Annotated in this window: 60 protein-coding genes (1 of these 60 running past the window's edge); 13 read left to right on the top strand and 47 right to left on the bottom strand. The window is 41.4% G+C overall.

Translation table 11 applies throughout. The annotated features are described in order from the left end of the window. From QZ158_RS00925 to QZ158_RS00840, 18 genes are all read right to left on the bottom strand, one after another. The coding region annotated (locus tag QZ158_RS00925; RefSeq protein WP_293873330.1) for a DUF1642 domain-containing protein crosses the window boundary (this coding region is incomplete at its 3' end): on the bottom strand, positions 1-303 show 303 of its 468 nt. 165 nt of the annotated region lie to the left of the window's left edge. Continuing rightward, positions 300-824 carry a DUF1642 domain-containing protein gene (locus tag QZ158_RS00920; protein WP_293873327.1) on the bottom strand — a complete coding sequence of 175 codons (525 nt, stop codon included), beginning with the start codon at positions 822-824 and terminating at the stop codon, positions 300-302. The genes QZ158_RS00920 and QZ158_RS00925, both read right to left, overlap by 4 nt. After that, on the bottom strand, positions 817-1,080 hold the full coding sequence (locus QZ158_RS00915) for a DUF1372 family protein (protein WP_366928163.1): 264 nt from the start codon (positions 1,078-1,080) through the stop codon (positions 817-819). Before QZ158_RS00915 ends, QZ158_RS00920 begins: the two co-directional genes overlap by 8 nt. Then, positions 1,077-1,475, bottom strand: a complete 399-nt coding sequence (locus QZ158_RS00910; protein ID WP_293873325.1) for a hypothetical protein — start codon at positions 1,473-1,475, stop codon at positions 1,077-1,079. Before QZ158_RS00910 ends, QZ158_RS00915 begins: the two co-directional genes overlap by 4 nt. A gap of 10 nt (positions 1,476-1,485) precedes the next feature. Continuing rightward, positions 1,486-1,728 carry a hypothetical protein gene (locus tag QZ158_RS00905; RefSeq protein WP_293873323.1) on the bottom strand — a complete coding sequence of 81 codons (243 nt, stop codon included), beginning with the start codon at positions 1,726-1,728 and terminating at the stop codon, positions 1,486-1,488. Next, the gene (ssb, locus tag QZ158_RS00900) at positions 1,709-2,140 is read right to left on the bottom strand and encodes a single-stranded DNA-binding protein (protein WP_293873320.1); all 432 of its coding nucleotides are present in this window, start codon (positions 2,138-2,140) and stop codon (positions 1,709-1,711) included. The genes QZ158_RS00905 and ssb overlap by 20 nt, the downstream gene beginning before the upstream one ends. A 3-nt stretch (positions 2,141-2,143) precedes the next feature. Then, positions 2,144-2,764, bottom strand: a complete 621-nt coding sequence (locus tag QZ158_RS00895; protein WP_293873317.1) for an ERF family protein — start codon at positions 2,762-2,764, stop codon at positions 2,144-2,146. Positions 2,765-2,773: 9 nt separating this feature from the next. Further along, on the bottom strand, positions 2,774-3,247 hold the full coding sequence (locus tag QZ158_RS00890) for a siphovirus Gp157 family protein (RefSeq protein ID WP_293873314.1): 474 nt from the start codon (positions 3,245-3,247) through the stop codon (positions 2,774-2,776). A gap of 13 nt (positions 3,248-3,260) precedes the next feature. Beyond that, positions 3,261-3,494 carry a hypothetical protein gene (locus QZ158_RS00885; protein ID WP_293873311.1) on the bottom strand — a complete coding sequence of 78 codons (234 nt, stop codon included), beginning with the start codon at positions 3,492-3,494 and terminating at the stop codon, positions 3,261-3,263. A gap of 277 nt (positions 3,495-3,771) precedes the next feature. Then, a complete protein-coding gene (locus tag QZ158_RS00880; RefSeq protein ID WP_293873336.1) occupies positions 3,772-4,023 on the bottom strand; it encodes a hypothetical protein in 252 nt (83 codons plus the stop codon). Next, positions 4,016-4,879, bottom strand: a complete 864-nt coding sequence (locus QZ158_RS00875) for a phage replisome organizer N-terminal domain-containing protein (protein ID WP_293873308.1) — start codon at positions 4,877-4,879, stop codon at positions 4,016-4,018. Before QZ158_RS00875 ends, QZ158_RS00880 begins: the two co-directional genes overlap by 8 nt. Next, a complete protein-coding gene (locus QZ158_RS00870) occupies positions 4,880-5,026 on the bottom strand; it encodes a hypothetical protein (RefSeq protein ID WP_293873305.1) in 147 nt (48 codons plus the stop codon). A 12-nt stretch (positions 5,027-5,038) separates the two neighbouring features. After that, positions 5,039-5,290 carry a hypothetical protein gene (locus QZ158_RS00865; protein WP_293873302.1) on the bottom strand — a complete coding sequence of 84 codons (252 nt, stop codon included), beginning with the start codon at positions 5,288-5,290 and terminating at the stop codon, positions 5,039-5,041. Next, positions 5,272-5,436: a hypothetical protein gene (locus QZ158_RS00860; RefSeq protein WP_293873299.1), complete on the bottom strand. Its 165-nt coding sequence runs from the start codon at positions 5,434-5,436 to the stop codon at positions 5,272-5,274. The genes QZ158_RS00865 and QZ158_RS00860 overlap by 19 nt, the downstream gene beginning before the upstream one ends. Positions 5,437-5,492: 56 nt before the next feature. Then, entirely contained in the window at positions 5,493-5,897 is a 405-nt protein-coding gene (locus QZ158_RS00855; protein ID WP_293873296.1) for an ORF6C domain-containing protein, read from the bottom strand. Next, positions 5,894-6,763: a DUF3102 domain-containing protein gene (locus QZ158_RS00850; RefSeq protein WP_293873293.1), complete on the bottom strand. Its 870-nt coding sequence runs from the start codon at positions 6,761-6,763 to the stop codon at positions 5,894-5,896. Before QZ158_RS00850 ends, QZ158_RS00855 begins: the two co-directional genes overlap by 4 nt. Positions 6,764-7,040: 277 nt before the next feature. Continuing rightward, complete coding sequence (locus QZ158_RS00845) at positions 7,041-7,295, bottom strand: hypothetical protein (RefSeq protein WP_293873290.1); 255 nt, start codon at positions 7,293-7,295, stop codon at positions 7,041-7,043. A gap of 18 nt (positions 7,296-7,313) precedes the next feature. Then, positions 7,314-8,039 (bottom strand): phage antirepressor KilAC domain-containing protein, encoded by a 726-nt coding sequence (locus QZ158_RS00840; RefSeq protein WP_293873287.1) that lies wholly within the window; start codon positions 8,037-8,039, stop codon positions 7,314-7,316. A 52-nt stretch (positions 8,040-8,091) separates the two neighbouring features. On the opposite strand from QZ158_RS00840, the gene QZ158_RS00835 reads away from it, so the two are divergent. Beyond that, positions 8,092-8,610 carry a hypothetical protein gene (locus QZ158_RS00835; RefSeq protein WP_293873284.1) on the top strand — a complete coding sequence of 173 codons (519 nt, stop codon included), beginning with the start codon at positions 8,092-8,094 and terminating at the stop codon, positions 8,608-8,610. Between the two features lie 64 nt (positions 8,611-8,674). Here the strand turns inward: QZ158_RS00835 and QZ158_RS00830 are convergent, their stop codons facing one another. Next, positions 8,675-8,815: a hypothetical protein gene (locus QZ158_RS00830; RefSeq protein ID WP_155719708.1), complete on the bottom strand. Its 141-nt coding sequence runs from the start codon at positions 8,813-8,815 to the stop codon at positions 8,675-8,677. Positions 8,816-8,827: 12 nt separating this feature from the next. After that, complete coding sequence (locus QZ158_RS00825; protein ID WP_293873271.1) at positions 8,828-9,067, bottom strand: helix-turn-helix transcriptional regulator; 240 nt, start codon at positions 9,065-9,067, stop codon at positions 8,828-8,830. 185 nt (positions 9,068-9,252) lie between these two features. Between QZ158_RS00825 and QZ158_RS00820 the strand changes: the two genes are divergently transcribed. The 4 genes from QZ158_RS00820 to QZ158_RS00805 all read left to right on the top strand — a co-directional run bounded on the left by QZ158_RS00820 (position 9,253) and on the right by QZ158_RS00805 (position 12,995). Continuing rightward, positions 9,253-10,005, top strand: coding sequence for an XRE family transcriptional regulator (locus QZ158_RS00820; RefSeq protein ID WP_293873268.1), 753 nt, complete (start codon positions 9,253-9,255; stop codon positions 10,003-10,005). Positions 10,006-10,178: 173 nt separating this feature from the next. After that, positions 10,179-10,847 carry an NYN domain-containing protein gene (locus tag QZ158_RS00815; RefSeq protein ID WP_293873265.1) on the top strand — a complete coding sequence of 223 codons (669 nt, stop codon included), beginning with the start codon at positions 10,179-10,181 and terminating at the stop codon, positions 10,845-10,847. Positions 10,848-10,966: 119 nt separating this feature from the next. Next, a complete protein-coding gene (locus tag QZ158_RS00810; protein ID WP_293873262.1) occupies positions 10,967-11,566 on the top strand; it encodes an NUMOD4 domain-containing protein in 600 nt (199 codons plus the stop codon). Next, positions 11,559-12,995 (top strand): recombinase family protein, encoded by a 1,437-nt coding sequence (locus tag QZ158_RS00805; protein WP_293873259.1) that lies wholly within the window; start codon positions 11,559-11,561, stop codon positions 12,993-12,995. The genes QZ158_RS00810 and QZ158_RS00805 overlap by 8 nt, the downstream gene beginning before the upstream one ends. 64 nt (positions 12,996-13,059) lie before the next feature. Here QZ158_RS00805 and comGB read toward each other — a convergent pair whose 3' ends face one another. The 6 genes from comGB to pbp1b all read right to left on the bottom strand — a co-directional run bounded on the left by comGB (position 13,060) and on the right by pbp1b (position 25,883). After that, positions 13,060-14,082 carry a competence type IV pilus assembly protein ComGB gene (gene comGB, locus QZ158_RS00800; protein ID WP_293873256.1) on the bottom strand — a complete coding sequence of 341 codons (1,023 nt, stop codon included), beginning with the start codon at positions 14,080-14,082 and terminating at the stop codon, positions 13,060-13,062. Then, complete coding sequence (gene comGA, locus QZ158_RS00795; protein WP_293873253.1) at positions 14,024-14,965, bottom strand: competence type IV pilus ATPase ComGA; 942 nt, start codon at positions 14,963-14,965, stop codon at positions 14,024-14,026. The genes comGB and comGA overlap by 59 nt, the downstream gene beginning before the upstream one ends. 106 nt (positions 14,966-15,071) lie before the next feature. Continuing rightward, complete coding sequence (locus QZ158_RS00790; protein ID WP_293873250.1) at positions 15,072-15,449, bottom strand: DUF1033 family protein; 378 nt, start codon at positions 15,447-15,449, stop codon at positions 15,072-15,074. A 205-nt stretch (positions 15,450-15,654) separates the two neighbouring features. After that, positions 15,655-19,308, bottom strand: coding sequence for a DNA-directed RNA polymerase subunit beta' (gene rpoC, locus QZ158_RS00785; protein WP_293873247.1), 3,654 nt, complete (start codon positions 19,306-19,308; stop codon positions 15,655-15,657). Positions 19,309-19,450: 142 nt separating this feature from the next. Then, the gene (gene rpoB, locus QZ158_RS00780; protein WP_293873244.1) at positions 19,451-23,020 is read right to left on the bottom strand and encodes a DNA-directed RNA polymerase subunit beta; all 3,570 of its coding nucleotides are present in this window, start codon (positions 23,018-23,020) and stop codon (positions 19,451-19,453) included. Positions 23,021-23,441: 421 nt separating this feature from the next. Continuing rightward, positions 23,442-25,883 (bottom strand): penicillin-binding protein PBP1B, encoded by a 2,442-nt coding sequence (gene pbp1b, locus QZ158_RS00775; protein WP_293873241.1) that lies wholly within the window; start codon positions 25,881-25,883, stop codon positions 23,442-23,444. A 199-nt stretch (positions 25,884-26,082) separates the two neighbouring features. On the opposite strand from pbp1b, the gene tyrS reads away from it, so the two are divergent. Both tyrS and QZ158_RS00765 read left to right on the top strand, forming a co-directional pair. Then, positions 26,083-27,339, top strand: a complete 1,257-nt coding sequence (gene tyrS, locus QZ158_RS00770; protein ID WP_293873238.1) for a tyrosine--tRNA ligase — start codon at positions 26,083-26,085, stop codon at positions 27,337-27,339. A 56-nt stretch (positions 27,340-27,395) separates the two neighbouring features. Beyond that, entirely contained in the window at positions 27,396-28,238 is an 843-nt protein-coding gene (locus tag QZ158_RS00765) for a putative RNA methyltransferase (protein ID WP_293873235.1), read from the top strand. Positions 28,239-28,288: 50 nt separating this feature from the next. Here QZ158_RS00765 and QZ158_RS00760 read toward each other — a convergent pair whose 3' ends face one another. The 10 genes from QZ158_RS00760 to QZ158_RS00715 all read right to left on the bottom strand — a co-directional run bounded on the left by QZ158_RS00760 (position 28,289) and on the right by QZ158_RS00715 (position 42,517). After that, positions 28,289-29,587, bottom strand: a complete 1,299-nt coding sequence (locus QZ158_RS00760; protein WP_293873232.1) for a response regulator transcription factor — start codon at positions 29,585-29,587, stop codon at positions 28,289-28,291. Between the two features lie 12 nt (positions 29,588-29,599). Beyond that, a complete protein-coding gene (locus QZ158_RS00755; RefSeq protein ID WP_293873229.1) occupies positions 29,600-31,246 on the bottom strand; it encodes a sensor histidine kinase in 1,647 nt (548 codons plus the stop codon). Between the two features lie 2 nt (positions 31,247-31,248). Then, a complete protein-coding gene (locus tag QZ158_RS00750) occupies positions 31,249-31,860 on the bottom strand; it encodes a YesL family protein (protein WP_154859119.1) in 612 nt (203 codons plus the stop codon). A 194-nt stretch (positions 31,861-32,054) separates the two neighbouring features. Then, a complete protein-coding gene (locus QZ158_RS00745) occupies positions 32,055-33,536 on the bottom strand; it encodes an ABC transporter substrate-binding protein (protein ID WP_287515943.1) in 1,482 nt (493 codons plus the stop codon). Positions 33,537-33,599: 63 nt separating this feature from the next. Beyond that, a complete protein-coding gene (locus QZ158_RS00740; RefSeq protein ID WP_023022064.1) occupies positions 33,600-34,532 on the bottom strand; it encodes a carbohydrate ABC transporter permease in 933 nt (310 codons plus the stop codon). 13 nt (positions 34,533-34,545) lie between these two features. After that, entirely contained in the window at positions 34,546-35,475 is a 930-nt protein-coding gene (locus QZ158_RS00735; protein ID WP_048691310.1) for a sugar ABC transporter permease, read from the bottom strand. Positions 35,476-35,686: 211 nt separating this feature from the next. Then, positions 35,687-37,567 (bottom strand): beta-N-acetylhexosaminidase, encoded by a 1,881-nt coding sequence (locus tag QZ158_RS00730; RefSeq protein ID WP_293873195.1) that lies wholly within the window; start codon positions 37,565-37,567, stop codon positions 35,687-35,689. Continuing rightward, positions 37,561-38,430, bottom strand: coding sequence for an ROK family protein (locus tag QZ158_RS00725; RefSeq protein WP_293873192.1), 870 nt, complete (start codon positions 38,428-38,430; stop codon positions 37,561-37,563). Before QZ158_RS00725 ends, QZ158_RS00730 begins: the two co-directional genes overlap by 7 nt. Before the next feature lie 84 nt (positions 38,431-38,514). After that, on the bottom strand, positions 38,515-41,160 hold the full coding sequence (locus QZ158_RS00720) for an alpha-mannosidase (protein ID WP_293873189.1): 2,646 nt from the start codon (positions 41,158-41,160) through the stop codon (positions 38,515-38,517). A gap of 76 nt (positions 41,161-41,236) precedes the next feature. Beyond that, positions 41,237-42,517 carry a glycoside hydrolase family 125 protein gene (locus tag QZ158_RS00715; RefSeq protein ID WP_293873186.1) on the bottom strand — a complete coding sequence of 427 codons (1,281 nt, stop codon included), beginning with the start codon at positions 42,515-42,517 and terminating at the stop codon, positions 41,237-41,239. A gap of 193 nt (positions 42,518-42,710) precedes the next feature. Here QZ158_RS00715 and QZ158_RS00710 point away from each other — a divergent pair, with 193 nt between their 5' ends. After that, the gene (locus QZ158_RS00710) at positions 42,711-44,789 is read left to right on the top strand and encodes a GH92 family glycosyl hydrolase (RefSeq protein ID WP_293873183.1); all 2,079 of its coding nucleotides are present in this window, start codon (positions 42,711-42,713) and stop codon (positions 44,787-44,789) included. 53 nt (positions 44,790-44,842) lie between these two features. Here the strand turns inward: QZ158_RS00710 and QZ158_RS00705 are convergent, their stop codons facing one another. The 11 genes from QZ158_RS00705 to QZ158_RS00655 form a co-directional block, all read right to left on the bottom strand. Beyond that, positions 44,843-45,388 (bottom strand): DUF6287 domain-containing protein, encoded by a 546-nt coding sequence (locus QZ158_RS00705; protein WP_293873180.1) that lies wholly within the window; start codon positions 45,386-45,388, stop codon positions 44,843-44,845. A 113-nt stretch (positions 45,389-45,501) separates the two neighbouring features. After that, on the bottom strand, positions 45,502-47,001 hold the full coding sequence (locus tag QZ158_RS00700) for a zinc ABC transporter substrate-binding protein AdcA (protein ID WP_293873177.1): 1,500 nt from the start codon (positions 46,999-47,001) through the stop codon (positions 45,502-45,504). An 8-nt stretch (positions 47,002-47,009) separates the two neighbouring features. Continuing rightward, entirely contained in the window at positions 47,010-47,813 is an 804-nt protein-coding gene (locus QZ158_RS00695) for a metal ABC transporter permease (protein ID WP_293873174.1), read from the bottom strand. Then, positions 47,806-48,510: a metal ABC transporter ATP-binding protein gene (locus QZ158_RS00690; RefSeq protein WP_048691339.1), complete on the bottom strand. Its 705-nt coding sequence runs from the start codon at positions 48,508-48,510 to the stop codon at positions 47,806-47,808. The genes QZ158_RS00695 and QZ158_RS00690 overlap by 8 nt, the downstream gene beginning before the upstream one ends. Beyond that, positions 48,510-48,947, bottom strand: coding sequence for a zinc-dependent MarR family transcriptional regulator (locus QZ158_RS00685; RefSeq protein ID WP_293873167.1), 438 nt, complete (start codon positions 48,945-48,947; stop codon positions 48,510-48,512). Before QZ158_RS00685 ends, QZ158_RS00690 begins: the two co-directional genes overlap by 1 nt. Before the next feature lie 657 nt (positions 48,948-49,604). After that, positions 49,605-50,111 carry a hypothetical protein gene (locus tag QZ158_RS00680; protein WP_293873165.1) on the bottom strand — a complete coding sequence of 169 codons (507 nt, stop codon included), beginning with the start codon at positions 50,109-50,111 and terminating at the stop codon, positions 49,605-49,607. A gap of 49 nt (positions 50,112-50,160) precedes the next feature. Then, positions 50,161-50,799, bottom strand: coding sequence for a TipC family immunity protein (locus QZ158_RS00675; RefSeq protein ID WP_293873163.1), 639 nt, complete (start codon positions 50,797-50,799; stop codon positions 50,161-50,163). Positions 50,800-50,803: 4 nt separating this feature from the next. Further along, positions 50,804-52,534, bottom strand: coding sequence for a hypothetical protein (locus QZ158_RS00670; protein ID WP_293873161.1), 1,731 nt, complete (start codon positions 52,532-52,534; stop codon positions 50,804-50,806). Further along, entirely contained in the window at positions 52,525-52,869 is a 345-nt protein-coding gene (locus QZ158_RS00665) for a cingulin (RefSeq protein WP_293873159.1), read from the bottom strand. Before QZ158_RS00665 ends, QZ158_RS00670 begins: the two co-directional genes overlap by 10 nt. An 8-nt stretch (positions 52,870-52,877) precedes the next feature. Next, positions 52,878-53,156, bottom strand: a complete 279-nt coding sequence (locus QZ158_RS00660; protein WP_293873157.1) for a TIGR04197 family type VII secretion effector — start codon at positions 53,154-53,156, stop codon at positions 52,878-52,880. A gap of 117 nt (positions 53,157-53,273) precedes the next feature. Beyond that, the gene (locus tag QZ158_RS00655; RefSeq protein ID WP_293873155.1) at positions 53,274-53,726 is read right to left on the bottom strand and encodes a helix-turn-helix transcriptional regulator; all 453 of its coding nucleotides are present in this window, start codon (positions 53,724-53,726) and stop codon (positions 53,274-53,276) included. A 319-nt stretch (positions 53,727-54,045) separates the two neighbouring features. Here QZ158_RS00655 and QZ158_RS00650 point away from each other — a divergent pair, with 319 nt between their 5' ends. The 5 genes from QZ158_RS00650 to QZ158_RS00630 are packed head-to-tail and all read left to right on the top strand — an operon-like array spanning position 54,046 to position 57,536. Beyond that, positions 54,046-54,519: a hypothetical protein gene (locus QZ158_RS00650; protein WP_293873153.1), complete on the top strand. Its 474-nt coding sequence runs from the start codon at positions 54,046-54,048 to the stop codon at positions 54,517-54,519. A gap of 40 nt (positions 54,520-54,559) precedes the next feature. Beyond that, positions 54,560-55,756, top strand: a complete 1,197-nt coding sequence (locus QZ158_RS00645; RefSeq protein ID WP_293873151.1) for a replication initiation factor domain-containing protein — start codon at positions 54,560-54,562, stop codon at positions 55,754-55,756. Between the two features lie 2 nt (positions 55,757-55,758). Continuing rightward, positions 55,759-56,145, top strand: a complete 387-nt coding sequence (locus QZ158_RS00640; protein WP_001096843.1) for a hypothetical protein — start codon at positions 55,759-55,761, stop codon at positions 56,143-56,145. 59 nt (positions 56,146-56,204) lie between these two features. Continuing rightward, the gene (locus tag QZ158_RS00635; protein ID WP_000598356.1) at positions 56,205-56,399 is read left to right on the top strand and encodes a DUF3173 domain-containing protein; all 195 of its coding nucleotides are present in this window, start codon (positions 56,205-56,207) and stop codon (positions 56,397-56,399) included. 3 nt (positions 56,400-56,402) lie between these two features. Next, a complete protein-coding gene (locus tag QZ158_RS00630) occupies positions 56,403-57,536 on the top strand; it encodes a site-specific integrase (protein ID WP_293873049.1) in 1,134 nt (377 codons plus the stop codon). Positions 57,537-57,671: the final 135 nt, after the last annotated feature.

Raw genomic sequence — 57,671 nt, 5'->3', positions numbered from 1 at the left:
ATACCGCTTTTCTTCCTCGACCTCGTAGCCGTCAAGCCATGCACGGGCAAAGGTGTTTTGTCGATTTACTTCATCTTCACAAAACCACAAATCTACTTCTTCTGGTGGCGTGTGATCCAATCCATAATATAGGGTCTTCCCTTGACATTTCATGTTATCAATCCAATCCGCAACAAACTGCGGTACTTGGACTTTCTTCGGTTCGGTCAATTGTTCTAATTCTTGAATAACCTTATTAACCGAAACTGTTTCACAAAAATTGGAAATTCTTTTGTAATTTCCAATCAACTCTTGTTTATTCATTCTTCCACCTCTTCAATATCAATCCCCGGGCAATCAAACACCCAGCCAAAACCAGCTTGTTCAAGTTCTTTGCGGGTGTGGTGCGTTCTATAATTAGAATTATTTGCATCACTTTGGATTATCCATAATTTAGTATTTATAAAGTAATTTAAAAAATTATATTCTTCTTCAAACCCTTTCATCTTTACCAAATACCGCTTCTCTTTTTCGACCTCGTAGCCGTCAAGCCAAGCACGGGCAAAAACTTCAACATTACCACCTTTGTAGAACCACTTTCTTAATTCTGCATTGTCTTCATAAGGTACATCCTTCATCGAGCCTAGCAAACCACATTCCGAATCCTTTTCGGATTCAATATAATCCGCCACAAACTGCGGGATTGTGACTTTCTGCGGTTCATCTAGTTGTTTTAAATCTTTTATAAGATCCTCGTAGACTTTTGTCTTAAAACTTGCTCCAAATTTTAATTGGATATCCTTCAGCTCATTTTCATATTTCTCAATCAACTCTTGATTATTCATGTTTCCATCCCTTCCCGATAACTGCACGGTCATACTGCTCTTTGTTTACCAAAAACTTGCCATATCCGCTAACTGTGATACTGTATCGCTCACCGTCAAATTCCTTTCCAGTCACGACACCAGCCATATTATCCACGTAGTAGATAGTCTCTGGCCTCTTGTATTTCAGTCTGTATATTTCTTGATGTTGGGAGTACAGTGCGAACAGTAGACCTATCATGATAAAGTAGATAATAATATCTATCAGCTTCTTCACTTTTCTATCTCCATGATTTCTAATTTGATTTTATATTTCTCCGTGCCAGACTTTCCGCCGTGGCAGAAGCTGACCTCTTTGATGATGTTGTAGTTGTCATCTGTCCAAAATTCTGCATCTGTCAGACCGTCCAGTAGCGCCTTACTAGTAGGTGACCAGTTCGGAGGGTCATACTGATAGTTTCTAGGCGGGAATACTACCACCCGAACCTTGCACGGCTTATCTTTCGTAAAAGGCAAGCCGTACCAGTCCTTGAGAGTGTTCTGACCCTCGTATTTCGCAAGTTCCCTTAGAAAGCGTGTGATTTTAGCTTTCTGTTGGAAGTGCAAGCGGTCATTCGCAGATATCATCTGCTTACGAGTTAGTTCAAACTGCATGATTATTGGTTCAGTCATTCAATACTCCTTAAAATAGAGTTAGTTGTTGTTTAAAGTCCGAAAGAGTAAGTCCGATTGATCTTAGATCGTTACTAATAGCGGTCAAGTCGTTAGTGATAATCACTTTGTTAAACTCCCTCGAATACCGCTGTGTTTCGTATCCGCCTAAATCGTCCTTGTCCCAGATATCTTGTATGGATTTGATTTCTGGATACTCTCTGGCAAAATGTTCTTCAATCCAAGTCATAGGCTTAGAATGGGAGATCATCATCTGAGATGTCCATCGGATTGCTTTGCATTTGTTCATTGCGCCCAAAGTTTGGTTGTTGGCTGTGGCTTTGTGTATGATTTTGATCGTTCTGCTTGTTAAATTCCAGTAACTGGAAGTTTTCAGCTACAACCTCAGTCACATACACACGCTGCCCTTGCTGATTTTCATAATTGCGAGTCTGGATGCGTCCAGTGATACCAATTAACGCCCTTTTCTTAGCCCAATTCGCTAAATTTTCTGCTTGTTGTCGCCAAATCACGCAGTTGATAAAATCCGCTTCACGTTCGCCATTTTGACTCTTGAAATTTCGATTCACTGCCAAGCTGAAAGTTGCTACTGCTTGGTTGTTTGGGGTGTATCGTAATTCTGGATCTTTGGTAAGTCTCCCGACAAGTACGACATTGTTTAACATTTATTAATTTCCTTTCAATTTCCCTAATAGCATTTCTGCTTGCTCTACTTGCGATTGTTTAATCTGCTTGTAGTCTGCCACGTTTAAATGTTGTAAGAACCATTTGGCGATCGAGCCATCTTCTTTCCCTTTTGCTTCTGCAATAGTGGCTATCTCTTTTAAATAGCGGTTGGCTTCCTCTACTGAGATAACCGGATCATTAGCTTTCTTCGCTGGTTGCTTCTTCGCTTGCGTGGCTTCGTTGCCGTCGTCGTCTTGGTCGCTAGTAATCCCAAAGATCGCAGATAGTGCGTACCGTTTAGCATAAGTGATAGCTGACCCGATTGATTGAGGGTCATTCTTGACTGGTTTCATCTTGATCGGATCGTATTCAATCCATTCACCCGACTCGTGCATCACCAGTGTTCCTACCGTCACATTCCCAGCTTCATCACTGGAAGGAAACTGCGTGAATGATAGCCCGTTCTTACTTGCTGACTCTGTGATTGCTTCCACCACGTTTTCAAGTGGCACATACTTGCTTTTGAAAAATGGATTGTTTGCATCTTTTAAAGGCTGTTTCATCTCTTTTTGAGTCTTAGCAAAAGCCTTGCTCAACTCTGTTATTGTTTCTGATTTATTCATACCGTCTCCTTACCGAATATTTAAATTCTTACGCTTCACCAATTCAGCTCCTGAAATTTCAAGTCCATTCTTCAAATCTTCTTTCAAGCGCTCCTTATCAGCTTTCCACGTTGCAACTTTGTAGGCTTCTGGAAGAAGCAAGTCATCCACTTCCACGGCTTCGGATTTTCTGAATGACACCTTGAATAGCGTGGTGTCAACTTTTTCATGTCCAGTCAATTCCATGCTAGTCGCTAGATCTATTTTCATTCGCTCTTTCTTCGACTTGTCAGCATCGTTCAACTTCTTCAAGCGGTCAATTTCATTTTTACGGACTTCGATATCTGCATCAAGGTTTTTAATAACTTTGACATATCCCTCCACTTTGTTCTCAAAGTCCTCCGTCCAGTCAATGCTCTCTAGCGTGTCTTGTTTGGTTTCATCGTCCATATCCATGTCATAGATTTGTTGATAAATTCCAGTCAATTCATAAAGTGTTGCCATTTTGTTCTTCTCCTTAAATCTTCATTGACAGTCTGCGTCTAGCATTTTGCTTCAAGCTGTCCAAACCGTTTCTATAATCATCAATAAGCCCTAGATTGCTGTCGATAAATCGCTCGACTACTCTGTTCAGCAAGTCTCCCGGCGTAGAGCCTTCAATCTCGGCTAAAACTCCGATTAATTCTTTTTGTTTTGGTGACATTTCAATACTGATATAACTTTGCCCTTTGTTCGAAGGTATATTCGTCATCTTATTCTCCTTTGTGTTTTCTTCATGCTCCAAATTTCACGCTTTAAACGGCTGTTTTTCTTGCTTAGCGAGATTATTTTGTCTTGCTGTTCGTCTACGATTTCGCCCAGGTTGTGGCAAAGTCTCTCATAGTACTTGCGCCAGTACGCATCATCATGACAATTTACTTCCATATCACTCGTCTCCTATGTATACCCAGCGTCCACCTACGCATACCCAATCATCAGGATCACGGGTCTCACGCTCTGGTTCTGGTTGTAAATAGTCACGGTCATAATCAAATGGAAACATGTACATTCTCCTTTTTCTGATACCATCGGTCCTCAATCACTTGTACAGGCTTCTTGAGTAGCCACGCACACATATAAAATGGATTGAGATAATAACCATCGCCACTAGCGCAAGTCTGCACAAACTCTACATACTGTTGCTTAGTGATCTGTGTGTTAAAGCGTTCTTTCATAAACCGTTCAAACTCACGGAACAGGTTGTTGTCAGTCTTAACTTTCTTAAAATCAATTTTATTCACTGGCTAGAAACTCCTTTAACCGTATTTCATATTCTTCGTCAGACATTTCCGACTCTGGTTCTTTCTGATTCTCTGGCCTTAAATTGGACCAAGAAGGAATACCCCCGTAAGAATCAACTTGAGTTTTGTTGAATTTCTTCCGTTCGTATTCTTCGTCGGCTGCTTTAATCTGTCCAGCCGTTCTCAATCCTTGGCCGTCCCAACGTTGGAGGATTGACATAGTATATCTAAGAGACTTACCTGCATTTAAGATCGTTTCGTTCAAAGCTAAAACTACAAGTTCTTGTCCGTACTGTTTAAGTAGTCTTTCAACCTCTTCGACCATAGTGCCATTCACGCTCATTTCACCGAAGGCTTCCTTCAATTTTTTAAAAATTAAATTTTCACCACCAACTGCATTTTTTTGTTCTTGGTCTAGGTCTAGGTCTATATCTATCTCTATATCTCCGTTGCGTTTTGTTGCATCGGTGTTGCATTGCAACGCTTTTTGACCCTCTCGGTGCTTGCGAGACCTACGGGTGCTTGCTGTTTCGCTACCTATCATCTCTGGAACTTGTTCCAAAGTGAATTGATAATTATCATTTGTAGTCAGTAGATTTTTCTTTGATAAAAACATGAGCGCCATTCTGACGGCTTCAGTATCTTCGTCAATCAGTAAAGCTAGTTCTTCAGCTAAATCTTCAGCTAAACCCTCAAAATAGATTTTTCCTTCGTCTGGAAGACTGGCCAGCATGATTTTCAGATAAATAATGGTCAACTCTTCCCCTCCAGGCAATTTCCGCATCAGCTTCATTTCCTTTGATTTGAAGAAGTCTTCTTTGAGTTGTAACCAGTAATATCGTCTATTTACTGCCATTTAATCTCCTTCCATCAACTTCTCATGCAACTCAAATACCTCAGTCTCGTACTTCAACCGGCTAGCCATCTTTAGACGCTCTAGCCGTGTTTCTTGTGCGTCTGTTAAGTAAGGCTTGATTGCTTCGTGCATTGCTTCAATAGTCATATCATGCACCTCTTAGCAAGTTTTAAAATCGTTGTCGCTGACAGAATGCTTGCGATATTCTGCGAGGTCATCCCACACGCTCAATTTAATTTCTTGCTCATAGCCTTCTTGCATTTCAAGTAGTTCATTGATTTTAGCTTGCTTCCGTTGTTCTTTTTCTTTCTTCTTGACATCAAAGTAGCAAGTCATGAAGCCTGCTACAAAGAAACTAACTGCGATTGATCCAGCACCTAATAGCTGGCTTGTTAATGTTGGTTCAAACATTCTTGTTTCTCCTTATTAATTCGTCTGATAGCGTTGTAGTAACCGCTATCTTTTGGGATGACATATCCCGTCAAGTCTTCTAACTGACTTCCATCTGCCATCACATTGATAATGCGCGGTCGCCATTGATTTTTAGTTTTAGTCATGTTATAATGTCCTTATAGATTTTTCCTAGTTCCTGATCTCCTGTCAGGTGCTTTTTTTATGCTTGAATTGCGTTCGCTGTCTGTATTTCCTGCCGTAACTCAAAATCTGGTTGCCATTGTCTGATAAAAACAACTGCGTTTTGGTATTCCTTGGCTGGGATTTCCTTGCGTCGGACGCCAAATTGTTTCCGAATGTCCTTATTAATTGACGAATAGGCACGGCCTCGGATTGATCTATCTTGATAAGCTGGTGCTTGCTTGCCATTAAGGAATCCGACAACAATTTTATTTACTTCTTCGGTCAAGACTGTCTCCTGAACCGCATTGACCCGCATTGTATCTTCTAGGTTCGTAATGCGCTCTTCATGATTCTCAATGCTATCTAGCATCTTCCGCATTACGCCGATTTCTTTGAGTTGATTTTGATGATCTCTGCTTTGACCTACAATTTCTTGTGTCATAAGATTTCTCCTTCCAAAATTTCATTTCGTGACTGTCCTAAGATTGTATTAACGTCGCCTAGTAGTATCTTCAACTGACTAGCAAACGTCTCAACTTCGGCCTTTAATTGAGCATTTTTAGGTAAGACGGATTGAATATCTAAATAAGCGACACCTCCAAAATTTGCTAGGAATTGATTCCCTTTTTTCAGAAAGGCAATGGCTTCTTTGGTGCTGGATATTTCTTTCTGTTGCTCGTTTAGCTGGCCTCTTCCTTGCTCTATGGCCCGTTCAAGGTCATCATACTTATTGGCCTTATCCCGCTGTTCCGATAATTGGTTTAGCTGTTGTTCAAGAAATGCGTTTCTTTCAGCATAGGCTTCTGATTCTCTCGCTTTTCGGAGTGCTTCCTGATAGTCAGGTGGTGTGACTTCGACTTCTTTCACAACTTCTTTGACTGTAGCCTCTTTTAGACGGCTATTCTCGCCCCTTAGAAGCTCATTCGCTTGTTGGCTGAGTTTGAGCCGTTTCTTAATTTCCTGCAACTCTCGTACTGTCGGAGTGTCACCATCTTCAATCCGCTGGATCTGCTCCCGTTTTTCTTCTTCTGGAAGAGTTGCAATCAAATGAAGTGCTGTTGTTCCTAAATTTCGAAACGTTTCGAAATTTGGAAGTTCTTTAGCAATTTTCATTGATTTACTGGCGAAATCCTTATCAATACCGAGACCGAGGTACCAATCCATGAATTCACCGTGAGCAAGATCGTTTTCCTTTACATGATTTAATCGCCTACCAATTTCCCAAATGGACTGACCTGCAATCTGTTTGTGATGGCTGATTTCTAGCTCAATTTGAGATAGGTTATTTGATAATGCTATTTCTTGCACTTGTTTTCCTTTCTCCTGTGATATAATTTAGTTAGTTGTTTTTCTAAGCGCCCGACTTCTGTTGGGTGCTTTTTGCTATAATAAACTTATCCCAACGAAAGGAGGATAAGCTATGACTACTTGTTACATCGTGATTGATGGCCATGTTGAGTCTGTGCCAATGACATTGCCCGCTATTCCTGCCATAGGTTCTGTCATTGCTAAGTCAGCAGACCATAAATCTGAGCATTATTTGGTAAAGTGCGTTGAGTATGTCAATGGACACGAGAGCGTCAATCTACATGTTCAACCATTTCCTAATCAAATCAGTGCTGTCAACGCTGTTGATGGTTTCAGGAACAGTAGATAGTTCTACTGTCTTGACCCAATAGTTATCTAGCACTTTCTTATCAATATAGACCGCTTGTTCACATAGACCGATGTGTCCATCAACGACTATCGCCCTGCGGACAAGTAGGTCTTTTTCGTTTTCTAGTTCGATTCGTCCAGCGATGTCACCAGAGATTTCAAGGTACTTGCCTATTTCACTCATAAATTGATCTTCTCCTTTCTAAGCCATCAAATATTCCTGATCAAGGAATTTGTTGATAAAGTACTGTTGGCCTTTGCCAGTGACGAGTGGCGTTTTACTCACTGTGATGTGGCCATCAGCGTGCGTGATGCTTGTTTCTTTGACTCGGATAAGCCCCATCTCTACGCTCTTCTGCGTCGGCATATTCCAATCCCGTCCGTTACGTTTGATTAGGTATCCGTGGGCTCGTAGCCAGCTAAACAGGCGTGTTGCTCCGATGTCTACCCCGTTTTGTTTGAGTAGCTTGGCAAGTTCTCCAACCAAGATAGATGTGTGACTAGCGCTGACCGCCTCTGCAAATAGCACCTTAGGACGGTCAGCCTCAATCTGAGCCTCTAGCTTGTGGACTTTCTGATCAGCCATAAGCAAGGCTCTTGCCATAATCTTCTCAGGACTGTTAAAGTCCTTTTCTACTTGGATAAAGTATTGTCGGACCTGCTTGCCTCGTTCTGTTCGCTGGATCATAGCAATTTCTTTGGCCATGTCTAGCTTGATGACGTGGTCAGCCATTTCTTGCAGACCTCCAGGGGTGCGACATTTTTGGGTCACCCTTAAAAAGTCCTCATTTTCGTTAAAGCCGTATTCAGTCATCCGACTAAACCACTTCTTATATTCTGTTTTGACTTCCAGAGCTTCGTGTAGCTGTCTACCAGATACCACAGGCTCATGGTTATCATTTAGAGTTACGTTGATGAGTTCGTTCATCTGTGCTCCTTTCTAGTTTGGTATAATAAAAATAAAAACGTGAGGTACTGAAATGATTTCATGGATTTTAGATAATATGGATATGCTTAATATTATTGCTGCTTGGGTTGGTGCTGTTACAGGTGTTATTGGGCTACTTTATTCAGTTGCAATGAATAGGGCAACTGTTAAGATTTCCAACTGTTTCAAAGATAGAGTTGACCCAAAATCAGATTATCAATATAACTTTGAGTTGGTAAATACCTCAAATGTTGCCGTTGTCATAAAAAGTGTTCAACTTTTTGATATAAACGGTAAAGAAATCTTTGACAACGGTTTTGACCCCAGTTCGGTTGTTCCAAGATATGCAACTGACGAATACGGATTGAGTCGTATTCCTTTGCCTCTCCTTGATAGCATTTGGTACTCCGAACCATTTGAAGATGAAACAGATCTTTTCCCTAATTCAAGTGTAGGCTTTTCCTACTACTTGAATAAAGCCCCTTACAAGATTAAGGTAACAACAAATAAGCAAATCCATTTTTTCTCTAAATCTAAATCATTCACTCCTATTTACAAAAAATGTGATTAGGTTGATAACTGCACATACAATGTTAGTGATTGTTAAAATTGCTAGCATTTTTCTATCTCCTCTCTCAGGTCAATTTAGCAAGTAAAGTTAATTTCACTTCTGCATAGCCGTTCTCGGTTGTGCTTTTTATTTCAAATCCTGTAAGAGTTTTTAATTCTTGGCCGTTCAAGGATACTTTATCCTCACGAATTTTAATTTCTTCCATAGGTTCTCCTTTCTACGCTAACAATCGTTCCTTTTTGGGAACGTTATCTTCAAAAAAAATAGTTATCTTCTCCATAGGCAGACCAAAAATCAAAGTAATCTTTGCTAATTCGTCAGCACCAATAGATACAATACCATTCTCTCGCTTTGCGTAAGGTGTACGTGTTTTCCACCCCATGCGGTGAGCCACTTCATCTTGTGTCATACCGCTTGCGATACGCTCAGCTTTCAACCGTTTCAAGTTGATTGTCATACCGTGCTCTCCTTTTTTGATTTTTTAGTTCCCGTTTTGGAACGATTCCATTATAAACCCTCTTGTTCCAATTTGTCAACTCTTTTTATTAAAAAATATCAAAAAAATGTTTTTTATCATTCCTCTTGTATATTTTCGGGAACGGTGATATAATAGAACTATCAAAGTCCGAAGAAAGGAAAAACATGAGAACTAATGATGAAATCATTTCACTTATTCAAGAGAATATAGATGAAAAAGGATTGTCAATGAGTGAGCTTGCTAGGCGTGTAGGGATTGCAAAATCCACCATGTCAAGATACTTCAACAAGACAAGAGAGTTTCCTCTTAATAGAGCTGATGATTTTGCAAGAGCTTTGAACATCACTCCTGAGTACCTGCTAGGTATCCAAAAAGAAAGTAATGTAGACCAAGCTGAAATCATCTCAATCTATAATAAGCTAGAACAGCCAAGACAGGAAAAAGTACTAGACTTTGCCAAGGGACAGCTTGAGGAACAAGAGAAACCTGAGGTAGTTTCTATTTTCGATAAGCTCAAAGCAGAAGAAGATGAAGACTACATTACTGATTATGTAGAGGGGTTAGTAGCTGCAGGTCATGGTACTTTCCAAGAGGATAATCTCCACATGGAGGTAAGACTGAGAGCCAATGATGTTCCTAACGAGTATGACACTATTGCTAAAGTAGCTGGCGACTCAATGGAGCCACTTATAGAGGATAACGATCTATTATTTATCAGGGTAGCTAGTCAAATTGATGTCAACTCAATCGGTATCTTCCAAGTAAACGAGAAAAACTTTGTTAAAAAACTTAAGAGAGATTATGATGGACGCTGGTACTTGCAAAGTCTAAATAATAGCTATGAGGAAATCTATCTAACAGAGAATGACGACATCCGAACTATTGGGGAAGTCGTAGATATTTATAGAGAAAAATAAAATAATTTTTTAAAAATATTAAAGATTTTATTTAAAAAAGAGAAAACAGTTGACTTTTTACAAATTGTGTAATAACATTATTACATAAACAAGTAAACACAGCTGTTGAGAGTAGGCACCCCACCATAAGGGAATCGTCGAAATCGCAGCTTTTTTGTTTAAATGGAGGAACGATGAAAACAGCCATTTTGGTAGACGGTGGATATTATAGAAAAAGGAGTTCTGCCGTCTTTGGACACGAAACAGCAAAAGCGAGTGCAGAGAGACTTTATAGCTACTGTAATCGTCACATTGTCGAAACGACCTTTAAAAAACAACTCATACATGAGCTGTATAGAATATTCTACTATGACTGCCCTCCAGTTGATAAGCAAGTCTATCACCCTGCACTAAAAACAACAATTGATTTCAGCAAGAGCGAGACAAAAGCTTGGACACTCGACTTTTTTAATGAATTAAGCCATAAGAGGAAAATCGCTTTACGTTTAGGAGAACTAAGCGAAAGCACGGCCCACTTTAATCTCAAAGAAAAGTACACGAAACAATTATTAAATGGGCGATTAACTGTAGAAGATCTTGAACAAAAGCATTTTGCCTTGAACCTTCAACAAAAAGGTGTAGATATGCGCATAGGTTTAGATATTGCTTCTTTGGCTTATAAACATCAAGTTGATAAGATAGTTTTAATCGCTGGAGACAGCGACTTTGTACCTGCTGCAAAATTAGCTCGTAGAGAGGGGATTGATTTTATCTTAGATCCTCTTGGCGGAAACATAAAAGACAGTCTAAGTCTACACATAGACGGGCTTAGAACATGCGATAACGAGTATCGCAAAAAATAAAAAGCCCCACGCTCAAATTTTGGTCGAGGAGAGCGTGAGGTTTGAAAATTGTATAGCAAAACACCTAATTCTTAGGCTGTTTTACTATACTCTATTTTATCATAGAATGGAGTAAAAAAATGGAAAAATGGAAAAAAGTTGTAGGTTACGAAGATCTATACGAAGTTAGCGATTTAGGGAATGTTAGAAGCCTAGACAAAGTTGTGCCAAAATGGGACGGTTTCCGATTGTTGAAAGGCAGAGTTTTGAAAAAGAAACTTACGCAATTTGGGTATCACACCGTAGCGCTCACTAAAAACGGAAAAGCGAAGCATTACTTTGTTCATAGAATTGTTGCTACTTGCTTTATTGACAACCCAGATACAAAAACGAAGACGCAAGTAAACCATATTGATGGTAATAAAACCAATAATGCTGTTGATAATTTAGAGTGGGTTTCTGCTAGTGAAAATGTTAAACACGCATTTAAAACTGGGTTAAAATCCGTGCAGCAGTCTCAAATCGACACTATTAGGGCGCTTGGAAAAAATAGTAATAAAAAGGTTCTGCAAATGGACCTAGACGGGAATGTGGTAAAAGAGTGGAATAGCATGACGGATGCTAGTAAAACTCTGAAAATTAACCTTTCTTGTATTTCAATGTGCTGCAAAGGTACAAGAAAAAAGGCTGGCGGTTTTGCTTGGAAGTATTCTGAATGCGGGGGTGGCTCGAATGATTAGGAAAGTCGCCATATACGCACGAGTGAGCACCACGAATCAAGCCGAGGAAGGATACTCTATAGACGGGCAAATTGATAGCTTAGAGAAGTATTGTGAAGCTATGGGGTGGGATGTTTATAACAAGTATATTGACGCCGGTTTCTCTGGCGGTAGTTTGAAGCGCCCTGAAATGGCAAACTTGATTAACGATGTAAAAAAGGGTTTGTTTGACACGGTTTTAGTTTACAAACTCGATAGACTATCACGAAATGTAAGAGATACACTTTATTTGATTAAAGATGTGTTTAATATAAATAAAATTGATTTTGTATCGATCCAAGAAAATATAGATACTTCTTCAGCTATGGGTACTTTATTTCTAACTCTTTTATCTGCAATAGCTGAGTTCGAAAGAGAGCAAATCAAGGAACGGATGCAATTAGGCAAACTAGGACGTGCTAAGTCTGGTAAGTCTATGATGTGGGGCAGAACTTCCTATGGTTATGATTACAAAAAAGAAACAGGTTCCCTGATTATAAACCCAGCACAGTCGCTAGTGGTTAAGTACATTTTTGAACGATATCTGGCAGGTCGGTCTATTACCAAATTAAGAGATGACTTAAACGAGCGCTACCCAAAAGAAATTAGCTGGAATTACAGAGCTGTCAGAGGGATCCTATCGAACCCTGTCTACTGTGGCTACAATCAGTACAAGGGCCAGCTATTCCCTGGAGAGCATGAGTCCATCATCTCAGAATACGTGTACAAGAGGACGCAAGAGGAGCTAAAAATCAGACAGAGGACTGCAGCAGAGAAGACTAACCCTAGACCGTTTCAGGCTAAGTATATGCTGTCAGGGATGGCTCAGTGTGGTTATTGTCACGCACCTCTCAAGTTAATAATGGGCGGTATCCGTAAAGACGGTACTAGGTTTATCAGATACGAATGCTACCAACGGCATCCTAGGAAGACAACTGGGGTTACCGTCTATAACAACAATCAAAAATGCCACTCTGGAGCTTATGACAAGGACGAATTAGAGAAATATGTCATTACAGAAATAAGCAAGCTACAGCATGACCAGAGTTATATCGAGCAACTATTTAGTACCCAATCAAGCGCTATAGATCGTGATAGCTATCAGAAACAAATTGATGAGCTAACTAAGAAACTGAGCAGGCTGAATGACTTGTATATTGATGATCGCATCACCTTGGATGAACTACAAAAAAGGTCCTCAGAATTTATGACGATGAGGACGGCACTTGAGGAAGAGCTAAAAAATGACCCAGAAAAACAAAGTCAGGAACGAAGAAATAATATAAAACAGGTACTGGACTGTGAGGATATCGCAAGCATTGATTATGATGGCCAAAAGGCCATTGCTAGGGCGTTGATTGATAAGGTCCAAGTGACATCTGAGCGGATTGTCATAAATTGGAGAATATAAAGAATTTTACTATCCTTCATTTCAATTAGAGTAAAAGCTTTTACCTTGAGTGTACGCAATGATTTCATAAAGGAACCTCCAAATTCTCATAAATTGGCAGCAACATGGCTGCATAGAGCAAAACAATCATAAGAGCAACAAAGACAAAGACCAGTGGTTGGACGACATTCATGGCCTTGTTCAAACGATGGAAAAAGCCTGCCCAGGTCTTGTCTGCATAGATTTCCAACTCACTACCGAGCTTGGACTTGGCCTCCCCATATTCAATCATGAGGGCCAGCTCTCGTTTAAAGAAAGGATAGGTCTGAATATGGTCAGAAAAAGACCTGCCACGAGCCAACGCCACTTCTAAATCCTGTCCAATCTCTCGAAAGAGACGGGAACGTTGCCCCTGCATCACAGGAAAAATTTGATTCAGCTCCAACCCTTGGGCAATCATACTTCCCCATTCTCGAGCATAAAAAGCTGTCAGATAATCCTGTAAGAAGGGGCGAAGAAAAGGAAGTCTAGCCAAACATGAAACCAGGGCCAGCCGCTTGGCACGACGGCCTAGGAAGAGGAGAATCAAAACTCCAATCGTCAACACCACACTCCCTAACAAAACATACTGGGGAAAGACACTGATCAGTCGTGTCGCCCCATTTTGACTCTCCAACTGAGGCAAGAGATAGTTTTTCAGCCCCAGCATAATCAAGATCAAAAATCCCAGCAAGAGCACAGGATAGGTCGCCACCTCAACTAGTTTCTTTCGAACCTGGGTCAGATTTTCCAGGTAGCTACGGATTTTTTCCAAACTTAAGGTAACATTTCCATGCTGCTCTGCCAGTGCTAATTGAGTCGTTACCTGATCGGAGAAGCCTAAATCAGAGAGAATGGCTGACAGAGGCTTTCCGTTGGCCAGTCCGACCTGCATTCTTTCAACAAAATTGGCCTCTACCAATTGACTGCGCCGAAGAAAGTCGATGACCTCAGATAGATGAAAGCTACTACTGTAAAGATTGTGAAAGAGCTCAATGACATGCTCTTGCTTAGCAATCGATAATTTTTTCGGCTTGCGCCTGATCCAGCTCAATATGTCCCGCTTCATAAAGCGCATCCATTTGCTGGTTCCACTTTTGACTGGAGTGGTTTTGGTGATCATGGATGGCAAAGTCAGTGACACCTCCTCCCTTTATCAAACGCTGGTAACATATCCCTTGAAGGACAATCCGTAACTCCTCCTCACTCACCCCCAACTCCAATAGACGTTCATAGACCCCAGGAATGCTCTTGGCATGGATGGTAGAAAAGACCGTCACACCTGTCAGACTAGCCCGAATAACTGCGCGAGCTGTCTCCGTGTCACGGATTTCTCCGATGAGGAGGAGATCTGGGCGATGACGCAAAGACAGTTTAATCAAGCTATCATAGGTCATGCCAATCGCTTCATTGAGTTGCAGTTGCAGCATCTCTTCCTGCTTAATTTCTACCGGATCTTCAATTGACATGACTTGTTGCCCCGAAAATTTTTTCTTGGCTAGGGCATGCATCAGTGTCGTCTTCCCCGATCCGACTGGACCCGCAAATAAGTAGAGCCCCCGCTTACTCACCTTCTCTTCAAGCTCTTGAAGTTGGTCGAACCAGAAACGGAGCTCCCGATCCTCATTGTGGAGCAGGCGAATGACCAAACTCTCATACCCCCTATAGTCTCCCACAGTAGACAAACGTAAGGACAAGACCTTATCCCCTAGAGAATAGTCACAGGAGCCCAATTGACTCCGGCGCCTTTCCCCCACATTCATCCCTGCCATAAACTTAAAATGGCTGACGACCGCTACCATTTGTTCTTGTGAATAGGTCTCGATAAAGCGTCGCTCATCCTCAACCCTTAAAAAGAGCTGATAGTCTGACGATCGAGGAACAAAATAAATATCCTGAGCTTCGGCATTCGATGCCATTCGAATTATGGATTGTGCAATTTCTTGAACCATATTTCCTCCTTTCACTATATAATTCGCAAATAATTGGCCAACTAACGCTGAATTTAGAAAAAAGAGCAAAAAAAAAGAAACTCAACTGCATATTGAATTTCTCTTCCTATAGATTATTGGTCTCGTAGCCTAGCTTACAAGAGCGATGCGCCGTGTGGGCATTCTCTTTTTCGTAACCTGGACGGCGCTTGCTCCTCGGAATCTTCTGATCGTTTTCTAGCAAGGCGACTGAATGATATTGTTGCACATATTCCGCACATTCTTCACACCAGCGCTGATCCTCAGGATCCCAAAAAATCGTCATTAAATCACTTCTACTTTTAAATAATGGAGATTGCTCTCTTAAAAGTAACCATTGGCGTTTGTAATATTTGAGGGCTTCATAATAGTCATCAAAACTCTGACTAGTAACAATGTCCTTCTCCCAATCTTCTAAAAACCACCAGGGTTCGTAATCCCCATACATTTCAATTACTTGATACATATTTCTCTCCGTCCTTTGTATCCAATATTATATATAAAATCCTTTGATAATAAAAGAATTCTGCTTATGAAAGAAAAATACAGTAAATTTCCCGAACATTTTCTCCATTTTCTTTCAAAATATACCCCGACGAAGGAAAGCTAGGCTATTTTTTGACACAAACAAAAAGAAGCCCTACTGATAATCAGTAAAGCTTCTTTTGGGATTAATTTTCTTCCACTACAGTTGCTTCAACCATTTCAGTTGCTTCTTCTGTGACTGGAACTTCTTCGATAATTTCGACTTCATTGACTGCTTGTGGTTCCAAGTTGCGGTAACGAGCCATACCTGTACCAGCAGGAATAATCTTACCAATGATAACATTTTCCTTAAGTCCAAGAAGATGATCTTTCTTACCGCGGATGGCTGCGTCAGTGAGGACACGAGTTGTTTCCTGGAAGGAAGCCGCTGACAAGAAACTATTGGTTTCAAGAGAGGCTTTGGTGATTCCCATAAGGACAGGACGAGCCGTCGCAGGAACCCCACCAGAAATAACCACATCACAGTTGGCATCTGTAAAGTCTGTGATATCCATGAGCGTACCCATGAGAAGGTCTGTATCTCCTGGATCCATAACGCGAACCTTACGGATCATTTGACGCACCATTACCTCGATGTGTTTGTCGCCGATTTCTACCCCTTGGCTACGGTATACTTTTTGTACTTCCGCAAGGAGGTAAGTTTCAACTGACAAGACATCACGAACGGCAAGGAGACGTTTTGGTTGGATAGATCCTTCTGTAAGAGCCGCACCACGAGAGACTTGATCTCCCACTTCGACTTTCATGCGGGCTGTGTAAGGGACAACGTATTCTCCCTCTCCAGTCGCACCACGAACAAAGACTTTCTTGGTACGTGTAGAAGCATCTTCTTCAATAGCTGTGACTTCCCCTTTGACCTCAGTGATGACCGCTTCCCCTTTCGGATTGCGAGCTTCAAAGATTTCTTGGACACGAGGAAGACCTTGCGTGATATCGGTATTTGAGGCAACCCCACCCGTGTGGAAGGTACGCATTGTAAGCTGTGTACCAGGTTCCCCGATAGATTGGGCAGCGATTGTACCAACTGCTTCACCAACTTCAACCGCATCACCAGTCGCCAAGTTGATACCATAACAGTGACGGCAGACACCATGACGAGTGTTACATGTGAAGACCGAACGGATGGTCACTGCTTCAACACCTGCATTGACGATGTCACGAGCGATATCTTCTGTAATCAAGGTATCTGGACCAACGATGACTTCTCCTGTTTCAGGATGTTTAACAGTTTTCTTGGTATAACGACCTGTCAAACGCTCTTCCAATGGTTCAATCATTTCTTTACCATCTGTAATAGAGGTAATCAGAAGTCCGCGGTCAGTTCCACAGTCATCTTCACGAATGATCACGTCTTGGGCAACGTCAACCAAACGACGAGTCAAGTAACCTGAGTCGGCTGTCTTAAGGGCCGTATCGGTCATACCTTTACGGGCACCGTGAGTTGAGAAGAACATTTCGAGTACTGACAAACCTTCGCGGAAGTTTGAAAGGATTGGCAATTCCATGATACGTCCGTTTGGAGCAGCCATCAGACCACGCATACCGGCAAGCTGTGAGAAGTTTGAGATGTTACCACGGGCTCCAGAGTCCATCATCATAACGATTGGGTTCTTCGGATCTTGGTTATCAATCAGACGTTTTTCCAATTTCTCACGGGCTGCACGCCATTCAGCTGTAACCGCATTGTAGCGCTCATCATCTGTAATCATCCCTTTACGGAACTGTTTGGTGATTTGTTCTACACGCTTGTGAGATTCTTCAATAATTTCAGCCTTGTCTTCAACAACTGGAATATCGGCAATCCCCACTGTCAAACCAGCAAGGGTTGAGTGGTGGTAACCTAAGTCTTTCAAACGGTCCAAGAAAGCAGACGTTTCTGTTGTACGGAAGCGTTTGAAGATTTCCGCGATGATATTTCCAAGGTTTTTCTTCTTGAATGGAACGTTTAATTCCAATTTTTCAATCGCTGCTTTGACATCTTGACCAGGCTCCAAGAAATACTTAGCTGGAACGCCTTCTGTCAAGTTGGCATTATTTGGTTCTTGAAGATATGGAAGTTCTGCAGGCATGATATCGTTAAAGAGGATCTTACCAACAGTTGTCAAGAGAATCTTGTGTTGTTGCGCTTCTGTCCATGGCTTGTTCAAGCTATCCGTCGCAATTCCGACGCGAGTATGCAAGTGAACATAGCCATTGCGAAGGGCCATAACCGCTTCATCACGGTCTTTGAAGACCATGCCTTCGCCTTCACGACCAGCTTCTTCCATAGTGAGGTAGTAGTTCCCCAATACCATATCCTGAGATGGGGTAACGACTGGCTTCCCATCTTTAGGGTTCAAGATATGCTCAGCAGCCAGCATCAAGATACGTGCTTCTGCTTGGGCTTCTTCTGAAAGCGGTACGTGGATGGCCATTTGGTCCCCGTCAAAGTCGGCATTGTAGGCTTCACAGACAAGTGGGTGCAAGCGAAGGGCCTTACCATCAATCAAGACTGGCTCAAAGGCTTGGATACCCAAACGGTGAAGGGTCGGTGCGCGGTTCAAAAGCACTGGGTGTTCTTTGATCACTTCTTCGAGGATATCCCAGATACGTTCATCTCCACGTTCTACCAAGCGTTTAGCCGCTTTAACGTTTTGAACGATATCACGAGCAACGATTTCACGCATAACGAATGGTTTAAAGAGCTCGATTGCCATTTCACGTGGCACACCACATTGGTACATCTTAAGAGTTGGACCAACGGCGATAACGGAACGTCCTGAGAAGTCCACCCGTTTACCGAGCAAGTTTTGACGGAAGCGTCCTTGTTTCCCTTTAAGCATGTGGCTCAATGATTTCAGTGGACGGCTACCTGGTCCTGTGATCGGACGACCACGACGACCGTTATCGATCAAAGCATCAACGGCTTCTTGGAGCATCCGTTTTTCGTTTTGCACGATGATACCAGGGGCATTCAACTCAAGCAAACGCGCCAAGCGGTTGTTCCGGTTGATCACACGACGGTAAAGGTCATTCAAGTCAGAGGCGGCAAAACGGCCACCATCCAATTGAACCATCGGACGAAGATCTGGTGGAATAACAGGAAGGATGTTGAGAACCATCCATTCTGGCTTGTTGCCAGATTTGTAGAAGGCATCTAAGACATCCAAACGGCGAACAGCCTTCACACGTTTTTGACCAGTTGCAGTCTTCAATTCTTCTTTCAAGACAGCAATTTCTGCTTCCAAATCCACTTGTTTCAAGAGGTCTTGGATCGCTTCTGCCCCCATCTTAGCTACAAAAGAACCTGGTCCGTATTCGCGCAAGCGTTCACGGTATTCACGCTCTGTCATGATGGACTTGTGCTCAAGCGGTGTATCTTTTGGATCGATCACCACGTAAGCTGCGAAGTAGATGACTTCTTCAAGGGCACGAGGACTCATGTCCAAGGTCAACCCCATACGAGAAGGGATGCCTTTAAAGTACCAGATGTGTGATACAGGCGCTTTCAATTCGATGTGTCCCATGCGTTCACGACGAACCTTGGCACGTGTTACTTCCACACCACAGCGGTCACAAACGATCCCTTTGTAACGGATCCGTTTGTATTTTCCACACGCACATTCCCAGTCTTTTGTCGGTCCAAAGATGACTTCATCAAAGAGTCCTTCACGTTCTGGTTTCAACGTACGGTAATTGATTGTTTCAGGTTTTTTGACTTCTCCATAAGACCATGAACGGACTTTGCTTGGAGAAGCTAGGGTGATTTGCATACTTTTAAAACGATTTACATCAACCACTATTTCTTACCTTTCTTTATGTTCATTATAGATTGTATGTTCTTCTGCTTTTTGGCGAAGGAGAGAAGGAATTTCCTTCAAGCCTAAAGCTTGGGATAGAGAACCTTCTCAGGTTTTCCATCCTCTTGAACTACATATTAAATTATTCTTCTTTCCCTTCAGCTTCAAAAGCCGCGCGAGCTTCCTTGGCTACTTTTTCACGTGCTTTTTCTAGATCATCTACGTGGATGACATCGTCGTCTTCCCCTTCGTCAAGATCGCGAAGTTCGACTTCTTTGTCATCTTCATCTAGGACACGCATATCCAATCCAAGTGATTGCAATTCTTTCACGAGTACTCGGAAGGACTCTGGTACACCTGGTTTTGGAATTGGTTTTCCTTTGGTAATCGCTTCATAAGCTTTCAAACGTCCGTTGACATCATCTGACTTGTAGGTCAAGATTTCTTGAAGGACATTAGATGCGCCATAAGCCTCAAGGGCCCAAACTTCCATTTCCCCGAAACGTTGTCCACCAAACTGAGCTTTACCTCCGAGTGGTTGTTGGGTAACCATTGAGTATGGTCCGACAGAACGAGCGTGGAGTTTATCATCAACCATGTGGTGAAGCTTGATCATGTACATGACACCGACAGAGACACGGTTGTCAAATGGCTCACCTGTCCGGCCATCGTAAAGAATGGTCTTGGCATCGCTATCCATACCTGCTTCACTAACGGTATCCCAGAGGTCTTCTGAGCTTGCTCCGTCAAAGACTGGTGTTGCGATGTGGATACCCAAGTTACGAGCTGCCATACCAAGGTGAAGTTCCATAACCTGACCGATATTCATACGTGATGGCACCCCAAGTGGGTTCAACATGATATCAACTGGTGTACCGTCTGGAAGGTAAGGCATGTCTTCAACAGGAACAATACGGGATACAACACCTTTGTTTCCGTGACGACCGGCCATCTTATCTCCGACGCGGATCTTGCGTTTTTGTGCGATGTAAACACGAACCAACATGTTGACACCCGATTGCAATTCATCTCCGTTTGCACGCGTAAAGATCTTGACATCACGAACGACACCATCTCCACCGTGAGGTACACGAAGAGAAGTATCACGCACTTCACGAGATTTATCTCCAAAGATAGCGTGGAGGAGACGTTCTTCAGCAGAAAGGTCTTTTTCACCCTTCGGTGTCACCTTACCAACTAAGATATCGCCTTCTTTTACTTCCGCACCGATACGGATAATACCCATTTCGTCAAGGTTTCTGAGAGCATCTTCCCCAACGTTTGGAATTTCACGAGTGATTTCTTCAGGGCCTAACTTAGTGTCGCGCGTTTCTGATTCGAACTCTTCCAAGTGAACAGATGTGTAGACATCTTCTTTCACCAAGCGTTCGCTCATGATAACGGCATCCTCGAAGTTGTAACCTTCCCATGTCATGTAGGCAACGATTGGGTTTTGACCAAGGGCCATTTCCCCTTTTTCCATCGATGGACCGTCTGCGATAAAGTCGCCTTTTTCAACGACATCGCCAACTTTTACAAGGGTACGTTGGTTGTAAGCCGTACCTGAGTTTGAACGACGGAATTTTTGGATATGGTAAACATCAAGAGATCCATCTTCCCGACGAACTTCTACCTTGTCAGCATCGGCATAAGTAACCTTCCCATCATGTTGCGCAATGACTGCAGCTCCTGAGTCATGGGCTGCTTGGTATTCCATACCAGTACCCACGTAAGGCGCTTTTGGATCGATCAATGGCACAGCCTGACGTTGCATGTTGGCACCCATGAGGGCACGGTTGGAGTCATCGTTTTCCAAGAAAGGAATACATGCTGTAGCAACGGCAACTACCTGTTTTGGAGATACGTCCATGTAGTCGACTTGATCAGATGGGAACTCTTGGTTGTTACCACGGTGACGTCCCATAACGATTGGCTCAGCAAAACCACCTTTTTCGTTCAACTTAGAGTTGGACTGGGCTACGATGTACTCATCTTCTTCATCAGCTGTCAACCAAACGATTTCGTTGGTGACCACACCTTTTTCACGGTCTACTTTACGGTATGGCGTTTGGATGAAACCATACTTGTTCAAGTGTCCGTAGGATGACAAGTTGTTGATCAAACCGATGTTTGGTCCTTCAGGTGTTTCAATTGGACACATACGTCCATAGTGGGTATAGTGCACGTCACGGACTTCATATCCAGCGCGGTCACGTGTCAAACCACCAGGCCCTAAGGCAGACAAACGACGTTTGTGAGACAACTCAGAAAGTGGGTTGTGTTGGTCCATGAACTGTGACAATTGAGAAGAACCAAAGAATTCTTTGATTGCTGCAGTTACTGGACGGATGTTAATGATTTGTTGAGGTGTTAATACTTCGTTATCTTGAACAGACATCCGTTCACGAACGTTACGTTCCATCCGTGAAAGCCCAAGACGCACTTGGTTGGCAAGCAATTCACCAACGGCACGAATACGACGGTTTCCAAGGTGGTCGATATCATCCACGCGTCCAAGACCTTCAGCCAAGTTAAGGAAGTAGCTCATCTCAGCAAGGATATCAGCTGGAGTGATGGTACGAACCTTATCATCTGGATTAGTATTGCCGATGATAGTGACAACGCGGTCTGGATCCGTTGGTGCCACAACCTTGAATTTTTGAAGAACGACTGGTTCTGTCAATACTGCTGAATCATTTGGAGTGTAGACAATCTTGTTCAAATCACCGTCCAAATGTTCTGAGATGCTGTCGATGACATCGCGTGTCATCACGGTACCAGCTTCTACAAGGATTTCTCCTGTTTCAGCATCTACCAATGGTTCTGCGATCGTTTGGTTCAACAAACGGTTCTTGATATTGAGTTTCTTGTTGATCTTGTAGCGACCAACTGGGGCCAAGTCATAACGACGTGGGTCAAAGAAACGGGCTACCAACAAGCTACGTGAGCTTTCCGCTGTTTTTGGCTCACCTGGACGAAGACGCTCATAAATTTCTTTAAGAGCTTCATCTGTACGAGAATCCATTGGATTTTTGTGGATATCTTTTTCAATAGTGTTGCGAACTAATTCACTATCCCCAAAGATATCAAAAATCTCGTCATCCCCAGAGAAACCAAGGGCACGAACTAAGGTCGTAAATGGAATCTTACGCGTACGGTCGATACGAGTATAAGCAATATCTTTTGAGTCTGTTTCAAGCTCTAGCCAAGCTCCACGGTTCGGAATAACCGTTGATCCATAGCCAACCTTACCGTTCTTGTCCACCTTATCATTGAAGTATACACCTGGTGAACGTACGAGCTGAGATACGATGATCCGCTCTCCACCATTGATGATGAAGGTTCCCATCTCAGTCATGATTGGGAAATCACCAAAGAAGACTTCTTGAGTTTTGATTTCGCCTGTTTCCTTGTTGACCAAGCGGAAGGTTACAAAGATTGGGGCAGAATAGCTCGCATCATGGATACGTGCTTCTTCCAAGGTATACTTTGGTTCTCTGATTTCATAGCCGACGAATTCCAACTCCATTGTGTCTGTGAAGTTCGAAATTGGCAATACATCTTCGAAAACTTCTTTCAAACCATGATCCAGAAAATCTTTAAATGAATCCGTTTGGATTTCAATCAAATTTGGTAAATCAAGAACTTCTTTGATTCTTGAAAAACTACGACGGGTCCGATGTTTCCCGTATTGAACGTCATGTCCTGCCAAAGTTTTAACTCCTTTTCTATACTAGGATACCAGCTAGGGGAAGTCCCTCTCTGAAGATCCGGTTTCTAGATCGCTTCCGACCACATCAGAATAGTTCTGATCCAGGCGAAACGATGTTATGAAGGGGGTGTGATCTACATCACGTGAGAAGAAAACTCCTCCGTATCATTCATCCTTTTTGGAATCTTTAGAAAGATTAAGTTTGTGTGACAAACTCGGTTTTTTCTAAAAATAGGCACAAAAAGAGCAGCTAAATCGACTTTTATAAAGTTTGATTTAACTGCTGTAAGCTTCTATTTGGACAATATTTCAAATAAAGCGCACGACAAATTACTTGTCCTTATTATATCGTATTTTCACAAAAAACACAAGGTTTTCTCTAGACATGAAAACGATTTTATGGTATTGTCCCTGATAATTTTTATCGATTTTGTCCACTCGATGATGAACTGCTTGGCGTGCTAGAATTGTTTGTCCGGTTGCTATTGCGATTTCCATTGGAAGGATTAGCTGAACCACCTAAGATTCCAGCCCAGGCGCTAGCATAATCACTATCTGATCCACCAATCGCAAAGCGGTAGGTCGTTTGTGGAGCACCATTTTTAGCCCAATAGCTGGTAACCGTCGCACCCGACACATCGATATCACGACCATTGACATTGACACGACCAGGTCGTTGTCCTGTCGATTTGAGAACAGTCGATGAAATGACACTGCTATCTAGGGTGAAGCGATCTTGAACGCCCCAAGCATTTGGATCTGCCTGATAGATGGCATTGGCTAAATAGGCCATGTAGCTTGCGTTGTTGTTGTAACCTGTCAATGGAGCCATAGAAGCATTGTTATCGTGTCCAATCCAGCCACCTAAGGTGAGATTTGGAGTAGACAGCATGAGCCACATATCTCCATTCTCATTGGTAGTTCCGGTTTTCCCGATCCAATCGGCATTAGCAAGGGTTGGGTTGACCTGGCTGATCCGGCTCTTGAAGGTCGTTGTTGCACCGGAGCTGATGACACCTCTTAACAGATCCTGCATGATAGTCGCAGTTGCTGCTGAGTAAACTCGAGTTGGTTTGCTTTCGTGTTGGTAAACAACTTTTCCGTTTTGATCCATGATTTTTTCAATCATGTAGCGTTTTTGGTAATTCCCATTATTGGCAAGGGTTTGATAACCGTTTGTATGTTGGGCGACGCTTACTTCGATCCCGCCTCCCATTGGCAGACTTTCAATGCCGTACTCAGCGATATCGTAGCCCATTTTTTCCATATAGCCAGGTACATCGACACCCTTTTCACGGAGAGTACGATAGGTCCAATAAGCTGGGATATTCCATGAGGTATTGAGGGCCTCTCGGAGGTCCATCATACCAGTTCCTCGGTTATCCACGTGCATAATTGGCTCTCCACTAGAGAAGTTGGTTGGGTAATTGGAGACGATGCTATTGCTTCCCATCAAGCCTTGGTCAATGGCGATTCCATAAGCCAGCAAGGGTTTAATAGTAGAACCTGGAGAACGCTTTGTATCAAAGGCATGGTTATTTTGATTCCCGTCAAAATTCCGTCCCCCAACAAAGCCAAGAATCGCTCCTGTTCGGTTGTCCATAAGGACATTCCCAACTTCTACCGTTCCCGTTCCATCATCCAAGATACCACCATAATTGGCAACTGCTTCTTGCATGGCATTGTAGATAGCTTTGTTGATAGTGGTTTGGACCGTATAGCCACCCTCTCTCAATTCTTTCTTCGCTAACTCTTGATAAGACTTAACCGTTGAATTGTTTTTTAGGTCGTGACTAGAAACGTTGTCTCTCTTGATTAGATACTCATACATAGCATCTTCCGCTTCACTAACAACTTGGAAATACAAGTAGTCGTGTGGTGTCTTCTCGATGCCATTTGAAGGAAGGAAATCCTTGCTTAGATCATATTGACTATATTGGTCGTACTCTTCCTTGCTGATAGCACCCGTCCGGTACATATTGTACAAGACATCCTTGGCACGATCCAAACCTAAAGCTTGATTTTCCGGAGTCTTTAGGCTGCCATCAGAAGCGTAAGGTGAGTAGACAATTGGACTCTGTGGCAAACCAGCAATAAATGCCGCCTGTGGGATGGTCAAGTCTTTGGCAGAAACTCCAAAAATCCCTTGAGCAGCTGCTTCTACTCCCGCGATATTCTGCCCACGGTTGTTTCGACCAAATGGAGACACATTGAGGTAGGTCGTTAAAATTTCATCCTTATCCATTACCCGCTCAAGAGCAAGGGCATCGATAATCTCAGTGGCCTTCCGTGAGAAGGTCGGTGCATCTCCCACAACTTGTTGTTTAATCAACTGTTGGGTCAGAGTCGAACCCCCACTAGAAGAACCGACTCCAGCAACTGAACCCAAGGTGGCCCGGATTACTGCCTTTGGAACGACCCCATTATGGCTATTAAAATTCTCATCCTCTGTAGCAATAACAGCCTTTTTGACATTGTCCGAAATCGCATCCTTTTGAACAGGGATCCGAATCAAGTCACTGTCAATATCAGAAATGATGCTTCCATCTGAGTAGGAAATCTTTGAAACGCTGGAAATATTTCGTACTTGTTGAACCAATTGGGTCGGATCCGGTGTCTCTGTCTCATTAAATAGGCTGGCTGCATAGCCAATCGCAATCCCTGCACCAAACAAGAGACCACCTAAAGCAAACACCAATAGCACATCCCAAAGGAGTTTCATCGTGCGGAGAATCGTTGCCACGAAATCTCCTAGTGACCAGCCCTCCTTGTCTTCCTTCTCATCGACTTCAACAGTCATCTTGGCAAAGAAGTCTTTTATTTTCTTCCCGCACTTTGTAAAAAATTCTCTCATTTGACTCACTCTATTTCTCCTTGTCCTTCCTATTATACCAAATGGACCTCTTTCTTTTCAATTCCTAAAGTTGAGAACACCGTTTCCAACTGGATTTTTTTCGTCCTTTCATTGCTATTTCAAGTCATTATGGTAAAATAGAGAGAAACCATACAGATACTGGACTGTTTTCATCGATCCGGCCAGTAGCTTAGAAAAGGAGAGAACGATGCACATTTTTGATGAGCTAAAAGAACGTGGTTTGATTTTCCAAACGACTGACGAAGATGCTTTGCGTAAAGCCCTAGAAGAAGGACAAGTATCGTATTATACTGGCTACGATCCAACTGCTGATAGTTTGCACCTTGGGCACCTTGTTGCAATCTTGACCAGTCGTCGCTTACAATTGGCAGGCCACAAACCTTATGCGCTTGTCGGTGGTGCGACCGGACTCATTGGAGACCCTTCTTTCAAAGATGCCGAGCGCAGTTTACAAACTAAGGAGACTGTAGACGGTTGGGTCACTTCTATCCAAGGGCAATTGTCACGTTTCTTAGATTTTGAAAATGGGGAAAATAAGGCTGTCATGGTCAATAACTACGACTGGTTTGGCAGCATTAGCTTCATTGACTTCCTTCGCGACATCGGAAAATACTTTACTGTCAACTACATGATGAGCAAGGAGTCTGTGAAGAAGCGTATTGAAACAGGGATTTCTTACACTGAATTTGCTTACCAAATCATGCAAGGCTACGACTTCTTTGTTCTGAACCAAGAACACAATGTAACCCTGCAAATCGGTGGTTCTGACCAGTGGGGAAATATGACTACTGGTACCGAATTGTTGCGTCGGAAGGCTGACAAGACTGGTCACGTCATCACTGTTCCCCTCATTACAGATGCGACTGGTAAGAAATTTGGTAAATCTGAAGGGAATGCGGTCTGGCTCAACCCTGAAAAGACTTCTCCATACGAAATGTACCAATTCTGGATGAATGTCATGGATGCGGATGCTGTGCGCTTCTTGAAGATCTTCACTTTCTTGTCACTGGACGAAATCGAAGAGATCCGCAAACAGTTTGAGGCTGCTCCTCATGAACGCTTGGCTCAAAAGATCTTGGCGCGTGAAGTGGTTACCCTTGTCCACGGTGAAGAAGCTTACAAGGAAGCCCTTAATATCACGGAGCAACTCTTTGCAGGTAATATCAAAAAACTTTCTGTCAAAGAACTCAAACAAGGACTTCGTGGTGTGCCAAACTACCAAGTCCAAGAAGAAGACAACCTCAACATTGTTGAACTTTTGGTAACAGCTGGTGTGATCAACTCCAAACGCCAAGCCCGTGAAGATGTTCAAAATGGAGCTATCTACGTCAACGGCGAACGCATCCAAGAGCTTGACTATGTCTTGAGCGACAGCGATAAATTAGAGAATGAATTGACCGTTATCCGTCGCGGTAAGAAAAAATACTTTGTTTTGACTTATTAAAAAGAAGACCTCTGAAGCTATGACTTTCAGAGGTTTTTTGGTACACTAGATGTATCATGACGATCAAACCAAAATTACAACGATTTCAAACAGCCACTGCTTTTGCCTGTCCCATCTGTCAAGAAGCCCTCGACCTGATCCAACAAAGCTTGGTCTGCACTAACCGCCACTCCTTTGACCTTGCTAAGTTTGGCTATGTGAACTTAGCCCCACAAGTGAAGGCTTCCAAGGACTATGACAAGGAAAATTTTCAAAACCGGCAACTCGTTCTAGAGAACGGTTTTTACGACCATATCCTCACTAGCCTGTCAGAATGTTTGTCTCCACTGGACCATCCAGCCAACATTTTAGATATTGGTTGTGGAGAAGGCTACTATTCGCGCAGCTTACAAGAACGCTATCCAGACCATTCCTTTTACGCCTTTGATTTATCTAAGGAATCGATCCAACTGGCTGCCAAAAGCGACCAGGAATGGAAGGTCAAGTGGTTTGTCGGAGATTTAGCCCGTCTCCCTCTTTTGGACCAGAGCATGAACCTTCTCCTAGATATCTTTTCGCCAGCAAATTATCAGGAATTTAAACGGGTCCTGGCCCCAGACGGTCGACTTATCAAGGTCATCCCAACAGCCGCCCATCTGCAAGAGATTCGTCAGAAGGTGAAGGACCACCTGGATCAGGCCGATTATTCCAATGAGCAGATTATTCAACATTTCTCTGATCATTTTACGATTGAAAACACCATCCATTGCCAGGAAACCTTCGAACTCACACCAGCATTGCGAGAGGCTCTTCTGAGCATGACGCCTCTCCTCTTTCACGTCGATCCAGCTCAAATTGACTGGAACGATCTGACTCAGGTCACCATTTCTGCCACGATTTTGATCGGAAGAAGCAACTAAAAAAACCCTCCATTTTTTAATCAATGGAGGGTATTTTTCATGTTTTCAGATTAGTCACTGTCCTCTACGCCGATTTGTTGACGGTAGGCTTTAGGAGACTTGCCACACAACTTGCGGAATACTTTATAAAAGTAACCGACATTGCTGTAGCCGACCTCATAGCAAATATCTTCAATGCTTTCCGTTGTGGACAACAGCAACTGTTGAGCTGCTTTGATCCTTTGTTTATTCAGGAGTTCCGCAAAGGTGGAATTGGTCTCACGCTTGATCAATTGCCCCAAATAAACAGGATTGATATAAAGGTCTTTACTGATATCCTTGAGCGACAGTTCCTTCCGATAGTCGCGCCCAATCACTTCTAAGACGGTCGCCACATTATTGTTCATCCGATATTGAGAGAAGAAACTCTCTAATTGATTTCGAACGCAGGTAACAAGATCCTCAAAAGTCGTTGTCTCATGAACAGCTTTCACAACTTCTGTCAGGTCATCTCCCTGCAGGTGTTCAAACAAATGAAAGACATCCATAATGAACTGAATAAAGAGTTGCTTGGCTATCGCCACTTTTGGGGTATGGCTTCTCACGGTTTCTTCCAACCAGTTCAACTCCTCCAAAATCTGTTGGATATTTCCCTGAATGATGACACGGTAGATGGGTTCGTAGTAATTAAAGACACCATCTTCTTCCTCCAAAGGGAGATCCCCATAAAACAGACTTCGTTCAACAAGCTCTTTAAATTGTTGAAAATGTTCTTTGTAAGGTGCTTGGAAACGGCGCTGTAGGAAAGCTCTCTCATCCTCATCTGAAAGATAGAGTTGAAGGTTTTTTCCTAAGACCTGATAAGACGAACTGGCAAAGCCTTTCCTCTCCTTATCCACTCCAATCCAGAGTTCTTTTCTCCCCCGGATGGCTTGTTCGAATTCTTCCTCTGACCAGTCTTCATGAAGGAGGCGATTGGCCGTCTCTTGGTCTGGTTTTTTTAGAGTTTGAGATAATTTTTCTAGGATATTTCCTAACTCCACCTTATTGACAGGCTTTAGCAGGTAGTCTGCTACCCGGAGGTTTAAGGCTTTTTTTACATAAGCAAAATCCTGGTAGCCCGACATAATGATATAAGCCGCATGGGGAAGAATGGACTGCATTTGATCAATCATTTCCAGACCAGTTTTTCCTGGCATATTGACATCCGTAATCACGATATCCACTGGATAATCCGCAACATAGGCCAAGGCCTGATCTGCATCCTCTGCTGTGTAAACAACTTCCATGTCCCATTTTTCAAAGGGAATCAGTTTTTTCAACCCCTCCGTAATCATATATTCGTCGTCAACCAATAAGACTTTATACACGATTTTTTCCTCTTAAGCATCCTCGATGGTAATCGTATAGAGGACACCTTTTCCTTTTTCTGATGTAATTTGAATGTGGTAATGATCCCCAAAGTAGAGAAGGAAACGCTCGTGGACATTGACAATCCCAATGGATTGCCGTCCCTTACTCTCTTCTACTTCCTCTCGAGGATCCCTATGACTCAACATTTGTTGGATTCGTTGCAACTGGCTCGGTTCCATTCCTCTCCCATTGTCTTGAACACGAATTTCCATCGCTTCTCCAACACGACGGACTTTGATACTAATGACATTGTCCTTGCGCTTGTGATCAATCCCATGGACAAAGTAATTTTCCACTAATGGCTGGAGAGTAAACTTCGGAATAACCATCTCTTCTAGACCGGGTTCAATTTTAAAGCCATAAGCAATCGATTTTGGATAACGCACCATACAGAGATAGCTGTATTTTCTACAAAATTCCAACTCATTTTCTATGGTCGTTTCTTTCTCCTCTGAAATATTGTTTCGAAGGAGACTACTAAATTCGTAAATAATATCAGCTAATTCTTCTTGATCCTGCATAACTGCATACATGCGAATAAACTCCATGGTATTATACATAAAATGCGGATTAATCTGCGCTTGCAAGGCCTTCAAATTGGCATCTTTTTGGCTCAGTTGTAGCTGATAGATATCACGGATAGACTTGTCCATATTGTCTAACATGGTATTGGTCGTTTCTGCAACTAAAAGGAGCTCCTGCTCTTTGGTATCCACATTGATCCGTCGATCAGAATCCCCCTGGCTGATGGCTTCCATGGTATCTACCAAATCCAACACTTGTTTTTGGTAATTACGGAAAATTCGTTGAAGCAAGAGATACAAGACCAAGACCAGGATTAAGGCGACCGAAATCATCCAGGTAAAACTAAACAAGGCTGTTCGAACCGTGTAAGAGGTCGGAATCCCAACCCAGATTTGATAGCCGTAAGCAGTATCTCGCACAATCCACTGGCTGTGATCTTTAGGGTTGATATCCCCTCTGTGGTAAAAAACCTTGCCCAAGGGATTATAGATTTGGACGGCAACTGGAATCGTGTCTTGAATATTGTCAACGACAGAATCCAATAGCGCTGGATTGATTTTAATATAAGCCAGCCCAATATCCTGGCCAGTCGTCACATCCGTTAAGGAGACTGGGATTGCTTGCGAGCTGGCCTTGTACCGATCCGCTGGAACTTGTTGCCCTCCTTTTTTATTTTTACTGGAGACAAACACAGTCGTATAGTCATTTAACACCAAATCAATTTGATCAATAACATCGTGTTCCAAATACAGAGTTTCAACATTACGGTGCAGCGAAACTTGAATATAATTGGAGAAATAATTATCCAATCGCCAGCTTTCGTATTCAGAAGGCGTCATTGAAAAATACTTGTAAACTCCTTCGAGCTTGGCAGGATTCTCTACCAGACTCTTCCCCCATTGAGAAGATCTCTTATAAATATCCTCTACCTCAGCAGTCAAGCGCGAGGAAATCAACTGAGCAATCCGTTCTGTTTCTGCTTTCTGATTATGCCAATAGACCAAGGATACCGTCACGCCTAAGGTCGTGATGATCCCCACCATGATATAGGCATAGAACTTCAAAAGAGTCGCTAACCATATTTTTTTCATAATTAAGAAACCACTTTAGAGCGAATTGTTTCATAGACTGGTTGAAAAATATCATTGACAAAGAAATGCCACAAGCCCAGTAAAACAAAGAAGAATAAAGCCGGAACGAAATGGGTAACAACCCCTAACAGAAAGGTCCCCAAGAGAAACTTGGTCACTGCACGAATATCCAGAAAAGCACCAATGAAACTCAACTTCAAGCTATTAAGATAGGACAAGTCAAAATGGACTTGAAGCTTGAGATAGACTGCAAAAGTCAGAGGAGCTACCAATAAGAAAATCAAATTGACCAATAAGATAAAAATCTGAAACAGGGACAAGTGGGGCAATTGAACCATCAGATACATGCCATAAATAAGAATAGCTTCGATTAAAAAAAATGTATAGAAAACCTGGTTGGCCCGACGAAAGTTTTCTTTATAAAGCGACCAAGCTTCAGACCAACCATACTGTTTGTAATCAGATCCATGTTCGGCATATAGACTCATAATCGTTGCACTAGCCGGCCCAAATCCAAATAGGATGCCTCCACAAAAGGTTAAAGCCCAAAAGATCCCTGTTGCCAGCATGGCTAAATAGACCCTTGTAAAAATAAATTCAATCATTCTTCCCATAATTTGTCTCCATGTTCATTTGCTGTAGAGGGGAGCTTACGACTTAGTATAGTTTCCCTAGTACAACTGATGATTATACCCTATATTATAGCACATTTCCCCTGATGGTTTCGATTTCAAAATCATCAACAGAAAAGACTTTGAAGCGCGAAGACCTCAAAGTCTTTTGATAGACTTAAGCAAGTAATGTTAGCTTATTTCTTAGAAGCAAGGTACTCATCGTATTGTTTTTGGATTTCATCCAAGACTTTTTGGTAGGCACCTTCTGATTTCAATTTTTCAAGCATCTTAGGAATTTCAACTTCAGGATCTACTGTACCTGTATTGATGGCACTTGTGAATTGGTTCAAAGTGTTTGTAAGGGCAGTGATTTCTGATTTCACGTTTTCAGTGTTGAAGATGAAACCAAGTGCTGGAGATTCTTTTGCAGTTTCCAAGTCTTTCTTAGATTGTGCAATTTGCTCATCCGTTACGTTTTCGTTGATGTAAAGAATCCAGTTGTTACCAGTATTCCATCCAGACATGTGAGTGTTTCCGTTGTAGCCATCCAAGACTTTCACACGGTTTTCTTTACCTTCAACTTTTTCCCAGTTCTTGCCTTCTGGACCATAAACAAGACCGTTCAAGAGTTCTGGATTTGTGTTCAAGAGGTTCAATACTTCCATTGCTTTTTCTTTGTTCTTAGAGTTGTTTGAGATGACAAAGTTTGCAACTTGAGTAGTGTTGTTCTTCTTGTAAAGTTGAGTGAATGGTTTGATCTCGATCTTACGGTTTGCTACACGAGTAAGCAAGCTGTTACCGTAGTCAGCAGGTCCTACTGTTTCTTCACGTACCAACCAAGTATCTTGAGAAAGGTCATATCCAGTGTCGCTTGTAGCTACATCTTTTGGAATGTAGCCAGCTTCATAGTATTTATGAAGAGTCTTCAAGTTTTCAACATAACGTGGAATAGTGTAACGGTCAACGATCTTAGTTGTGTCACCTTGCAAATCGACAACGAATGGAAGTCCATCTACTGCAATGTAATCGAAGTCATCAGAAGGTCCACCGTAGCTCTTGTTCATTGCGAATGGAACAACGTTTGGATCTTTTTCTTTGATCGCTTTCAAGACTGGTTCAAGGGAAGCATAGTCTTTTACGTTTGAGATGTCGATACCATATTTTTCAAGAAGTGGTCCGTTGAAGGCAAAGTTTTGTGAAGATGCAACGTTGGCTGCAACTGGAACCGCATAGATCTTGCCGTTTACAGTATTTCCTTTGATGTAAGCTGGGTCAAGTGCTTCGTAGAGCTCTTTTCCTTCTTTCTTGTACAAGTCTGTCAAGTCAGCGTAGGCGCCTTTTTGAGCGTTGATAACATAGTTGTTTGCGAAAGCAATATCGTAGCTTTCACCAGATGAGATGATAACGTTCATCTTCTTGTCGTAGTCGCCCCAACCAAGGTATTGGATGTCTAATTTAACGCCAGCTTTTTCTTCGATGATCTTGTTCGCATTTTCTAACAAGGTATCCAAGTTATCCGGTTTGTCACCGATTTGGTACATTTTGATAACTGTTTTACCGTCTTCACTCTTAGAAGATTTTTGGTTATCACCTGTCAAGTTACCACAAGCAGCAAGAGTTGCTCCAAGTGTGAGAACGCTAGCAGAAGCTAAAGCATATTTTTTCCAATTTTTCATGAGAAAAACTCCTTTTTTATTTTTCTTTATTAACATTGTGAAGGGTGGGTGAGAAAGGTTCGATTACTCTTTCACACCACCGATGGTCAATCCTTTTACAAAGTAACGTTGGAAGAATGGATAGAGGATAGCGATTGGAACTGTTGCCACCACCACCATGGCCATCCGTCCAGTTTCCTTAGGAAGGGATTGGACCGCACCAGCGATTTGGCTAGAAGCACCGACGGATTTAGAGATGTAATCCATATTATTTTGGATTTGCATCAGCAAGTATTGAAGGGGATAGAGGTTTTCACTCTTGATGTAGAGGAGGGCGTTGAACCAGTCATTCCAGAAGCCGAGGGCTGTAAAGAGACTGATGGTCGCAATCCCTGGGAGAGAAAGTGGCAAACAGATCTGGAAGAAGATCCGTGTCTCACTGGCTCCATCTATCCGAGCAGACTCAAGAATGGCTTCTGGGATCGTCCGTTTGAAGAAGGTTCGCATCAAGATTATATTGAAGGGACTCAATAACATCGGAATGATGAGGGCTCCAACTGTATCTCCTAAATGAAGCAATTGAGTGGTAACAATGTAACCTGGTACCATCCCTGCGCTAAAGAGCATACTCAAGAGGGCAAAGACAGTAAAGAAATTTCTGTACTTAAAGGTTCTACGAGAGATCGCGTAGGCATAGGTCGTTGTAATAAAGACATTACATGCTGTCCCTACAATCGTTACAAACAAGGTAATGAAGAGGGCTTGAAGAATCTTATCCTTAAATTGAACGAGGAAAAGATAGCCATCTGCACCGAATTTAGCAGGCCAAAATTGGAAGCCGTGAATTGCCAAACTTTGTTCATCTGTCAAGGAAATCATGACAACGAAGATGAAGGGCAAGATACAGGATAGAGCAACCAAGCCGACGATGCTACTAAAGAAGATGTCTGCTTTCTTACTGAAGGAGTGGATCCCAACATTATCAACTTTTTCTTTTTTAATTTTTGATTTTGCCATGGTATCCTCCTTTCTAGAAGAGCGCTGCATTCTTATCAATCCGACGTGCTACAATATTAGAAAGTAAAACGAGAATCAATCCGACAACTGATTGGTAAAGACCAGCCGCTGCGGCCATCGCAATATCTCCTGATTTAGCAAGTCCGTTGTAGACATAGACATCAATTACGTTTGTCACACTATAAAGGGCACCTGAGTTATGTGGGATTTGGTAGAACAATCCAAAGTCAGCACGGAAGATATTTCCGATGGCAAGAATGGTCAAGACCGTAATCAAGGAAGCCAACTGAGGAATGGTAATGTGGCGGATTCGCTGCCACTTAGATGCTCCATCCACTGTTGCGGCCTCGTAGAAGGTTGGGTCAATCCCCATGATGGTTGCATAGTACATAACACTGCTATAACCAAAGCCTTTCCAGATTCCTAAGAATAGGAGAAGCGCTGGCCAAATGGCAACCTCTGTATAGAAGTTGATTCCTTTCATCCCAAGTGATGTTAAGATATGGTTAATCAAGCCTTTATCGACGTTTAAGAAGGCATCTGTAAAGAAGCTGATGATAACCCATGACAAGAAATAGGGGAACAACATTGATGTTTGAAACACTTTAACCAACCGTTTGGAACGCATCTCACTAAAGATAATGGCAATCCCAACAGAAACAATCAAGCCCAAGAAAATAAAGGCTAGGTTGTAAAGGACGGTATTTCTTGTAATGATATAAGCATCTTTAGAACTAAAGAGGAATTTGAAGTTATCAAATCCTACCCACTTACTCTTCATTACACTATCAATAAATCCCTCTCCGGTGATATGATAGTCTTTAAATGCGACAACGTTTCCCAAAACAGGTATGTAGAAGAATAAAATCAACCACGCTGCACCTGGTAAAACCATCAAGAAGAAAATAAAATTTTCTCTCAAGGTCTTAACAAACTTTTTCATCTGACTCCCCCCTTTGTCATTTTATTTTTGGTAACGTTTACATTTTTTATTATAAAACTCTATGAAAACTTTTTCAAACTCCTAATTATAGAAAAAATTCTACAAATTTATGACATAGCCTTAAAAATGGAGAAAAAAGGAGAAGAAATATCTCCATCGGACATCTTTCTCCTCCTTCAACAGCATTTTCTTTAAAGATACCCTTTTTGAATTAGGTCGTATAAATGGTCGAAGCTGTCGCAATGGTATGCCACTGGTTAGCCGTCGTCGCTGCGAAGTCCTTATCTCCGTAGAAATCATTAAATGGCAAGATGTCTACTTCTAGTTCGTCGATACGAGAGATTTCGCCTGCTAGGTAGTTTTCAATGCGGCTTTCTGCGCGCTTGATCCGTTGCAAGAGGCCTCCCATACGAATATCCACTGTATCCAAGCCAAAGACCTTGTTTTCTTTCAACCATTGGTGGCTAAAGAGCTTGTGGAAATTTTCAATCTCGCTTCTGAGTTTTGGTAATTCTTGTCTGGCGATTGCTTGCAGACCTTCTTTATCGTTTGTTTGGTAGGCCTGCCGAATGCGTCGTCCCACATCCACTTTGCTACTTAAAATCTGGTTCAACTTGGCCTGAGTTTCAAAGAGATAAGCATAGTTTCCAGCTTTTTCTTTGATTTCAGCAAGCGTCTCAGCTGCCTGAGCAAAGTGCGGTTTGTCCTGTTCAGGTGTCATGTGTCTGTCAAGAATCGGACAGAGAACATCCTGATAAAAGACATAGCGGTTGGGATTGATACCACTGAGATTACCTGGCAGGTCTGGCAAAAGGTTAGCTAGGTCAATCTGCATGAAGTCCTCAACTGATAGACCCGTATTGGTCTTGAAGTGAGCAGATAAATGGTCTAGGCCATTGCGGTAGCTGAGTTCTGCCCAGATTTGCAAGCTTGGTAAGATAGAAAATTGGGCAGTTTCCCCACCATTGTCCCCCCAACCCGTTACAATGACTTCTTTGATGTCATTAGCGCGACAGGCTTTGTTGGCCTCCATAGCGATGAGATGGCTGAAATGGTTGTTGGGTGTAAAACCGATCCACTTCCAAGCTCCGCCTGCAAAGGCAATATCTTGGCTAATCTTGTGGTGATTGCGGAAATTGCGGTTGTATTTTTCCTCGCTGTCCTGATAATAATCCCAGTAAACCAAGGTCACACGGTCTTTGAGACGGTCTAGGTAGACACGCGTTTCCTCAGGAATTTCCACATCGCGGTCATACTGGCCATCTGTTGACATGAGTTTAAAGAACATATCGCTCCACATTTGGCAGTGGAAACCATACTTATCGGCGATATCCAGCACGCGCTCCAAGTGTTGACACATGAGGAGACTGCGGTCTACAACGCCGTTCAAAATGAGGTAGCGCCCCAAACCAACCAAGTGAGCTTCGTCCATTCCGATATTGACCTTGCGAGTTTGTAGTTTAGATAACGTCGCAAACATCCCATCAATCAGGTCATAGACTTTTTCTTCGCCGATGAGGAGAATGTCTTCTACATCGCGGAGTTGCTGGACTTCTTTGACACCCCATTTGACAAAGGCTGATAAGTGAGCCAAGGTTTGGATGCATGGGACAAAAGTCATGTCAAACTGTTGGGAGTATGTTTCAATTTCCTGTAACTCTTCAGCAGAATAAGCTCCACGGAAATAACCAAAGTAAGGTTGTCCCTCAATCTGATAGGTGTCCTCCATATATAGCTCAAAGATTGAGTAGCCCATGAGAGCCAAGACTTCAATCATCTGTTTGGCTGATGCGACATTGAGCACGGCATTGCGCGAACAGTCCGCCATATAGGCCAAATCTTCGTAAGCTGCCTGTTCCTCAATCTCTACCTTGTCTCCTTCTGCTAAAGCTGTTGCCAGCACAGACAAGGCGCGGTAAAGTTGATGCGGTTTGCGGTAGGTCAATTGATACTGTCCACTCTCACCCTTGATAGAGATAGAAGCTTGGTCAGACTGAGCAACCGCCACTTCTACATCTGGTAGAGAAATGTGATTTTTTAATACTTCGATAGATTGTGCTTGTTTGGGACTAAGTCCCGTAAAAGTTACCATTGGTTTTCCTCCTGTAACCAGTTGACAAGGGCACCGTAGAGATTGGCATCTGCCTGGTAGGTGCAGGCTTGAATGACTGGAGCGATGGTATATTCTTCATATCTTTCCACAAAGGTGTCTACTGCTTTTTGAACCCCTTTGATAAAATCAGGGTTCTGACTGATAGAGCCACCTAGACTAATCACATCTGGGTCAATCAGGTACTGGATATTGAGCAGTCCTTGAGCAAGATTACGGTTCATGCGCTCAATGGCTTCCTGGCAAAGGGCATTGCCGGCTGCTGCCTCTTGGTACACCTTGCGGCCGTCCCAGTCAGTCTGACCAGATTTTTCGATGACATAGCGAACCATATTTCCTGTAGAAGCGAGTTGCGACCAGTTGTTGAGCTTTTCTGCCGGCTCGATGGTGGTCATGTAGCCAAACTCACCGCCCAAACCATGACGACCACGGTGTAGCTTGCCATTGATGATCATGGCCCCACCGATCCCTGTCCCAACCACGACACAGGCTGCATTTTCAATCTCAGGATGAGCTAGCAGTTCACTCAGTCCGACACAGTTAGCATCATTTTCTAGATGGACAGGAAGTCGGTGATGAGCAAGAACCTCATACCAAGAAAAACCATGAATGTAAGGAATGGCACTGATTCCTTCAATCACTCCTGTTTCTTGATTAACGGCACCTGGTACACTCATAGCAATTCCACGATAGTCTTGTTCTGACAATCGCTGGTCCAACCAAGCTAGCAACTCTTCCAGAGTCTCTGGAGTCGGAGTGCTGGCCTTATCTAAAATTTTTCCATCAGGTGTGAGACTAGCAAATTTTATGCCGGTCCCTCCGATATCAATGGTTGCAAGGGTCATGGCTTTCACCTGTAAAAAGGAGCGAGTCAGCAATCGATTCTTACTTTGTCGCTCCTCCTTTCTTGTTATGTTTACTTTTTGAAATTAAATTTCTTCTTTTTTGATCAATTCTGTACGAATTTCCTGTGGTGCTAATAGTCCTGAATGGACTGGATATGGGCGTTCCAACAAGTCAAGAATGGTTTGTTGTTTTTCAGATACCCGAACATTTTCTTGGCTCATGTTGTAGTAACGAAGGACGTAGCCTTCTTCATTTTCTGCTACCTTAAAGGCTGTTGGGCAGACTTGTGGCAAGTTCAGTGCTGGATGGTTGAAGAGACTACCTGTTGCTGCGATGCTCCCCTCTTGTTTTGCAACTTGAAGGGCTGTAAATGGCACCTGGAAGGCTTTGGCACGACGGAAGGCCGAGAAACGATCCTGAGCTTGGTGGCATTCTACTGCAAACTCAACTTCGATATCGTGCAAGCACTGGGCTTCTGGAGTTGGGAAATAGCCCCAGTCACCTAGCTCACCTGAAGCACGGAGAAGGGTTACAGCTATGGTGTCGTCTCCAAGGATTTCGTATTCATGCAATCCTTTATTGGCTACGGTCACTCCTTTGATATCATCATACAAGCTGACAAAGGCTTGTTGGTGTTGTGGATTTTCAGGATTTTCCCAAGAAGCTGCTGGTTTATTTGGTCTTGTCACAACTTCATAGATGCTTTCAGAATCATTGCTTGGACGAGTGTTATGAGTTTTCACCAAGAGACGAATGCGGTGATCCTTAGCAGTATTGGTAAAGCGCGTCTTGAAGCGAATTTGCGGATCATCCACAAAGACGGTCATCACTGTTTCCAACGGAATGGTTGTCAGCTCTTCTGACCGTCCTGCTTCTCGGTTCATAAACTCGATAATGCCTCTTTGTTCCGCATCCAATTGTTCATCCGCGCTGACTGGGATGGTCAAGTCATGCTTGAGCAAGATTTTGGCATAGCGAGCATTATTTTCCAAGACCTCATGAGCTTTCAGCTCCGCATAGATGGGTTCTGTTCCTTTTGGTTGGAAGTAAATGTATTCATTGCCAATATCACCGCGGTCTTCGAAGCCAAGGAAGTCCTCATAAGCCTCATTGGTCGTCTTGTCGTAAAGGGTCAAGCCATCATCAATACTGAGGGTTACGAACGGCGTATCGAGAACCCCATTTTGGTAAATCCCATCATGATGGGAAGCTTTTCCTTCCAAGAGCTGGAAGGTGGTCCAAGAAAGAGGCGCTAGGTGAACTGGAACCGTCACGCGCACTTGACGAGCGATATAAGGTTGACGGAATTTATCCTTAGGCAAGGTATAGCCAAAACTTGCCCCCAAGTCTTCAATCAAAGCTTCTACAAGATGACCCTCTAAATCCTCTACATGGTAATCTGGCAAGGTCAAAGCCGCCATTTTCTTGAAGCCTTCTGTCGGGTGCAATTCCTTAAATGGACAAACCGCTACGTCGACAATCGTGCTGACGGTGTCCACCTTATCATGCAAGCCAGTGTTAATAACCGTAAAGAGATGCTCACTCTGAGCTTTTTGAGTCGCGAGTTTCTCTTTCCATTCATTCAGAAGGTTGGTCTTAACAAAGTTTCCGACTTGATTGACCTTGGCAAAACGAACTTCCATTTCACGGTGAACTTCGTCAATACTACAACCACAGATACTATCGTGTGGCGCATTTTGTAAGAGCGTCTTCCAGGCATAGGTCAATTGATCCTTGTGATTGTGGCCACCTGTAAGGATGGTCAAAGGTTCCACCACTTGCTCTAGCAAATTGCTGTTTTCTTGAAAGGCTTGTTTGAGGTAAACGCGTGAAGAAGAGGTATTGGCAAGAGTGTACCAACCATCGGTTTCCTGACTGGTCAATTCTCCCGTAACCGTTGATAATTGTTCAGGAAGCGCACTTTCCACTGCTTGCACATAGTCATCAAAGGAACTATGGATAAAGGTCACGTCAGGGAAGAGCTCATTGGCCACGCGAATAGCTTCACTCAAGTTCCGTTGAACCGGTTGGTGGTCGCAACCGTTCATCATCAACCATTGGTTGGTCGATGCATAGTCACGAACGTCTGCCAATTTTTGTTTCCAGAAAGCCAAAGCTTCATCTTTATCCACTGGAATTTCATTCCCATTACTGTACCAGTTAGCAAATAGAATGCCGAGTACACGGCTACCATCCGCCCCTTGCCAGTACATTTCAGAAAATTGAGAGGTAAACTGCTCATCTTCGAGAACTTGGTTGTCAAATCCGATCGGCTTCACTCCACGCCCAAAGGCTGCTACGTGAATGCCTGATTTTTGAAGAATTTGAGGAGCTTGCCCCATATTTCCAAAGGTATCTGGGAAGTAACCAATCTGAGTTGATTTGCCCCATTTAGCACATTCAGCTTGTCCAATCAAGGTATTACGTACATTAGCTTCACTGGATATTAAGTAATCATCCTGCAAGATGTAGAAAGGTCCAATCTTGAGTTTTCCTTCGTCAATATAACGCTGCACCTTGTCACGGTTTTCAGGGCGAATTTCTAAATAGTCATCAAGGACAATGGTTTGTCCATCCAAATGGAAGCTCTTGAATTCAGAGTCATTTTCAAAGAGTTCAAAGAGATTGTCAAAGAGTTCCACCAATTGCATCCGGTGACTTTCAAACGGTAAATACCACTCACGATCCCAGTGGCTGTGAGAGATGATATGTACAACAACATTTTCCATGAGTAAAACCTCATTCTAACTTAAATTTAAAGATCTATTTGTGATTCTTTACAAGAATCTGTCGAGCGAAAGCTCATTAGCGGATATCCAAGTAATCCAAGACTAATTCGCAGAACATCATGTTGGCCCAAGAGAACCATTCACGCGAATATTTGGTTGGATCATCCACGTGGAAACTTTCGTGCATGACACCTGTTCCACCATCGCAGGCAACCAACTGGTCTAGCAAGAATTTCTTTTCTGCCTTATCCGTCGTTGTCAATCCTTGAATAGATAGAGCAATCGGCCAGATATAGCGGTAGAAGGTATGTGAACTTCCGAGTCCACTTGCGTATTCTCCTTGGTAGAAATATGGATTTTCAGGACTCAGAATAGTGCGACGAGTAGCTTGGTAGACCTCATCGTCGATCGCGCAGTAGCCAAGATAAGGAGCCGCCAACAAACTTGGTACGTTAGGATCATCCATGATGCTAGCATTTCCTAGACCGTCTACCTCAAAGGCATAAATTTTTTCACCCTTGCTGTTAGTAGTGTAGGCATAGTTTTCGATCCCTTCTTGAATCTCCGCTTGGAGGCGTTTGGCATCTGCAATGATACTCTCACTATCAGCTAGATTCAATGCTACAAAGATTTCTTGGACATAACCCAAAACAACTACTGCAAACATATTTGACGGAATCAAGTAGCTATACTGACAGCAGTCATCGCTTGGACGGAAAGCTGACCAGGTCATTCCTGTCACAGCAAAATCTGGCCCAAAGCCGTCATTTACCAAGGTATCTTCCTTACGATCGGTATCACGGACGAAACGGTATGGTGAGTTATTGTGGTCTTGCTCCACTGTCCAGAGATGAAGGATTTCCTTGGTCGCTGTGACAAAGGTTTCATCAAATTGGCTAGTCTCACCAGTTTCCTTCCACAGGAGGTAAGCCAATTGCAAGGGATAGCAAAGCGAGTCCACTTCATACTTACGTTCCCAAATCCAGCCATTCAAATCGGTGTGGTCAGTCTCGTGGTGGCCTTTCCAGTTCTCCTCAATATTAAAAGAGTTAGCATAGGGATCCTTGAGGATCAAGGTCATCTGGCGCTTGACCAAACCAGCAATGGTCTGGCGCAAACGAGGGTCTCTTTTTGCCACATGAAGATAGGGCCTCAATTGAGCCGTTGAGTCACGCAACCACATAGCTGGGATGTCCCCTGTTAAAACAAAGGTTGAACCGTCTTCTAAAATTTCAACTGTATTATCCAAGGTGTCTGTATAGCAACGTTCAAAGACATCCACCCACTCCGGGTACTCCTTGGCACGTTCTGCTACTTGGTTCAGCCATTCTCTGACGATTTCTTTTGAATAAGTCATTCCTTTTCCTCACACGTATCGATTCTTTCCTATTCAGTATAAAAGATTTCAGATGGGAAATACATACGCAAATTATAGCCCTTTTTCTACAAACTTTTCTAGTTTTGAAAAAGGCTTTCCCATTTGAGGGGCTTCTGCTAAAATAAAGAAAGAAAAGGGCTTAAAGGCCCTAGTATGACACAGGAGGTCCCGCATGAAGACCGATATTACTCACATTGATACCCGCTTAGGAACAGACAATCACTCAGCTTATTCTAACGGCAACACCCTCCCTTACACAGGAGTTCCTTTTGGGATGAATTATTTCCTCCCACAGACGACACATGAACAGGGGGCTTGGTTTTTCAACCCCAACCTTCCTATCTTTCAAGGTATTCGCTTGACCCATCAGCCTAGCCCTTGGATTGGAGATTCTTCCTGGTGTCTCCTCACCCCACTAACAGACATTCCGACTCAAGAAGACCTCTATTTCAGACAGAGCAGTTACCGGGTCCAAGAAGCTGTCTTTCAGCCCCATTATTTAGCCCTCACCTCAGAGCGCTATCAAATCCGCACAGAGCTGACCCCCAGCCTCTACGGGGCCATTCTCCGCTTTAGAGGGCCGTCTGCACTTTCACTGGCCATTCATTGCCCAAATGGACTAGCTGAAGTAGAATTCAGAGAAACGAATCTACATTTCCACATCCTAGACCAAAATCATACCGACCAACAAACCTATCCTTTCTATCTTCATGTTGAATTTGACCAATCCATCACTCGCACTCACTGGCTAGGACAGGATTTGATCCTAGAATTTGACAATCCTACCCTAGAAGCTCGATTAGGCACTTCCTTTATCAACCCTGAGTTGGCCAAATCTCACCTTCCTACAGCTAGCTTTGAAAAGATGAAAGAAAAAGCGGGCTGCAAGTGGCAAGAGCTAATGGACCGATTTGACATTTTAGATACGGGCGGAGAGGATCGAACCTTTTTCGATCACTGTCTCTACCGTAGTCTGCTCTTTCCTCAGACTTGTTATGAAGTGACCCCTGAGGGGAAAGCAGTCCATCGCGATTTCGCCCACAACCGCATTCAAGAAGGAAAATACTTCACGAGTTTGGGCTTCTGGGATCTCTTTCGGACCACCTTTCCTCTCTATAGCCTAGTCTATCCCGAGCTTTACCAAGAATTTCTCGAAGGCTTCCTCAGCCATTACCGAGATACCGGTTTCCTCCCTAAATGGCTAGCGCCGGACGAAAGAGGCATGATGCCTGGAACCCTCATTGATGGGGTCATTGCCGATGCCATTCAAAAAGGCCTAGCTCCCGACCTCCACACGGAGCTTTTTGAAGCCATGCTAGTTACAGCTAGGAAGGAAGACCCAAATGGTCATTACGGTCGACGAGGAGCTAAAGAATACAAGGAATTAGGCTATCTATCCACTGACTATCACGAAAACGTGAGTCACACCATTGACTTCTCCTATAGCGATTTTTGTATCGCCCAAACTGCCCAGCTACTTGGCAAGGAAGAGTTGGCTAAAGAATATACCCAATCTAGTCTTTCCTATCGAACCCTCTTTGATCCAGAAACAGGTTATATCCGGGCCAAAGATAAGAAGGGCCATTTCAGACCAGACTTCTCGCCCATCAGTTGGGGACGCGACTATGCAGAGTGCTCTGCCATTCAGGCAACCTTAGGCGCCCTTCACGACATCGAGGGCCTCAAGCAACTCTTTGGAGGAGAAAAAGGCTTCAGCCATTACTTAACTCGACTAGCCACTCAAGCGCCGCATTATGAAGTGACGGGCTATGGCTACGAAATTCATGAAATGAGTGAGATGGCCCAAGCTCCTTTTGGACAAATTGCCATTTCAAACCAACCGAGTTTTCACATCCCCTATCTCTTCCGCTATAGCCAACACCCGGAATACACTAGCATCCTGATTCAAGCCCTTCGCAAGGAAGCCTTCCAGCCAAGCTTCAAAGCTTATCCAGGAGATGAGGATAATGGCAGCCTATCCTCCTGGTATATCTGGTCGGTTTTAGGACTCTATCCGACTTGTCCAGGCAAGCCAGTCTATGACCTAGGGATTCCCCTCTTCAAACACTTGCGCCTTTACCTCCCTCAAGAGAAAAAATGGCTAAATATCCATAGCACAGCCCACACAGCCCAGGCACACTTCCTTCAAGATGTTTCCCTTGATAGAAAAAGAATCGACAGAGTGAGCCACCAAGAGCTCTTGAAAGCGGAGAAGTTAGACTTCTATCTTTCTTGGCTCCCTAAAATCTAAAAAAGAATGAAGAGTAGGACACTCTTCATTCTTTTTCATTACACATATACTAGCTAATCCCCAACCTTATAGAGAAAAGAACCTTGTTCCGTAAAACTGTACATTCCAGTTCCGGTCCAGAGACGATCCTTGCTGGCATCAGAATCATCATGGAAGATGACTTCTCCATTTTCGTCCGTTTGGTCATCAATCGTAAGCCCAGCAGGAATGAATTCCATCAAAAATCCTCCTGTGATTCCTCCGTAGACTCCTCCTGAAACAGTTCCATAGTCTGTCAAGGAAAGATCATAAGACTCATATTCGTTAGAGACCAAACCATTTTGATCAAAGACGAGTTTATTCCCCTTATCATCTTGCCAGACACCAGCTACGCTACTATAATCCCCTTGAGCGATTGCTTCAATATCCATCTTTGTTTTCTCTTTCTTATCACTCGAATTCTCAGCTTTCTTAGTTTCACTAGTAGCTGAGCTATCCTTCGATTGACGAACTGTACTTTCTTTACTTTCAGATCCTGTCTCCTGCTTTTTATCACCACAGGCTCCAAGGAAAAACAGTAGAGCAGAAAGCAACAATAGCAAACGATACTTTTTCATCATGAATCTCCCCACATTCAATCTATTCTATAAGCCTAATTTTATCCTTTTTCTAGCAATTTGACAAGTTTCTGTTACTATCAAAAAAGGAACCAACTGGTTCCTTCTCTATTTGATTAGTGGGCCAACATTTCCTGCGCAATTTCGAATCCGGATAAGTCACTTGGGTAGTAAGTAGGCCAATTTTCCAATTCCTTATAAAGTGCCTCTTGGCTTTCCCCACCGAAGAAAATATGGAAGTGAGTTGCCTTATTAGGAGCAATTTGGTGGTCACTGAATTGAACATACTTGAATTCACCCGCATTCGGATCAGTTGCTTCGAAGAGATACCGCACTCCACGATTCCCTTTTGTATAGGTTAGCGTATGCTTCCCAGCATAGCGGTATTCGAACTTCTTCTCTTCGCCATTCTTATAGAAGGTCATGGTTTTGTCTGTAATGACAATCCGGTCGACATCTGTTTTATAACCGGTGGTGTAGTAGGCTTTATACTCTTCAGCTGTTTTGGACTTGGTTAATTTAGATTTGTAGTCAAAGACTTGATCCAAGGTTCCATCTTTTAGATAAGGATACACAGACTGCCAATCACCTACATAATCTGAAAGAGTTCGGTCCTTAATAGCACTGTCTTCAAAGTAGCCATTGGCCACTGTTTTGGTGTCTTCTTCCTCTTCTGGAGCGATCTCTTTTCCGGCTTGAGTCGTTGTTAACTCCAAAGATTTGAGGTTGGCTCCCATGATAGAGATGTAGTCTTCACCATCTTTCATCTGCTCATCTGTCAAGCTCTCTAATGGATTCAAAACAGCTAAATCCACACCGGTTTCAGCAGACAAGGTTTTCGATAAGGATTTAGAAGCATTTTCTTCAAAGTAGATGACCTTGATGTCATTCTTCTTGATGTACTCTGTCAATTCACTCAAGCGAGTCGCAGACGGTTCACTATCTGGTGACAAACCTGAAATAGAAACTTGATTCAAGCCATAGTCCAGGGCCAAATAACGGAAAGCTGCGTGTTGAGTGACAAAATTTTTCTGTTTCGCTTCAGATAAGCTTTTCGTATAGCTGTCATCCAATTTTTTCAACTTGGCAATATAGGTATCCGCATTAGCGGTAAAGCTAGCCTTTTTATCTGGGTACTGTTTCACCAGTTGATCACGAATCGTTTCCACCATTTTAATAGCTCTCTGTGGAGAAAGCCAGACATGAGGATCGTAGTCATGATGGTGTTCTTCCCCTCCCTCATGGTCATGCTCTTCTTCACCACCTGGTAAAAGCAGCATATTTTCCGTCGCTTTGATAACCTTGGTTTTCTTGCCATCCATTGATTTCAACAACTGAGGCACCCACGTTTCCATGTTCTCATTCTCATAGACAAAGACATCTGACTCTTGGATTTTTGCGCGACCCTTGGCGGACAATTCAAAATCATGGGGTTCCGAACCAGACCCGATCAAGAGCTCCACATCTCCCTCGTCTCCGATGACTTGCTTAGTAAATTCATAGACAGGATAGAAAGTAGTCATGACTTTCAATTTCCCTGACTGATTTTGACCACCACTACAAGCTACTAACAGAAGACTACAAAAGGCTAATACCAGCCATGCAAGTTTTTTCATAAGATCACCTATTTTCTAAATTTAACAAAAAGATTTGAGAGCAAAAAGAAGGATACAAATAAGAGGGTAATGGTCGCACTAACCGGTGTATCCGGGTAATAAGAAAGAATGAGACCACTGACCATCCCTACAAAACCAATGACCACTGCCAACAGCATGACTGAACGGAATGTTTTTCCTAGCTTTAAAGCAATACTAGCTGGCAAGACCATGATGGTAGATACCAACAAGGAACCCGCAGCAGGGATCATCAAAGCGATAGCCACACCTGTCACAATATTAAACAAAATAGACATGAGACGCACGGGTAAACCATCTACATAAGCTGTATCCTCGTCAAACGTAAGAATATACATCGGACGAATAAAGAGAACCGTCAAACATAAAACAATCGCCGCTATGACAAACAGAGCTAGCACTTGCTCATCGGTAATGGTCAAGGTAGAACCAAATAGGTACTGGTCCAAACTCATGGAGCTTTTACCGCCACCCTTCATGATCACCAAAGCCAAGGCCAAGCCCGTCGACATGAGAATCGCTGTCCCAATTTCCATAAAATCTTTATAGACTGTGCGTAAGTACTCTAGAAATACAGCCGCTATGATCACCACAATGACTGTAGAAATAGTCGGGGAGAAACCAAGGAAGAGACCAAAAGCAACCCCTGATAGAGAAACGTGACTCAGCGTATCACTCATCAAGCTCTGGCGACGTAAAATCAAAAATACACCTAAGATAGGAGAGAAAAGACTCATAGCAACCATCGCCAACAAGGCCCGTTGCATAAAATCATACTGAAAGAGATTAAGCATGGTCCTCACCTCCATCTTTCTCATGGACATTAAAGCAACGCCATGGAGAATTTTGTTTTCTCACCAGGTGAATATTGCGATCCGCGTAATGGCTTACCTCTTCAGGATCATGCGTAATCATCAAAACAGCCTTCCCATGATGATGGGCACTGTGGTGCATCAATTCATAAAACTCATCCTTACTACCAGCATCCATCCCAGTAGTCGGTTCATCCAAGACAAAAATATCTGGATCAGACGCAAACATTCGTGCAATGACAGCCCGTTGTTTCTGGCCACCGGATAGAGCCCCTAATGGTTTATCACGATGCTCTAACATCCCAACAGCAGATAAACTAGCTAGAATGTGCTCCTCATCGTGATGATTTAACCGACGAAACCAACCCTTACGAGGATACCGCCCTGATTTCACAAACTCATAAACAGAACTGGGAAAGCCAGCATTAAAGCTTGCAATTTGTTGCGGAAGATAGGCAATTCGTAATTTTTTACCAGCTACATTTTCCTTAGCAATTTCAACCGTCCCTACTTTTGGTTTTAAGATGCCAAGACTTGCCTTGATCAAAGTAGATTTGGCGGCGCCATTCTCACCAGTCAGCGTCACAAACTCACCGCTGTCCAAGTAATAATTCACACCTTCTAGTACAGGCTCACGATCATAATAAAACGAAAGATCTTTAACAGTAATATAACGCATTAACGAAGATCCTCCAATAAGCGAGATAAAAACTTAGAAATAACCATTTGTTCTTCTTGAGAAAATTCGCTCAAAACTTGATTATAAACATCCAAAGTATGATCATGATGATGAGAATGTTCCTCAGCAACTGGACGCCCCAAATCTGTTAAACGGTACAAAACAATCCGAGCGTCTTTATCATCCTTCAGAGCTTCCAGCATACCAAAAGAAAGTAGTTGTTTAACAGCTTTGGTAACAGCAGCTTGACTAACATTCAGCAATTTAGCAAGCTCAGAATTGGAATAATTATTCTTTGATAATAACATTAAAATGTGTTCTTGCGTATTGGTTAAAGAAAAACCACTTGTACAAGAACCTATCAATACTTCATGCTGATTCTCAGAAATAAGTAAGATAGAATTCAAAAACTCATCTATCTGATTAGCAATCTTCATAGGAACTTCCTTTCTATTAACCAGTAAATACTTTACCGGTTAATTATAACACAGTAAAGGAAAATAGTCAAAGTATTTTCAGAAAACAATAAAAACAATTTTTAGTAACTGTTAAGTAACTCAGCGTTACAAATTGAACAAATAAAAGAAAAAGACAAGGTCCGAAAACCTTGTCTTTAATACTATACCGGCGGCCGGGGTCGAACCGGCACGTCCTTGCGGACACTGGATTTTGAGTTCTATGAATACACTTTTTAAATCTTATATCCTTGATTTAATAGGGTTTTAGGACTTTTGAATCTTGCAAAATAGACTCATTTTCCAAATTTTAGTAACTTTTTAGTAACGCTCCATACCTTATCGCCCCAAGAGTATCATCAGAGACTAGACGATATGTCCCAATCGGTTATATTCAACTACAGATATTCGAGACAGTTGCATGATTATTTGAAAGGTATGGGAAATTTACACAAATAGATTCCTAGTAATCACTAAAAAGGAAGCTCTGGGAATCAATAGTACCTACGAAGCATAGAACTAAAAGAAAAAAGGGGAGTGAAAATTGGTAACTTAAATTTCACAAAGAAAAGAAGACAGGAACAAAGCTATCAAAGTGAAAAAATAATCATTTTTTTCACTTTACTTTTCTAGTTTCCTCTATTCACCTGTCACCTGCGCTTCAAATCTAATATCTTTGTCTGAAATATTCGTGATTTTTATTTGTTTTGAGTTTGGAAGCTCAAATTCCCAAGATTCTTTAGATTGAAGAACTACACCTTCTTTTGATAAATAGATACTATTATTTGGATCATTTTTTATTATTTTTGTTGGGATATTACTTGATAATGAGTAGGTTTCGCTAATTTCTTGCTTCAAAACATCATAGTTAGTCCCTACAAGGTTCCCTTCTCCCTTCTGCCACCATGAGGTTCTCCCAGATAATTCTAATTTCCCACCAGAAATCCGAGATAGATACAATTTTGGAGAAAATTCCTTTTGTTTTGAGGTAGGAACTTTTAAAACTATGGAATCCCCTGGTTTCAAGGTGTAACTCGCATTTTTGAAATACAAATAAATATAATAGAAAAACACAGTCGCTACAATAGCAACCACTCCAGAACATCCTAGATTCCATTTATTAAGTTGTTTTCTTTTGTTTTTCACACGCACTTCTCCCCCATTCTTCCTCAGCATCTCAGATTGAGACCTGTCACTAGTCTGCTCCAAGATCCTCTCTCCAAATATCCTTGTCGGTCACGTCGCCCCAATTATCTGGGCTAAAGCGACTAGCATATATGGAAGTCCAGTCTGCCAAGACTTTGTGACGGAGTATTTCATCTGCTTCCTTGCGAATCTCATCAACAGTCTTTCCATGCTCCGCTAGAAAGGCTTCTACTTGAGACTGATGATAATATCTCACGCTTTTCTCATCGTGATACCACATATAGCGTTCTAATTGCTGATTGTTGACATCGTACAGGTACTCTACATTTATAGTTGTCTCTGTATTTGGTAGTCTCAAACGCATTTCTATCCCAACTTTCGTCATCTCCTGAAATCCAAAATAAAAATAATAACCTAGAGAATGAATAGTATTTGGTAAATCTACACTTTTATAATCAATAGAATGAATAGAAATTTCTTGAGAATCGTTGTCCACAATTTTTAAACCTTTTAACTTATAAAAAGCTCGACCTTTCCATAGAAACGTATAATTGTGATAATCACTTTCTTCGTAGTATATTTCATCAAAAATATTATGAATTCTCTGATACTTATAGTACTGAAAACCAGAGAAAGATAATAATAGAACCATTAACAACGAAAAAATTACAAATTTTCTCTTCTTCATCCAATCACCTCATATCTGTCAACTCTTGATTCCCTGTTTCAACATTTCGAATGAAATTATAAGTACTTGGGTAATTTTTCTGTAGATAGTCCATACCCTGTTTTTCATTAGGTAATTTAAAACGCAATTGCATTCCTGGTCCGTCCTCATATTTCATTTCATATGGTAGTAATTTTGTAAAAATTTTCTGTTTAATTTCTTCTACTGGCTTATACTCTACAAATTTTTCTGCACGAGTGTATTCGCCTCGTTTCATTTCTGAGTAGTACTCATTTGAAGCCTCAATATAAGATATTTTTTCACTTTTCATTTTTTGGGTGATATTTACCGCATCCAAGTCTGCTTTATAGTCGTCATTCCCAAAGCTAATATCATCACTATCAGTAAGCGTCGCATCACCTAACCAACCTGCAAAATCGTTAACATTCTCGTGTCCAAATTTTGTTAAATCACTTCCTCTGAGTCTATTATTTAAGTTAGATGCTGTGGTAATAGAGAAATGAGCAAAATCTCCTTTTCCAGAAAAGGAAGCATATTTTTCACTCCATTTTTCCTTGAACATCTCGTCGGTCAATTGAACACCATAAACTTTTTCATAGGATAATTTATACGATTCCAAATCATCAGACTTTATTTCATCATAATTTGGATATATTCCTGAGGAAATTTGACTTTGTAATCGAATATTATAACGTAACTTAGTTATTTGTTTATCAGTTAATCCCAAATGTTTTAACAATATTTTTCCATCAAGGGGTAAACCAGTTATATCAGAAGGTGTACCAGCAACATCCATCCAACTGTTATCGCTAATGTAACCTTTAAACTTATCTTCCATTGATTTACCATTCTCATATCCTTCTGAATATATAAAATTCCCTAGTGTTACCAAAAAAAGTTGCTCCCGTTCCGTCTGAGATAAATAAGGGAATTTTTTATCAATCGATGTGGATATGTCAGCGATCAGCTTACTGGTCTCTCTATCAAATCCATACTGTTCTTCTAAATGTTGTACAAATTCATTCTTTTGGCTATATGATAAATACTTATGCGTCTCAATCTTCCGTTCCTTCATTTTATCAAACCAAGCCATATCTACACCATCTACATAGTAGTTACCATTGCTATCCACAATAATCTTACTTAGTTGTGTGGCACCTTGGATGGCTAAGCTAAGAACCTCTAGACTATCACTGAAATATTGAGAAACCTGTAACACAAACCATTCTAACTTCTCAATTTTATCTTTCAGTTCGTCAATCCCCATCTGTAATTGGTATTCCAACTCATGCAAGGCATTATTTTTTGAAAAATGATTTCCCAAATTTCCAGTTCCTAAAGCACCTATTATACTTCGAAGTTTTTCGTTTTCCCTTATCTGCGATTTTACTTCTGCTAATTGATTTTCTCTTGTTTCTTTCTGAATTTTCAAATCATCTAAATCTAACTCTCCAAAACCTGAAATGACAGCATCTGCATTTTTATATGATGATAACTCTGTTTGAATGTCATCGACAGCTGATTGAAGTTTTTTAATCGAAGGAATAATTATCTCTGAAAAGAGATTTTTCCCTGCAGTGTATGCTGCTCCTTGTAATTCACCTGACTCAAGCGCAGAGATTAAATGGTCACTACCACTAGAGAGTCTATCTGTTATCTCATTTGCAATCTCGATATTACTGTTCATCGCTTCAATCAATAAACTTGACTCTGACGAACTATACTTTACTCCCATGGCAATCCATTCCTTTCCTGTATTAGTTTTTCTCTTTGCTTATCTAAATTTTTAAACTGTTTTTCCATTTCCTGAGTAAAGACGTTTAGTTGATTATCCACATACTTTTCAACTTTAAATTCTAACTCTCTAGTTTCTTCAATGAATTTCCTATTTTGTGGAGTTGCTGATAATCTATTCTCTGCATTTCTAGATATACTTCGGAACTCTCCAACGAAATTTTCTAGAGATTGCTCATGTCGCTTTTTTATACTACGTAGATCATCTTCTTCCTGCTCTACTTTCACTATTTGATGAAATAGTCTTTCTCTCTCTTTTTCATTAATATCTCGCATAAATATGTTTAACTCCTCCACCGTTGGGCCTGCTCAACATCTCTTTTCTCTATTTTCTCCGCAATTTGAGGAAATTTATTAGCCTGAATCAAAACAGCCTCGCTAAAATTTCCAACTGCTTCAAGCATTTGATTTGTCACTTTTTTACCATTTTCCATCCCTACAATGCCAGAAGAGTAACTAAACTTTACCTGTTTATTTGCTTTCTCAGACACATCGAGTCCAATTAACTCACTGATGGCTGATTGAGCTTCTATCGTACTAGATTTAATTTTTTCTGACGCCATATTTTTAATTCCATTCTAATAATTATAATTTCCAACTTATTATTTTTTTAGGCATATGCAATATAAAATTAATAGCATTACATTTAGATTATTAATTCATTATATTAAAAGTCACTTTCAATCGGCATTAAAATAATCATAAACCTCTTTAAAAAGGGTATGCAATATTTCTTGCTCTTCTTCATCTAAATTATATTCAGAGACTAGCTCATCCATATAGTCAAATACAGTGAAATGATTTTTTATTCCATTCATAACAATCGCAAATTTCAGATCATTTAGTTCAGTTTTATTAAACTCTTTTAACTTCTTCATATCAATTCTAGTAATTGGATGAGGAATAACATCTAGAGTACTGTAAATTGTTTTTCCTAATAAATAATCTGTCGTTGTATCAAACAACTTCGCTAATTTGACAACGGCTTCTAAATTAGGCTCTAAAGTTCCATTCTCCCAACGAGAATAAGTACCTTGTTGTACACCAATCATATCAGAAACTTGTACTTGAGTTAACTTCTTACTCTTTCTCAGTTCCTTAAGACGATCTCCAAAAGAATCATTATTAAACATTGTATCCTCTTAAATATTCGATTCGGTATATTTTGACTTGACAAAATATTCTAAACGGTATAAAATGGAATTATTCCATAAGGAATATTTATTTTGAGATTAAATATTCCATTGAGAATATTATAGCATAAAAGGAGGTAAAAGCGTATGTAACTAGTAGTCGATTTAAAAAATTTTAATAAAGGAGGTAGGATTCGACAAAATAAAAAATCTTGAAACAAATGTGCCGTTCGTTCCAAGATCAAAACATATTATGTAACAATTATACCACAGAAAACTCTTCAGTTGCACAAGAAAATTTCGGAGGTTTCACAAAAAGATGACCAATAAAGAGTTAGTCAATCAAATTTCTGGCCTAAACTCTACCTCTACTCTTAAAAATTGGATTCAACTGATTAAAGAGATAAGTGGCAAGGAATTTAAGAAAATTAAAGTTCCTATCAGTAGAAATCCCAGAACTCATCAATTAAGTTATACAGTTGCCTATGATTTTACAGACGAAGACCTTAGACAATTTCAAAAGTTAGCTAAACTAAAACTTGAAATAGGTCTAAAAGAGGCTATACAAGCCGTATTTGGGAGTCTAGCAGACAATGAGCATGAATCCCTAAACCAAGTAATAGATGAGCTCTACTATGAACTGAGCGCCTTAAAACAGGAATTTAAGCGAGAAATGCGACTGATAAAAATTGAGAATTCCAACCTAAAAAAGAAAATCCAAGATATTGAAGAGTCGATGCAAACCGGCTTACTAGGGTTTGTTAACAAGAGGTCAAAAAATAGGTTCGGCTAATAGCGAGTTTTCGGCTGAGCCATGAGGCAGAAAGCCGAAAATGAGCGTAGATGCGGACGGACCATTTTTGACCGATAGGGTGTGTAGTAACACCACCCTCTGCAAGTTAGGTGTACCATCGAAAGAATTCAGTATTCCCAAGGGTTTTGGAGATTTTAAGGGTGGCAAAATTAGGCAAAAAGTTGAATCAAAATCTATGGCAAAAAATGAACATTTACGTTCTGTATTTGACTGGATTCAAATTCAGTTTGATAAGACTGAATTTTCGCCAAGAGAAATAATCGAAGACATTCTATTTCTTGACTATGACTTATTTATTGAGAATAAAGGGAGCCTTAAATACTATAACTATGATAGCCAGCTTCATTATGGGAATATCCGTATCTACTATGGAGCGAAAGAGTCGTCCTACATGCTTGTCATGTCAGGACAGGCACTCGAGTTCTATAGAGATATGGTATTAGATCCAAATAGTCTGTCCGAAAGACAGTTTCTGAACAACCTCTACTACAATTACAATCAATTTTCAGTAAGACGAATTGATATTGCAATAGATGATTTTAATGAAATACCCTATTTCACTCCTAATCAGCTTCTAAAGATTTGTCAGAAGAAACGCTTTCTATATGGGAAAAGCACCTACTACAATACCTACGGAGATGAAACAATCGGCCAGACCTTATATTTAAGAAAACCCAATGATGATGAAAGACTTAGAATTTACGATAAACGCTTAGAACGAGCTGAGAAGCTCGGTATCAGCAAGCGGTATATAGAAAATTGGATAAGAACTGAGTTAGAACTTAGGAAAGAAAAAGCTCACTACTTCATTCAAGAATGGTTGCATTCAGAAATAGATCTTCTTAACTTTACCAAGGGATACCTCAAAGAAAAAGTGAAGTTCTATAGTGATAGTCACTTCTCAAAACCTTTGAGATCTTGGGAAAAGTTTTTAGGTCACTCAAAACCTGTCTCTATCATTATTTCAAAACCAAAAACAGAACTAGAACAAAAATTAGAATGGTTTACCTATAAAGGTTCCGGAGCTATTCTAAAAGCGTATAAATTTCTATACGACAATAACTTACTGCATGAGTATGAGAAGACTAACTATCTCGCACTCAACAATATGGAATATCCACCAGATTTAGCAAGTGGACTAATAGAAAGGGCAATTCTTTTTAAAAGAGAAGATTTAATCCCTACAATCAAAGAAAATATCAAAAGGAGAAATTAATTATGGCAAAAATGCTTTCACAAAATGACTGGAATTTTAATAACATTGGAACAAAATTTGAATTGGATGAAGTCATTCCAAAATTTGAAACGGAAGTCCGAGCTGATGCAAACGGAGAAATTATTAAAAACCGAGATGGTAGCGAAAGACGTTTTAATACCGATAAAATCATTGGTTGGAAATACAATGTAACGATCAAGGATGGACAATTCAAAAAGAAATCAACCCAAGTCTCAGTAGACAATCCAGATGCTTTGGTTGATAATGACTATATCCAAGCAATGGATGAAGTACCAGTTACATTTGACAATTTACAAGCTACTATGATTAGCACGACAATGTATTACAAGGCGGATGCTATCCATTTAGTAGATGTAAAACAAAAATAAGTATAAGACAAGGGGAGTTAATCCTCCCCTTACTTAATCTAATTAGAAAAGGAGATCACATGATTAAAACTGTAACAAAAGATGATCTTATCGAACTTGGATTTGCTCCAGGAACTGCAAGAAAGATTATCCATACCGGCAAATTACTATTAGTGAATCGTGGTTTTAACATCTACGATAACAAAAGGATTGGTACAATTCCAGCCAGTGTCGCAGAAGAACTATTAGGAATTGAACTCCAGAAAGAAGCGTAGCTTATGGCTTTACGTAAAAGTAGAGACGGAACTTGGATTGTTGATGTTTCCAATGGTATAAATCCAATATCTCTAAAACAACGTAGAATTGTAAGAAAAGGATTCAAAACTAAAAAAGAAGCATTGGAGGCCGAACAATACTTACGAAGTGTCGAACTTAAAGAAAAAAGTTTCAACTCAAAAATATCAATTGATATCCTTTATGATCTCTTAAAAGAAGAGGATAGAATAAACAACAGAAAACAAAGCTATATAGATACACAAGAAAACAACTATAACAGGCATATAAAAAACTATTTTGAAAAAGTTGATGATGTAGCTAAATTAACTTATGAAGATATCTATCAATTCAGAGAACATCTAAGAGATAAAAATGCTCAAAACTCAGAAAAGAAGCTAAGTCCAAACACTATTAATAAAATTATAATTTTACTAAAGAAAATTCTGGATGTTGGATTAAGAAAGGGATTTTACAAGGAACATCCCGTAGGATTACTGAAAAAATTACCCATAGAAAAAGTAAAATTAAATTTCTGGACAGTAAAAGAATTTAAGCACTTCTTAACACTATTTAGCAACGATGAATACAATATAAAACTACTATTCACAGTTCTATTTTTTACTGGTCTAAGACTCGGAGAAGCTCTTGCTCTAACGTGGAAGGACATAGAGTTTTCTACAAATACAATCCATGTAAGTAAATCAATATACGTTAAAAAAGGTGAAGAACACATTAGTAGTACAAAGACAAAAGCTGGAACCCGAAGAATCATCATGAACACCAAACTAGTGGAGACACTAGAAGAATGGAGGCAAACACAGCATGAAAGATTAAAAGAATTTACAACCAACCTAGATGATCTACAGATATTTCAAAATAGCCCGATTACGATAACTAAAGATTCAATCGAAAAACAATATAAAAAAATATTACAAAGAGATAGTTCTTTAAAAAAAATAAGAATTCATGACTTCAGGCATTCACATGCTTCCATACTAATAAACCAAGGAGAAGATTATCATGTCGTAAAAGAAAGATTAGGACATGCTTCTATAACTACAACAATAGATACATACTCTCATTTGTATCCAAGCAAGCAACAAAAATTAGCGGATAAATTAGATGATTTGTTATAAAACTAGTAATTTTAAGTAACTCAGCGTTACAAATTCAACAAATAAAAGAAAAAGACAAGGTCCGAAAACCTTGTCTTTAATACTATACCGGCGGCCGGGGTCGAACCGGCACGTCCTTGCGGACACTGGATTTTG

Source organism: Streptococcus sp. A12, assembly GCF_905372335.1.
In the GTDB taxonomy this organism is placed as follows: domain Bacteria; phylum Bacillota; class Bacilli; order Lactobacillales; family Streptococcaceae; genus Streptococcus.
This window is presented reverse-complemented; position numbering and strand designations above follow the sequence as displayed.

Coding starts and splice junctions, on each gene's coding strand:
- QZ158_RS00730 (WP_293873195.1), bottom strand. CDS start 37,567: ATGGTAACTTTTACGGGACTTAGTCCCAAACAAGCACAATCTATCGAA.
- QZ158_RS00690 (WP_048691339.1), bottom strand. CDS start 48,510: ATGCGTTATATTACTGTTAAAGATCTTTCGTTTTATTATGATCGTGAG.
- QZ158_RS00855 (WP_293873296.1), bottom strand. CDS start 5,897: ATGACACAAGAAATTGTAGGTCAAAGCAGAGATCATCAAAATCAACTC.
- QZ158_RS00895 (WP_293873317.1), bottom strand. CDS start 2,764: ATGAATAAATCAGAAACAATAACAGAGTTGAGCAAGGCTTTTGCTAAG.
- QZ158_RS00655 (WP_293873155.1), bottom strand. CDS start 53,726: ATGTTTAATAATGATTCTTTTGGAGATCGTCTTAAGGAACTGAGAAAG.
- QZ158_RS00725 (WP_293873192.1), bottom strand. CDS start 38,430: ATGACCCTTGCAACCATTGATATCGGAGGGACCGGCATAAAATTTGCT.
- QZ158_RS00660 (WP_293873157.1), bottom strand. CDS start 53,156: ATGGCGTCAGAAAAAATTAAATCTAGTACGATAGAAGCTCAATCAGCC.
- QZ158_RS00705 (WP_293873180.1), bottom strand. CDS start 45,388: ATGATGAAAAAGTATCGTTTGCTATTGTTGCTTTCTGCTCTACTGTTT.
- QZ158_RS00810 (WP_293873262.1), top strand. CDS start 10,967: ATGGAAAAATGGAAAAAAGTTGTAGGTTACGAAGATCTATACGAAGTT.
- QZ158_RS00890 (WP_293873314.1), bottom strand. CDS start 3,247: ATGGCAACACTTTATGAATTGACTGGAATTTATCAACAAATCTATGAC.
- QZ158_RS00685 (WP_293873167.1), bottom strand. CDS start 48,947: ATGAAGATTGCTAATCAGATAGATGAGTTTTTGAATTCTATCTTACTT.
- QZ158_RS00905 (WP_293873323.1), bottom strand. CDS start 1,728: ATGATGATCTCCCATTCTAAGCCTATGACTTGGATTGAAGAACATTTT.
- QZ158_RS00645 (WP_293873151.1), top strand. CDS start 54,560: ATGAGCGTAGATGCGGACGGACCATTTTTGACCGATAGGGTGTGTAGT.
- QZ158_RS00870 (WP_293873305.1), bottom strand. CDS start 5,026: ATGACTATTGAAGCAATGCACGAAGCAATCAAGCCTTACTTAACAGAC.
- QZ158_RS00885 (WP_293873311.1), bottom strand. CDS start 3,494: ATGACGAATATACCTTCGAACAAAGGGCAAAGTTATATCAGTATTGAA.
- QZ158_RS00735 (WP_048691310.1), bottom strand. CDS start 35,475: ATGAAAAAGTTTGTTAAGACCTTGAGAGAAAATTTTATTTTCTTCTTG.
- QZ158_RS00740 (WP_023022064.1), bottom strand. CDS start 34,532: ATGGCAAAATCAAAAATTAAAAAAGAAAAAGTTGATAATGTTGGGATC.
- QZ158_RS00650 (WP_293873153.1), top strand. CDS start 54,046: ATGACCAATAAAGAGTTAGTCAATCAAATTTCTGGCCTAAACTCTACC.
- QZ158_RS00820 (WP_293873268.1), top strand. CDS start 9,253: ATGAGAACTAATGATGAAATCATTTCACTTATTCAAGAGAATATAGAT.
- QZ158_RS00840 (WP_293873287.1), bottom strand. CDS start 8,039: ATGAACGAACTCATCAACGTAACTCTAAATGATAACCATGAGCCTGTG.
- QZ158_RS00845 (WP_293873290.1), bottom strand. CDS start 7,295: ATGAGTGAAATAGGCAAGTACCTTGAAATCTCTGGTGACATCGCTGGA.
- QZ158_RS00700 (WP_293873177.1), bottom strand. CDS start 47,001: ATGAAAAAACTTGCATGGCTGGTATTAGCCTTTTGTAGTCTTCTGTTA.
- comGA (WP_293873253.1), bottom strand. CDS start 14,965: ATGGTTCAAGAAATTGCACAATCCATAATTCGAATGGCATCGAATGCC.
- QZ158_RS00715 (WP_293873186.1), bottom strand. CDS start 42,517: ATGACTTATTCAAAAGAAATCGTCAGAGAATGGCTGAACCAAGTAGCA.
- QZ158_RS00765 (WP_293873235.1), top strand. CDS start 27,396: ATGACGATCAAACCAAAATTACAACGATTTCAAACAGCCACTGCTTTT.
- comGB (WP_293873256.1), bottom strand. CDS start 14,082: ATGAAGCGGGACATATTGAGCTGGATCAGGCGCAAGCCGAAAAAATTA.
- QZ158_RS00815 (WP_293873265.1), top strand. CDS start 10,179: ATGAAAACAGCCATTTTGGTAGACGGTGGATATTATAGAAAAAGGAGT.
- QZ158_RS00695 (WP_293873174.1), bottom strand. CDS start 47,813: ATGCTTAATCTCTTTCAGTATGATTTTATGCAACGGGCCTTGTTGGCG.
- QZ158_RS00790 (WP_293873250.1), bottom strand. CDS start 15,449: ATGTATCAAGTAATTGAAATGTATGGGGATTACGAACCCTGGTGGTTT.
- QZ158_RS00875 (WP_293873308.1), bottom strand. CDS start 4,879: ATGGCAGTAAATAGACGATATTACTGGTTACAACTCAAAGAAGACTTC.
- QZ158_RS00805 (WP_293873259.1), top strand. CDS start 11,559: ATGATTAGGAAAGTCGCCATATACGCACGAGTGAGCACCACGAATCAA.
- QZ158_RS00675 (WP_293873163.1), bottom strand. CDS start 50,799: ATGAAGAAGAGAAAATTTGTAATTTTTTCGTTGTTAATGGTTCTATTA.
- ssb (WP_293873320.1), bottom strand. CDS start 2,140: ATGTTAAACAATGTCGTACTTGTCGGGAGACTTACCAAAGATCCAGAA.
- QZ158_RS00825 (WP_293873271.1), bottom strand. CDS start 9,067: ATGACAATCAACTTGAAACGGTTGAAAGCTGAGCGTATCGCAAGCGGT.
- QZ158_RS00865 (WP_293873302.1), bottom strand. CDS start 5,290: ATGTTTGAACCAACATTAACAAGCCAGCTATTAGGTGCTGGATCAATC.
- QZ158_RS00830 (WP_155719708.1), bottom strand. CDS start 8,815: ATGGAAGAAATTAAAATTCGTGAGGATAAAGTATCCTTGAACGGCCAA.
- QZ158_RS00670 (WP_293873161.1), bottom strand. CDS start 52,534: ATGGGAGTAAAGTATAGTTCGTCAGAGTCAAGTTTATTGATTGAAGCG.
- tyrS (WP_293873238.1), top strand. CDS start 26,083: ATGCACATTTTTGATGAGCTAAAAGAACGTGGTTTGATTTTCCAAACG.
- QZ158_RS00860 (WP_293873299.1), bottom strand. CDS start 5,436: ATGACTAAAACTAAAAATCAATGGCGACCGCGCATTATCAATGTGATG.
- QZ158_RS00920 (WP_293873327.1), bottom strand. CDS start 824: ATGAATAATCAAGAGTTGATTGAGAAATATGAAAATGAGCTGAAGGAT.
- QZ158_RS00635 (WP_000598356.1), top strand. CDS start 56,205: ATGATTAAAACTGTAACAAAAGATGATCTTATCGAACTTGGATTTGCT.
- QZ158_RS00745 (WP_287515943.1), bottom strand. CDS start 33,536: ATGAAAAATTGGAAAAAATATGCTTTAGCTTCTGCTAGCGTTCTCACA.
- QZ158_RS00720 (WP_293873189.1), bottom strand. CDS start 41,160: ATGGAAAATGTTGTTGTACATATCATCTCTCACAGCCACTGGGATCGT.
- QZ158_RS00665 (WP_293873159.1), bottom strand. CDS start 52,869: ATGCGAGATATTAATGAAAAAGAGAGAGAAAGACTATTTCATCAAATA.
- QZ158_RS00640 (WP_001096843.1), top strand. CDS start 55,759: ATGGCAAAAATGCTTTCACAAAATGACTGGAATTTTAATAACATTGGA.
- QZ158_RS00835 (WP_293873284.1), top strand. CDS start 8,092: ATGATTTCATGGATTTTAGATAATATGGATATGCTTAATATTATTGCT.
- QZ158_RS00710 (WP_293873183.1), top strand. CDS start 42,711: ATGAAGACCGATATTACTCACATTGATACCCGCTTAGGAACAGACAAT.
- QZ158_RS00755 (WP_293873229.1), bottom strand. CDS start 31,246: ATGAAAAAAATATGGTTAGCGACTCTTTTGAAGTTCTATGCCTATATC.
- QZ158_RS00630 (WP_293873049.1), top strand. CDS start 56,403: ATGGCTTTACGTAAAAGTAGAGACGGAACTTGGATTGTTGATGTTTCC.
- QZ158_RS00750 (WP_154859119.1), bottom strand. CDS start 31,860: ATGGGAAGAATGATTGAATTTATTTTTACAAGGGTCTATTTAGCCATG.
- QZ158_RS00910 (WP_293873325.1), bottom strand. CDS start 1,475: ATGACTGAACCAATAATCATGCAGTTTGAACTAACTCGTAAGCAGATG.